Annotated in this window: 50 protein-coding genes and 1 riboswitch (1 of these 51 only partly in view); of the genes, 27 read left to right on the top strand and 23 right to left on the bottom strand. The window is 65.3% G+C overall.

The genetic code is table 11. The features are described from left to right. The first annotated feature begins 478 nt into the window (after window positions 1-478). From M9H71_RS11395 to M9H71_RS11375, 5 genes are read left to right on the top strand one after another with little or no spacing between them, the layout of a single operon-like run. Complete coding sequence (locus tag M9H71_RS11395) at window positions 479-1,885, top strand: cytochrome ubiquinol oxidase subunit I (protein WP_455405133.1); 1,407 nt, start codon at window positions 479-481, stop codon at window positions 1,883-1,885. A gap of 19 nt (window positions 1,886-1,904) precedes the next feature. Continuing rightward, complete coding sequence (gene cydB, locus M9H71_RS11390; protein ID WP_455405179.1) at window positions 1,905-2,909, top strand: cytochrome d ubiquinol oxidase subunit II; 1,005 nt, start codon at window positions 1,905-1,907, stop codon at window positions 2,907-2,909. Then, window positions 2,906-3,037, top strand: a complete 132-nt coding sequence (locus M9H71_RS11385) for a DUF2474 domain-containing protein (RefSeq protein WP_455405132.1) — start codon at window positions 2,906-2,908, stop codon at window positions 3,035-3,037. The genes cydB and M9H71_RS11385 overlap by 4 nt, the downstream gene beginning before the upstream one ends. A gap of 42 nt (window positions 3,038-3,079) precedes the next feature. Then, a complete protein-coding gene (locus M9H71_RS11380) occupies window positions 3,080-3,676 on the top strand; it encodes a L,D-transpeptidase (protein ID WP_455405131.1) in 597 nt (198 codons plus the stop codon). A gap of 40 nt (window positions 3,677-3,716) precedes the next feature. Continuing rightward, window positions 3,717-4,751 (top strand): amino acid ABC transporter substrate-binding protein, encoded by a 1,035-nt coding sequence (locus M9H71_RS11375; protein ID WP_107357307.1) that lies wholly within the window; start codon window positions 3,717-3,719, stop codon window positions 4,749-4,751. Between the two features lie 152 nt (window positions 4,752-4,903). On the opposite strand, the gene M9H71_RS11370 is transcribed toward M9H71_RS11375, so the two are convergent. Further along, the gene (locus M9H71_RS11370; RefSeq protein ID WP_415216810.1) at window positions 4,904-6,043 is read right to left on the bottom strand and encodes an acyl-CoA dehydrogenase family protein; all 1,140 of its coding nucleotides are present in this window, start codon (window positions 6,041-6,043) and stop codon (window positions 4,904-4,906) included. Window positions 6,044-6,198: 155 nt separating this feature from the next. Beyond that, complete coding sequence (locus M9H71_RS11365) at window positions 6,199-7,383, bottom strand: acyl-CoA dehydrogenase family protein (RefSeq protein ID WP_455405130.1); 1,185 nt, start codon at window positions 7,381-7,383, stop codon at window positions 6,199-6,201. A 164-nt stretch (window positions 7,384-7,547) separates the two neighbouring features. On the opposite strand from M9H71_RS11365, the gene M9H71_RS11360 reads away from it, so the two are divergent. Next, window positions 7,548-8,093, top strand: a complete 546-nt coding sequence (locus M9H71_RS11360) for a carboxymuconolactone decarboxylase family protein (RefSeq protein WP_164605667.1) — start codon at window positions 7,548-7,550, stop codon at window positions 8,091-8,093. A 51-nt stretch (window positions 8,094-8,144) separates the two neighbouring features. On the opposite strand, the gene M9H71_RS11355 is transcribed toward M9H71_RS11360, so the two are convergent. From M9H71_RS11355 to M9H71_RS11345, 3 genes are all read right to left on the bottom strand, one after another. Next, window positions 8,145-9,362 carry an MFS transporter gene (locus M9H71_RS11355; protein ID WP_164605666.1) on the bottom strand — a complete coding sequence of 406 codons (1,218 nt, stop codon included), beginning with the start codon at window positions 9,360-9,362 and terminating at the stop codon, window positions 8,145-8,147. An 86-nt stretch (window positions 9,363-9,448) separates the two neighbouring features. After that, a complete protein-coding gene (locus M9H71_RS11350; RefSeq protein WP_455405129.1) occupies window positions 9,449-10,696 on the bottom strand; it encodes an MFS transporter in 1,248 nt (415 codons plus the stop codon). A 110-nt stretch (window positions 10,697-10,806) separates the two neighbouring features. Beyond that, window positions 10,807-11,490 carry a DUF938 domain-containing protein gene (locus M9H71_RS11345; RefSeq protein ID WP_455405128.1) on the bottom strand — a complete coding sequence of 228 codons (684 nt, stop codon included), beginning with the start codon at window positions 11,488-11,490 and terminating at the stop codon, window positions 10,807-10,809. Between the two features lie 132 nt (window positions 11,491-11,622). After that, window positions 11,623-11,825, top strand: a riboswitch (cobalamin riboswitch). A 109-nt stretch (window positions 11,826-11,934) separates the two neighbouring features. Between M9H71_RS11345 and M9H71_RS11340 the strand changes: the two genes are divergently transcribed. From M9H71_RS11340 to M9H71_RS11330, 3 genes are all read left to right on the top strand, one after another. Next, complete coding sequence (locus M9H71_RS11340; RefSeq protein ID WP_455405127.1) at window positions 11,935-14,046, top strand: TonB-dependent receptor; 2,112 nt, start codon at window positions 11,935-11,937, stop codon at window positions 14,044-14,046. A 136-nt stretch (window positions 14,047-14,182) separates the two neighbouring features. Further along, window positions 14,183-14,470, top strand: coding sequence for a hypothetical protein (locus tag M9H71_RS11335; protein ID WP_455405126.1), 288 nt, complete (start codon window positions 14,183-14,185; stop codon window positions 14,468-14,470). A gap of 173 nt (window positions 14,471-14,643) precedes the next feature. Then, the gene (locus tag M9H71_RS11330) at window positions 14,644-14,838 is read left to right on the top strand and encodes a hypothetical protein (RefSeq protein WP_455405125.1); all 195 of its coding nucleotides are present in this window, start codon (window positions 14,644-14,646) and stop codon (window positions 14,836-14,838) included. A 27-nt stretch (window positions 14,839-14,865) separates the two neighbouring features. On the opposite strand, the gene M9H71_RS11325 is transcribed toward M9H71_RS11330, so the two are convergent. Then, the gene (locus M9H71_RS11325; RefSeq protein ID WP_455405124.1) at window positions 14,866-16,122 is read right to left on the bottom strand and encodes a hypothetical protein; all 1,257 of its coding nucleotides are present in this window, start codon (window positions 16,120-16,122) and stop codon (window positions 14,866-14,868) included. A 234-nt stretch (window positions 16,123-16,356) separates the two neighbouring features. On the opposite strand from M9H71_RS11325, the gene M9H71_RS11320 reads away from it, so the two are divergent. Then, window positions 16,357-17,577: an ABC transporter substrate-binding protein gene (locus M9H71_RS11320; RefSeq protein WP_455405123.1), complete on the top strand. Its 1,221-nt coding sequence runs from the start codon at window positions 16,357-16,359 to the stop codon at window positions 17,575-17,577. Window positions 17,578-17,693: 116 nt separating this feature from the next. Here M9H71_RS11320 and M9H71_RS11315 read toward each other — a convergent pair whose 3' ends face one another. Continuing rightward, window positions 17,694-18,980 (bottom strand): MFS transporter, encoded by a 1,287-nt coding sequence (locus tag M9H71_RS11315; protein WP_455405122.1) that lies wholly within the window; start codon window positions 18,978-18,980, stop codon window positions 17,694-17,696. A 280-nt stretch (window positions 18,981-19,260) separates the two neighbouring features. On the opposite strand from M9H71_RS11315, the gene M9H71_RS11310 reads away from it, so the two are divergent. From M9H71_RS11310 to M9H71_RS11295, 4 genes are all read left to right on the top strand, one after another. Next, complete coding sequence (locus M9H71_RS11310; protein WP_455405121.1) at window positions 19,261-19,914, top strand: ABC transporter ATP-binding protein; 654 nt, start codon at window positions 19,261-19,263, stop codon at window positions 19,912-19,914. Further along, window positions 19,911-22,376, top strand: coding sequence for an FtsX-like permease family protein (locus tag M9H71_RS11305; protein WP_455405120.1), 2,466 nt, complete (start codon window positions 19,911-19,913; stop codon window positions 22,374-22,376). Before M9H71_RS11310 ends, M9H71_RS11305 begins: the two co-directional genes overlap by 4 nt. Continuing rightward, window positions 22,366-23,451: a lipocalin-like domain-containing protein gene (locus M9H71_RS11300; protein ID WP_455405119.1), complete on the top strand. Its 1,086-nt coding sequence runs from the start codon at window positions 22,366-22,368 to the stop codon at window positions 23,449-23,451. Before M9H71_RS11305 ends, M9H71_RS11300 begins: the two co-directional genes overlap by 11 nt. Before the next feature lie 66 nt (window positions 23,452-23,517). Next, entirely contained in the window at window positions 23,518-23,910 is a 393-nt protein-coding gene (locus M9H71_RS11295; protein WP_455405118.1) for an MAPEG family protein, read from the top strand. Window positions 23,911-24,138: 228 nt separating this feature from the next. Here the strand turns inward: M9H71_RS11295 and M9H71_RS11290 are convergent, their stop codons facing one another. The 9 genes from M9H71_RS11290 to M9H71_RS11250 form a co-directional block, all read right to left on the bottom strand. After that, window positions 24,139-25,332 carry an ABC transporter substrate-binding protein gene (locus tag M9H71_RS11290; RefSeq protein WP_455405117.1) on the bottom strand — a complete coding sequence of 398 codons (1,194 nt, stop codon included), beginning with the start codon at window positions 25,330-25,332 and terminating at the stop codon, window positions 24,139-24,141. A 98-nt stretch (window positions 25,333-25,430) separates the two neighbouring features. After that, window positions 25,431-27,116, bottom strand: coding sequence for an outer membrane beta-barrel protein (locus tag M9H71_RS11285; protein ID WP_455405116.1), 1,686 nt, complete (start codon window positions 27,114-27,116; stop codon window positions 25,431-25,433). An 87-nt stretch (window positions 27,117-27,203) separates the two neighbouring features. Beyond that, window positions 27,204-29,084 carry a molecular chaperone HtpG gene (gene htpG / locus M9H71_RS11280; protein WP_455405115.1) on the bottom strand — a complete coding sequence of 627 codons (1,881 nt, stop codon included), beginning with the start codon at window positions 29,082-29,084 and terminating at the stop codon, window positions 27,204-27,206. 88 nt (window positions 29,085-29,172) lie between these two features. Next, complete coding sequence (locus M9H71_RS11275) at window positions 29,173-30,552, bottom strand: sensor histidine kinase (RefSeq protein ID WP_455405114.1); 1,380 nt, start codon at window positions 30,550-30,552, stop codon at window positions 29,173-29,175. Continuing rightward, window positions 30,549-31,214 (bottom strand): response regulator transcription factor, encoded by a 666-nt coding sequence (locus tag M9H71_RS11270; RefSeq protein ID WP_455405113.1) that lies wholly within the window; start codon window positions 31,212-31,214, stop codon window positions 30,549-30,551. Before M9H71_RS11270 ends, M9H71_RS11275 begins: the two co-directional genes overlap by 4 nt. Then, a complete protein-coding gene (locus tag M9H71_RS11265; RefSeq protein WP_455405112.1) occupies window positions 31,214-31,552 on the bottom strand; it encodes a PepSY domain-containing protein in 339 nt (112 codons plus the stop codon). The genes M9H71_RS11270 and M9H71_RS11265 overlap by 1 nt, the downstream gene beginning before the upstream one ends. A 92-nt stretch (window positions 31,553-31,644) precedes the next feature. Further along, window positions 31,645-31,950, bottom strand: a complete 306-nt coding sequence (locus M9H71_RS11260) for a hypothetical protein (protein ID WP_455405111.1) — start codon at window positions 31,948-31,950, stop codon at window positions 31,645-31,647. Window positions 31,951-32,135: 185 nt separating this feature from the next. Further along, window positions 32,136-33,260: an S-methyl-5-thioribose-1-phosphate isomerase gene (gene mtnA / locus M9H71_RS11255; RefSeq protein ID WP_455405110.1), complete on the bottom strand. Its 1,125-nt coding sequence runs from the start codon at window positions 33,258-33,260 to the stop codon at window positions 32,136-32,138. A gap of 111 nt (window positions 33,261-33,371) precedes the next feature. Then, entirely contained in the window at window positions 33,372-34,247 is an 876-nt protein-coding gene (locus tag M9H71_RS11250) for an S-methyl-5'-thioadenosine phosphorylase (RefSeq protein WP_455405109.1), read from the bottom strand. 289 nt (window positions 34,248-34,536) lie between these two features. Between M9H71_RS11250 and M9H71_RS11245 the strand changes: the two genes are divergently transcribed. From M9H71_RS11245 to M9H71_RS11230, 4 genes are all read left to right on the top strand, one after another. Next, window positions 34,537-35,679, top strand: coding sequence for an iron-containing alcohol dehydrogenase (locus tag M9H71_RS11245; protein ID WP_455405108.1), 1,143 nt, complete (start codon window positions 34,537-34,539; stop codon window positions 35,677-35,679). A 165-nt stretch (window positions 35,680-35,844) separates the two neighbouring features. Next, on the top strand, window positions 35,845-37,395 hold the full coding sequence (locus tag M9H71_RS11240; protein ID WP_455405107.1) for an AMP-binding protein: 1,551 nt from the start codon (window positions 35,845-35,847) through the stop codon (window positions 37,393-37,395). Between the two features lie 253 nt (window positions 37,396-37,648). After that, the gene (gene recQ / locus M9H71_RS11235; protein WP_455405106.1) at window positions 37,649-39,499 is read left to right on the top strand and encodes a DNA helicase RecQ; all 1,851 of its coding nucleotides are present in this window, start codon (window positions 37,649-37,651) and stop codon (window positions 39,497-39,499) included. 87 nt (window positions 39,500-39,586) lie between these two features. Next, on the top strand, window positions 39,587-39,814 hold the full coding sequence (locus M9H71_RS11230) for an FmdB family zinc ribbon protein (protein WP_455405105.1): 228 nt from the start codon (window positions 39,587-39,589) through the stop codon (window positions 39,812-39,814). A gap of 97 nt (window positions 39,815-39,911) precedes the next feature. On the opposite strand, the gene M9H71_RS11225 is transcribed toward M9H71_RS11230, so the two are convergent. Beyond that, window positions 39,912-40,181, bottom strand: coding sequence for a DUF3551 domain-containing protein (locus tag M9H71_RS11225; RefSeq protein ID WP_455405104.1), 270 nt, complete (start codon window positions 40,179-40,181; stop codon window positions 39,912-39,914). A 260-nt stretch (window positions 40,182-40,441) separates the two neighbouring features. Between M9H71_RS11225 and M9H71_RS11220 the strand changes: the two genes are divergently transcribed. Further along, entirely contained in the window at window positions 40,442-42,028 is a 1,587-nt protein-coding gene (locus M9H71_RS11220; RefSeq protein ID WP_455405103.1) for an AMP-binding protein, read from the top strand. A 113-nt stretch (window positions 42,029-42,141) separates the two neighbouring features. On the opposite strand, the gene M9H71_RS11215 is transcribed toward M9H71_RS11220, so the two are convergent. Further along, on the bottom strand, window positions 42,142-43,245 hold the full coding sequence (locus M9H71_RS11215) for an HD domain-containing phosphohydrolase (RefSeq protein ID WP_455405102.1): 1,104 nt from the start codon (window positions 43,243-43,245) through the stop codon (window positions 42,142-42,144). Window positions 43,246-43,461: 216 nt separating this feature from the next. Between M9H71_RS11215 and M9H71_RS11210 the strand changes: the two genes are divergently transcribed. Continuing rightward, window positions 43,462-43,830: a hypothetical protein gene (locus M9H71_RS11210; protein ID WP_455405101.1), complete on the top strand. Its 369-nt coding sequence runs from the start codon at window positions 43,462-43,464 to the stop codon at window positions 43,828-43,830. Window positions 43,831-43,888: 58 nt separating this feature from the next. After that, the gene (locus M9H71_RS11205) at window positions 43,889-44,560 is read left to right on the top strand and encodes a dienelactone hydrolase family protein (protein WP_455405100.1); all 672 of its coding nucleotides are present in this window, start codon (window positions 43,889-43,891) and stop codon (window positions 44,558-44,560) included. A gap of 30 nt (window positions 44,561-44,590) precedes the next feature. Here the strand turns inward: M9H71_RS11205 and M9H71_RS11200 are convergent, their stop codons facing one another. From M9H71_RS11200 to M9H71_RS11190, 3 genes are all read right to left on the bottom strand, one after another. Next, complete coding sequence (locus M9H71_RS11200; RefSeq protein WP_455405099.1) at window positions 44,591-45,232, bottom strand: polysaccharide biosynthesis/export family protein; 642 nt, start codon at window positions 45,230-45,232, stop codon at window positions 44,591-44,593. Window positions 45,233-45,384: 152 nt separating this feature from the next. Beyond that, a complete protein-coding gene (gene msrA, locus M9H71_RS11195; protein WP_455405098.1) occupies window positions 45,385-46,041 on the bottom strand; it encodes a peptide-methionine (S)-S-oxide reductase MsrA in 657 nt (218 codons plus the stop codon). Window positions 46,042-46,214: 173 nt separating this feature from the next. Then, window positions 46,215-46,532 carry a hypothetical protein gene (locus tag M9H71_RS11190; protein ID WP_455405097.1) on the bottom strand — a complete coding sequence of 106 codons (318 nt, stop codon included), beginning with the start codon at window positions 46,530-46,532 and terminating at the stop codon, window positions 46,215-46,217. Between the two features lie 358 nt (window positions 46,533-46,890). Between M9H71_RS11190 and rpsT the strand changes: the two genes are divergently transcribed. From rpsT to gyrB, 5 genes are all read left to right on the top strand, one after another. Next, complete coding sequence (gene rpsT, locus M9H71_RS11185) at window positions 46,891-47,157, top strand: 30S ribosomal protein S20 (RefSeq protein WP_164602720.1); 267 nt, start codon at window positions 46,891-46,893, stop codon at window positions 47,155-47,157. A 1,240-nt stretch (window positions 47,158-48,397) separates the two neighbouring features. Beyond that, window positions 48,398-49,816 (top strand): chromosomal replication initiator protein DnaA, encoded by a 1,419-nt coding sequence (gene dnaA / locus M9H71_RS11180; RefSeq protein ID WP_455405096.1) that lies wholly within the window; start codon window positions 48,398-48,400, stop codon window positions 49,814-49,816. Window positions 49,817-50,057: 241 nt separating this feature from the next. Next, entirely contained in the window at window positions 50,058-51,176 is a 1,119-nt protein-coding gene (gene dnaN, locus M9H71_RS11175) for a DNA polymerase III subunit beta (protein ID WP_455405095.1), read from the top strand. A 199-nt stretch (window positions 51,177-51,375) separates the two neighbouring features. Further along, the gene (gene recF / locus M9H71_RS11170) at window positions 51,376-52,515 is read left to right on the top strand and encodes a DNA replication/repair protein RecF (protein WP_455405094.1); all 1,140 of its coding nucleotides are present in this window, start codon (window positions 51,376-51,378) and stop codon (window positions 52,513-52,515) included. 216 nt (window positions 52,516-52,731) lie between these two features. After that, a complete protein-coding gene (gene gyrB, locus M9H71_RS11165) occupies window positions 52,732-55,173 on the top strand; it encodes a DNA topoisomerase (ATP-hydrolyzing) subunit B (RefSeq protein WP_455405093.1) in 2,442 nt (813 codons plus the stop codon). An 8-nt stretch (window positions 55,174-55,181) separates the two neighbouring features. Here the strand turns inward: gyrB and hppD are convergent, their stop codons facing one another. After that, entirely contained in the window at window positions 55,182-56,300 is a 1,119-nt protein-coding gene (gene hppD, locus M9H71_RS11160) for a 4-hydroxyphenylpyruvate dioxygenase (RefSeq protein WP_455405092.1), read from the bottom strand. Between the two features lie 125 nt (window positions 56,301-56,425). Here hppD and M9H71_RS11155 point away from each other — a divergent pair, with 125 nt between their 5' ends. Further along, window positions 56,426-56,905: an Lrp/AsnC family transcriptional regulator gene (locus M9H71_RS11155; protein ID WP_455405091.1), complete on the top strand. Its 480-nt coding sequence runs from the start codon at window positions 56,426-56,428 to the stop codon at window positions 56,903-56,905. 58 nt (window positions 56,906-56,963) lie between these two features. On the opposite strand, the gene M9H71_RS11150 is transcribed toward M9H71_RS11155, so the two are convergent. Next, window positions 56,964-57,671, bottom strand: the end of a protein-coding gene (locus M9H71_RS11150) for an HWE histidine kinase domain-containing protein (protein ID WP_455405090.1). 744 nt of this gene lie beyond the right edge of the window; 708 of the gene's 1,452 nt are visible here — the last part of the coding sequence; its start codon lies beyond the right edge, outside the window; the stop codon is at window positions 56,964-56,966.

Here is a 57,671-nt window from a genome sequence, read left to right as displayed (position 1 = left end):
GTCGCACGCCGGCAGTTTGGAGCGGTTCTCGTCCGCCGCTCTCGCGCCACGATGTGGTGGTCCCTATACTCGGCAAGGCGCGGCACGATCGTGGAACGAAACAATTGAAACGATCGATGACATCGAACGGAAAGATCGGCCTGCTAGGGTGATCTCCATCGACGCAGCGGCCACCAATCGCAGGTCGCGCGACAGCGAATTTCCAAAGCCTCCGACACCCCATCGTAGGCCTCCAAGGGACCCGGACGAGATGCCCCTCGTCCGGGTTTTCGCTTGTTCGAGGCCCGCTGATGCGTTGTGTTGACGCAGCGTGATGCTGCGCGCCTCCAAATCCAAGACAAACCGCACGATCATCGATCGACCGCAACGCCGTCGCGGAATTGTTAACGGCTGCCGGCTAGGCATTTGTGCACTGCGACGATACATAGTCGCGCGATGATGTGCGCATCATCTTCCGTCACGTCTACGGGTCGGTGGGATGTTCGAAAGTCTTGATCCGGTGGTGCTCGCGCGCCTCCAGTTCGCCTTCACGGTGTCGTTTCACATCATCTTTCCAGCGTTTTCGATCGGCTTGGCGAGCTTTCTCGCTGTGCTGGAAGCGTTGTGGCTGTGGACCAAGCGCGAAGTTTTCATCAACCTGTTCAATTACTGGATGAAGATCTTCGCGATCGCGTTCGGCATGGGCGTAGTGTCGGGCATCGTGATGTCCTACCAGTTCGGCACCAACTGGGCGGTATTCTCCGACAAGACCGGGCCGGTGCTCGGGCCGCTGATGGCCTACGAGGTGCTGACTGCATTCTTCCTCGAGGCGGGATTTCTCGGCGTGATGCTGTTCGGCCTCAAGCTGGTGGGGCCGCGCCTTCATTTCCTCGCCACGCTGATGGTGGCGATCGGCACCTTGATGTCGGCGTTCTGGATCCTGTCGGCGAATTCCTGGATGCAGACTCCCGCAGGCTACGCCATCAACGACGTCGGACAGTTCGTCGCGGTCGATTGGTTCAAGCTGATCTTCAATCCGTCGTTCCCATATCGGCTCGTGCACATGGTGCTCGCCGCCTACCTGACCACTGCGCTGGTGGTCGGTGCTGTCGGTGCCTATCACCTGCTTACGAATTCGCGTCAGCCCGGGGCGCGGATGATGTTCTCGATGGCGATGTGGATGATCGCGGTGGTGGCGCCGATCCAGATTTTCGCCGGCGACGCCCACGGCCTCAATACGCTGGAGCACCAGCCCGCCAAAGTGATGGCGATGGAAGGCCACTACCAAAGCCATCCGAACGGCGCGCCGCTGATCCTGTTCGGCCTGCCGGACCAGGACGCCGCGGTGGTGCGCTACGCGTTGGAAATTCCCAAGCTGTCGTCGCTGATCCTGAAGCACTCGCTCGATGCCCCGCTCGCCGGCCTCGACACCGTGCCGCGCGAAAACTGGCCGCCGGTGCCGATCACCTTCTGGTCGTTCCGGGTGATGGTTTCGCTCGGCTTCCTGATGCTCGGCCTCGGCGTGTTCAGCCTGTGGCTGCGCTGGCGCGGCCGGCTGTTCGAATCCCGCCCCTTGCACCGCTTCGCGCTGGCGATGGGACCGGCCGGCTTCATCGCCGTGCTGGCGGGCTGGGTCACCACCGAAACCGGTCGTCAGCCGTTCACGGTGTTCGGCCTGCTTCGCACCACAGACTCGGTATCGCCGCTCGCTGCGCCCGCTGTGGCGACGTCGCTGATTGCCTTCATCGTGGTGTATTTCGCCATCTTCATCGCAGGCGTGGTCTACATCCTGCGACTGATGGCGCATCCGCCGCACCATGGCGAGGAAGGTCCGCGCGGCGACACGCCCGAACGCGCCGCCGGCATCACGCCGGCGCCGGCGATCGCCACCCGCAGATTCAGTTGAGCAGGATTCGGTTGTGGCTATGACTTACGACGTCGCGACGATCTGGGCCTTCATCATCGCCTTTGCGGTGTTCGTCTATGTGGTGATGGACGGCTTCGATCTCGGTCTTGGCATCCTGTTTCCGCTGTTTCGCACCAAGCGCGACCGCGACGTCATCATGAACAGCGTCGCGCCGGTCTGGGACGGCAACGAGACGTGGCTGGTGCTCGGCGGCGGCGGACTGTTCGCAGCGTTTCCGCTGGCCTATGCGGTACTGATGCCGGCGCTGTACACGCCGATCATCGCCATGCTGCTGGGGCTGGCGTTTCGCGGTGTCGCGTTCGAATTCCGCTGGCGCACCCAGCGCGAGCGCAACCGCTGGGATCTCGCCTTCTTCCTCGGCTCGCTGATCGCGGCGCTGGCGCAAGGCATCGCGCTCGGCGCACTGCTGCAGGGCGTGCATGTCGAAGGCCGCGCTTATGCGGGCGGCTGGTGGGACTGGCTGACGCCGTTCAGCATTCTCACCGGCATCGCGCTGGTGATCGGTTACGCGCTGCTCGGCGCGACCTGGCTGGTGATGAAGACCACCGGCGATCTGCGCGACACGGCGTATCGGCTGAGCCGCTGGCTGCTGTTCGCGCTGCTCGCCGCGATCGTCGCGGTCAGTGCGGCGACGCCGTTCCTGTCCTACGACTACTCGCAGCGCTGGTTCGCCTGGCCGAACGTGCTCGCCACCGCGCAGGTGCCGCTCGCGGTCGCCATCGTCACCGCTCTGTTGTTGCGGGCGCTGGTGCAGCGCCGGGACTACCAGCCGTTTCTGCTGGCGCTGTGCCTGTTCGCGCTGTCCTACGCCGGCCTCGGCATCAGCATCTGGCCGTATGTGGTGCCGCGCAGCATCACGATCTGGCAGGCCGCCGCACCGGAGAACAGTCAGATCTTCATGCTGGTCGGCGTCGCCATCCTGGTGCCGATCATCCTCGCCTATACCGCCTGGGCCTATTGGGTGTTCCGCGGCAAGGTCGATCCGGAGAACGGGTATCATTGACCGCGCCGCTTGAACCGAAAAGCCCGCTGCCCCGACGATTGCTGTGGTTCGTCGTGCTGTGGCTCGCCGGCGTCGGTGCAGTGGCGATCGTTTCGCTGCTGCTGCGGCTGTGGATCGGCAAGGGATGACGTGATACACAGCAACTGCCTGTGACTCACGATGGGGGTGTCATGAGATTTCCGCGCTTGTTGGGCCGGGTGGCGATGGCGACCGCCCTGGTCACGCTCTTCGCATCGGCACCGAGCTACGCGCAACAGTCCGATGTCGGAGACGAGCCCGGACTGATCGCCGACGACGGCTTTGTGCTGCCGCCGGAATGGCAGAAGCAGATGGTGTATTTCCGCACCACCGAGCCTCCCGGCACCATTATCGTCCAGACCTCCGAACGCTATTTGTACCTGGTGCAAGGCAACAACCGCGCGCTGCGCTACGGCATCGGCGTCGGCCGCGAAGGCTTCACCTGGCAGGGCCTCTTGAAGATCTCGCGGAAGGCCGAATGGCCGGATTGGGTGCCGCCGCCGGAGATGATCCAGCGCCAGCCCTATCTGCCACGCTTCATGGCAGGCGGGCCGGGCAATCCTCTCGGCGCTCGGGCAATGTATCTCGGCTCGACGGTGTATCGCATCCACGGCACGAACCGCCCCGACACCATCGGCACCGCGATTTCATCCGGCTGCTTCCGGCTGGTGAATGCCGACGTGATGGATCTGTACGAGCGCGTGCCGGTCGGCACCAAGGTGGTAGTCCGGCAGAAGCCCGAGCTGTAACGGCGCGGCGGCCTTCCCTTCTCATTGCGAAAGATCCAGCATGTTCAAACGGACGTTTCAGACCGGGCTCGCGATCGGCCTGGTGGTCGCGGCGGGCATCGCGGCGGCGGCGATCACTTACGAGCGTTACGACACCAAGACGCTGAAGCGCACCATCCGCCGCGATGCCGTGCTGTGCGGCGTCAACAAGGGCCTGCCCGGCTTCGCGACTCCGGACGACAAGGGCAACTGGACCGGCTTCGACGTCGACTTCTGCCGCGCGGTGGCGGCGGCGATCTTCGACGATCCGACCAAGGTCAAGTTCCTGCCGCTCGATGCCAACGAGCGCTTCAAGGAGCTGCAGAGCCGCAAGGTCGACATCCTGTCGCGCAACTCGACCTGGAGCATGTCGCGCGAGACCAACTACGACCTGTATTTCCCGGCGGTCGCCTATTACGACGGTCAGGGCTTCATGGTGCCGGCCTCGCGCAAGATCGACAGTGCGGTCGAGCTCGACGGCAGCAAGGTCTGCGTCCAGAACGGCACCACCACCCAGCTCAACCTCGCCGATTACTTCCGTACCAACAACATGAAGTATCAGGAGGTCAAGTCGGACAAGTTCGACGACGTGGTGAAGGCCTACAAGGACGGCCAGTGCGACACCTTCACGGCCGACGTGTCGCAGCTCTACGCACTGCGCAAAACCTTCGCCAACGCCGCCGACCACGTCATCATGCCCGACGTCATCTCCAAGGAGCCGCTCGCCCCGGTGGTGCGCCAGCGCGACGACGACTGGATGATGATCGTGAAGTGGACGCTGTACGCGATGATCAACGCCGAGGAACTCGGCATCACCTCGCAGAACATCGACGAAGCATTGAAGTCGAAGAAGCCGGACGTGATGCGCCTGGTCGGCACCGAGGGCGCATTCGGCGAGGATCTCGGCCTGTCGAAGGACTGGGCCGCCCGCATCATCCGCCACGTCGGCAATTACGGCGAAGTCTACGACCGCAACGTCGGCAAGCTCGGAATCCCGCGCGGCCTCAACCAACTCTGGAGCAACGGCGGCATTCAGTACGCGCCGCCGATCAGATGACAGGCCTCAGCTCCGTCATTCCGGGGCGCGCGTAGCGCGAACCCGGAATCTCGCGGTTTAGGGCGAGGTCTCAAAACAATCTCGGGATTCCGGGCTCGCGAGCTAGCGCTCGCGCCCCGGAATGACCACGGAAGCGCCCTGACAAACGGACCTCAGTACTTCTTCCACTCCGCCAGCGCTTCGGCGTGGTAGGCGCTGTCGCCGAGCAGTTCCTGCAGCACGCGGGCGCGCTTCATGAACAGGCCGACGTCGAACTGGTCGGTCATGCCCATGCCGCCGTGCATCTGCACGCCTTCCTGCACCGCGAGCGTCGTCACCGTGCCGGCCTTGGCCTTGGCGACCGCAACAGCCACCCGCGCCTGAGCCGCATCGGCGTCGACCGCCTGCAGCGCCTTGAGCACCGCGGCGCGCAGGATCTCGATCTCGGTGTAGAGGTGTGCGGCGCGGTGCTGCAGCGCCTGGAACTCGCCGATCAGCTTGCCGAACTGCTTGCGCTCTTTCAGATAGCTCACGGTCCGCCCGAACGCCTCGTCGGCGACCCCGAGCATTTCGGCCGCAGCAGCGGCACGGCCGACATTGAGCACCGCCTCGAGCAGCGCACCGCCGCGGTCGACTTCGCCGAGCACCTGATCGGCATTCACCTCGACGTCGTCGAAGCTGATCCGCGCCGCGTTGTGCGCGTCGACCATCACGGTGCGCTCGATCGCAACGCCCTTGGCCTTGGGGTCGACCAGGAACAGCGTCAAGCCGTCGGCATTGCCCGGTGCGCCGGAACTCCGCGCGGCGACGATCAGCAGATCGGCAACATGCCCGTCGACCACCAGCGCCTTGTCGCCCTTGAGCTTGAAGCCGTTGCCGGCGCGGGTTGCCTGCAGCGCGATCTTTGCGGGCCTATGCTTGGCACCCTCGTCGATCGCCAGCGCAGCGATCAGCGAGCCATCGGCGATCTTGGGTAGAAACGTTTTCTTCTGCGCTGCCGAACCGCCGCGGGCCAGCGCCGAAGCGGCCAGCACTGCAGTCGACAGGAACGGCGACGGCGTCAGATTGCGGCCGATCTCTTCCATCACCACACCGGCCTCGACACAGCCGAGCCCCGAGCCGCCGAACTCTTCCGGCACCAGCAGGCCGGCCAGCCCCATCTCGGCGAAGCTCTTCCACAGTTCGCGTGAGAAGCCGGTGGCGTCGCGTTCGTCGCGCAGCTTGCGCAAATGCGCGACCGGCGCCTTGTCGCCGATCAGCCCGCGCGCGGAATCGCGCAGCATGGTTTGTTCTTCAGTGAGGACGAGAGCCATGGGTGAGGTTTCCGATCAGATCAATGATGTTGCAACGATACGAGGACCTCATGGTGAGGAGGCGCGCGCAGCGCGCCGTCTCGAACCATGAGCGCCGGGGCCCCTCATCCTTCGAGACGCGGCCTGACGGCCGCTCCTCAGGATGAGGCCCCCTACTACGCCCCCGGCAGATCCAGGATGCGCTTGGCGACGATGCCGAGCATCACTTCGCTGGTGCCGCCTTCGATCGAGTTGGCCTTGGTGCGCAGCCAGGCGCGGGCGCGGCTGCCTTCTTGGCTGCGCTCGCTCTCCCACTCCAGCGCATCGATGCCGCCGGCCGACATCAGGATCTCGTGGCGGCGCTTGTTCAGCTCGGTGCCGTAGTATTTCATCGCCGACGAGAACGCCGGATGCAGTTGCCCGGCCTTGGCGAGATCGACCGCCCGCTCCGCCGCGCAGGCGAGTGCCGCCTCGTCGACATCGAACGTCGCGATCTGGCCGCGCAGGATCGGATCGTCGAGCCGGCCCTGATCGTCGGTGCCGAGCGAATCCGCCGCGACCTGACCGAGCGGCCGGCCGCCGTCGCGGCCGCCCATCCCGGAAATCATCGCGCGCTCGTGCTGCAACAGATACTTCGCGACGTCCCAGCCGCGATTGATGGTGCCGACGACGTGCGACTGCGGCACCCGGACGTTGTCGAAGAAGGTCTCGCAGAACGGCGATTTGCCCGAGATCAGCAGGATCGGCTTCGTCGTCACGCCCTTCGAGGTCATGTCGAACAGGATGAAGCTGATGCCGTCGTGCTTCTTGGCGGCGGGGTCGGTGCGCACTAGGCAGAAGATCCAGTCCGCGTAGTTGGCGTAGGATGTCCAGATCTTCGAGCCGTTGATGATGAAGTCGTCGCCGTCCGGCACCGCGCGGGTCTGCAGCGAGGCCAGATCCGATCCGGCGTTCGGCTCGGAATAGCCCTGGCACCAACGGATTTCGCCGCGGGCGATCTTCGGCAGGTGCTCGGCCTTCTGCTGCTCGTTGCCGTATTTCAGGAGTGCGGGCCCAAGCATCCAGATGCCGAACGAGGACAGCGGCGGGCGCGCACCGATTGCCGCCATCTCTTCGCGCAACACTTTGTGCTGAGCGCCGTCGAGCCCGCCGCCGCCGTATTGGGTCGGCCAATCCGGCACCGTCCAGCCCTTGTCGCGCATCCGCTCGAACCACACCTTCTGCGCCTCGGAGGCGAATTTGGCGTTGCGGCCGCCCCAGAAATTGTCCTCGTCGCCCTGCATCGGCGTGCGCATCTCGGCGGGGCAATTGGCCTCGAGCCAGGCACGGGTCTCGGCGCGGAATGTATCGAGATCGGTCATGCGGTTTCCATCCACATTTGCGCCGGCGCTTTGCGCGCCGGCGATGCATTGTTGGCGGCGACCTTGGCGCGTCGCGCGGTGGAATTCAATATCTGTCTCGGGATGCGGTCTTGCGGCGATGTGCTAGGGAACGGATGCCGGACAGCCAAAGAGGATCCAACAGGATGCGCCTGAAATTACTTTCGCCTGGCGAAATGAGCGCCGAGCAACGCGCCATCTACGACGAGTCGATCGCCAGCAAGCGCGGCAGCCCGCCGCCGCCGATGATGGCGTGGCTGGCGAGCCCGGAGATGGCGCGGCACGCCACACGGCTCGGCGCCTTCCTACGCTACGACACGTCACTCACCGCGGCGGAATCCGAACTCGCCATCCTGGTGACGGCTCGGCACTGGACCGCGCAGTTCGAATGGTACGCGCACAAGAAGATGGCGCTCGACGGCGGGCTCGATCCAAAAATCATCGACGCGATCCGCGACCGCCGCACGCCGTCCTTCGACAGCGCGAAGGCCCAGGTGATCTACGACGTGGCGCGGTCGCTGCACGAAGCCAAGGGGCTGCCGCAGCCGCTGTACGACGAGGCGATGCGGCTGCTCGGCGAGCGCGGGCTGGCGGAGGTGATCGGACTGTGCGGCTACTACACGATGGTGTCGATGACGCTCAACACCTATCAGTTTCCGCTGCCGGAGGGCGAGACGCCGGAGCTGACGTAAAGCCGCATTCGCCGGGCGCGTTCCGGCCGCCCCGCATGACGACAGAAAAGGTCATCTGCGCTCCCGCCGCACCATGATTAGCGCTGCGGCGGCGAGTTGCAGGGCGATACAGCCGGCGAACGGCGCCGTGTAGCTGCCAGAGGCATCGCGCAGCAGACCGACGACACCAGGACCGAACGCGTAGGCGACCTGGTTGATCGCGGTGTTGAGCGCGACCAGAACGCCGAACGACGAGGTGGGAAATTCGCGCTGAATGATCAGCGCCGGCAAGGTGATCAGATTGCCCACCGAAAAGCCGAACAGCGCGCAGGCGGCCAGCAGCAGCGTCGCATCGCGGGTGGAGATCAGCACACCCAGCGCCGCCGCCTGACTGGCGAACGACAGCGCCGAGACCAGACGCTGATCGAGCCGGTCGATCACCACCGACAGCGATACCCGGCCGACCACGGCCATCGCGGTGAGCAGCGACATCGCCAGCGCGGCACGCTCGCGGCCGATAAGCGGGTCGAGATAGGCGATCAGGTGGACGATGAAACCGACTTGCGCGAACAGCACCAGCGAGAACGCGACCGTCGCGGTCAGGAATCCGAGGTTGCGCAGCGCGCTGCCGCGGATCGCACCGGACGACAGCGCCCTGGGCGAGGTCGCCGTCCCCGAAGCGATGGCAAGATGCGGCGGCGGTGTAATGACGATGGCGACCAGCGGCATCAGCAACACCACCGCGGCGATGGCCGCCGCCGAGGTCGCCCCGGTGAAGCCGAGCGCCCCGATCAGCGCCACCAGCAGCGGCACGCCGGCGATGCCGCCGAAACTGGCGCCGTTCAGCGCCAGACTGATCGCCATGCCGCGACGCCGGTCGAACCACAAGCCGAGCGTGTTGGTGATCGCCCCGAGGCTGGTGCCAGCCCACCCGACCGCGAGGATCGCGTCGACGGCATAAAGCTGCCACGGCGCATCGATGCGGCCGAGCAGCACGGTGCCGATCGCCATCGCGGCGATGCCGCCGAGCAGGCAGGCTCGCGCACCGATCAGGCGGATCACGTCGCCGACGAAGGCGACCAGCAGCGCACCGGTGAGATAGAAGAAGGTGGTAGCAATCGCGATCTGCGACGACGGCCAGCCGTGCGTCCGGGCCAGCTCGGCGAGGTACACGCTCTGGCCGTAGAAGCCGAGCCCCCAGCCGAAGGTGGCGACGATGAAGCACACCGTGACGATCCGCCAACCGTGATAGCGGAACGAGGTCTCGTCGGGAGCCGAAGGATTCACCATCGTAGGCGAGCGTGATTGGTCGCGCGCGACGGCATCGTGTTCACTCCCTCGATCCGGCGCTTGCGGCCGGCCGTATTGTTGCGCGGTCAGACGCCGCGATCGGACAGTTCAGGCGCGGCGACCGCCACCCGCTTCCGGACTTTCGACCAGCCGGTGACCGCCAGCACGATCAGGCCGAGCAGCACCGGCGGGAACACCGCGAGGTTCACGGTGGTCCAGCCGTAATTCGCCAGCAACTGCCCGGACGCAAACGAACCCAGCGCCATCAGCCCGAAGATGATGAAATCGTTGAACGCCTGAACCTTGTTCTTCTCGCTCGGCTGATGCGTCTCCAGCACCAGCGCCGAGGCGCCGACGAACGCCAGATTCCATCCGACGCCGATCACGAACAGCGTCGCCCAGAAGTGCGGCGCGGTGACGCCGAGCAGACCAATCGACGCACCGAGCGCTTCCAGGATCAGGCCGGCGGCGACCACACGCGGCGCGCCGAACTTGGCAATCAGCGAACCGGTGACGAAGCTCGGGGCGTACATCGCCACGATGTGCCATTGCAGGCCGAAATTGGAATCGCCGACGCTGAGCCCGCACATCTGCATCGCCAGCGGCGCCGAGGTCATCACCAGATTCATCATCGGATAGGCGATGGCGCCGCACAGCGCCGCGGCGATGAAGCGCGGCTGCCGCACGATCTCCAGCAGCGGCCGGCCGCCGGTACGCTCCGCCGGCTTCGGCCTCGGCGCATCGACGCCCCACAGCACCGCCATCGCGATCAGCGCAATCGCCGCCTGCACCACGTAGGAGAACGCGAACAAATAGGGCTGCCAGACGTCCATGGTCCACTGCACGAGCTGCGGACCGAGCACGCCGGCGAACACGCCACCGGCCATCACCCACGACATCGCCTTCGGGCGATAGGCTGCACTGGCACCGTCGGCGGCGGCGAACCGATAGGATTGCGACACCGCAGCGTACAGCCCGCCGATGAAGGTCGCGGCACAGAACAGCAGGAACGAGCCGTACAGGATGGCGACTGCGCCGAGCACGCCGGTGAGCGTGCCGCAGCCGGTGCCGATCATGAACGCGACGCGGCGACCGTAAACCCGCGCGATCCAACCCGTGGGCAGTGTGCCGGCAGCAAGGCCGAGCACATACATCGACAGCGGCACGGTCGCGAGCGACATTTCCGGCGCGAGCTGGGCGCCGATGATCGAACCGGTCGCGAAGATCACCGCGGCGTTGGCGCCGGTCAGCGCCTGCGCCGCGACCAGCCGCACCACGTTGGAGCGGGCACGGGCATCGTCTTCGACGATGTCGTTGGCCGTCGCATCGACCATCGGCAGGGAATCTCCTCGCACCGGCCGACGCCGGCCGGCGATTGCGCGCGCATCATAGGGCCGGGCGGAGCGCGATCAACCCGCCGCACCATCGGCGGTCGTGCATGGGCCTACGCGGGTTTTGCTCGGACAAACACCAGGATCAGATTGTTGGCCGGCATCTCGACGATCTCGCTCAGCGCCAGGCCGGCGCTGGCACCGAGCCGTTCCACATCCGCAACGTCGCGCACGCCCCACTCGGGATTGGCGTCGCGCAGGCTGGTGTCGAACACCGCATTGCTGAGCGCGGTGTGATCGCCGCCCCGCTTGTACGGTCCGTACAGCACCAGCATGCCGTCCTGGCGCAGCAGCCTGCCAGCCCCCGCCAGCAGTCCTTCGGCGACGCGCCATGGCGCGATGTGCAGAACATTGGCGCAGAACAGCGCCAGCAGCGGCCCGGGCGCAGCCGCTTCGCCTGGCACGACCGACCAGGCGGGATCGGCAAGGTCGATTCGCTGGGGCGGGCGCAAGTTCGGCAACGCCGCATGGGCGCGCCAGGCGGCGATGCTCTTGAGGTGCTGGTCGTTGACGTCGCTCGGCCACCACACGATCGAGGGATGTTCGCGCGCCAGCGCTGCGATGTGTTGGCCGGTGCCGCTGCCAGCTTCGAGCACGTCACCCTGCCGGCCGGCGAGCAACCGCGCCAGCGCGGCGCGGATTGGCGCATCGTTGCGATGAAATGCAGCGGCATCGAGCCGGCCGTCGGGCTCGACGCGCCGTCCATCCTTGCCGAACTCCACCACGAATTCCGCCATCGCCCGCCTGCCGCTCCAACTATCGTGCGAGGTGTACAGGCGCGGCTGTTACACGCAAGTCACAGCCGGTCACAATCCGACCACGATTGCACCCGTCGTCGCCTTCGACGAATTGACTCGCGAATCCCGCAACTTCTAGATGGCGTCGACGGTTCCCGAGAGGGATGAAAAGGGAATACGGTGCGAGCGCTGCCATTTCTGCGTTCCAGGCCGTAGCTGTTCCCGCAACTGTAAGCGGATCGTCTTTCGTCGGATGCCACTGGGAACCTCGGTCCTGGGAAGGCGACGGAAGATCAACCGCGAGCCAGGAGACCTGCCGTCACTCGTGGTCACACGCGAAGTTGCCGGCCGGGAATTGCAGGCATTGTCTTCACCGCTTCCGTTAAGCTCGGTGAGACCTCGTTCGCTGTGACGTGCCACAGACGTCAGCCGAGGTTTGACCTTATGCACTCCCGCTCCGCCGCGCCGCGGCCTTGCTCCGCCCTTTCGCGCGCCCTTCTCGCTTCGACCATTCTGGTGCCCGCGCTCTCGCTGGCAACGCCCGCCGCCGCGCAGGACGTCCTGCCGGAGATCGTCGTCAGCGCCACCTCGACCCGCACCTCCAACGCCATCGTCGGAACGTCGAGCACGGTGATCACAGCCGAGGACATCGCGCGTTCACCGGCCCAAACCGTGCAGGACATCATCGCGCAGACGCCCGGTGTGCAGAGCACGTCGCTGTACGGTGGCGTCAACGGCACCGGCTCCTCGGTCGATCTGCGAGGCTTTGGCGCCACCGCGACCTCAAATACGTTGTTCCTGATCAACGGCCGCCGTCTCAACGACCTCGATCTGCAGGGCATCGACTTGTCGAGCCTCCCGCTGCAATCGATCGAGCGCATCGAGATCACTCGCGGCGGCAGCGGCGCGGTGCTGTACGGCGACAATGCTGTCGGCGGCGTCATCAACATCGTCACCAAGACCGGTGCCGGCGGCCCACCCGCAACGTTCCGCGCCGAAGGCGGCGTCGGCTCGTTCAATCAGCGCCTCGCTGCGGTGTCGGCAGCTTTCAATTCTGGCCCATGGTCGACATCGGCCTTCGCAAATCACGTCCGTACCGACGGTTACCGCACCAACAACGCGCTCGAACAGAACAATGCGCTGGGTGAACTGCGTTACACGACGAGCGACTTCAGCGCGTTCGTCAACATCTCGGGCGACAATCAACGCCTCGGCCTGCCGGGCTCGCGGACTGTCGATCCGTCGATCGGCCTCAACGAGCTCCAGACCGACCGCCGCGGCACCAACACGCCGTTCGACTACGCCGACAAGCAGGGCACCAACATCACCGCCGGCTTCACCAAATCGCTGTGGGACGGCGCCGAACTGATCGTCGACGGCGGCCTGCGCGACAAGCGTCAGCAGGCCGGCTATTTCGGCAGCTTGCCGCTGTTGAGTTCCCGCGCCAGCTCGTTCGACGCACATCTGCAGACCTGGTCGATCACGCCGCGGCTGAGCATCAAGAACGCGTTCTTCGGCCTGCCGTCGAAGATCCTCACCGGCCTCGACTATTACGACGCGACCTATGATTCCGACCGCGGCCAATATCGCGGCACGCCGCCGGTTCACGTCTACAACCTGTCGCAGAAGACCCTCGCCGGCTATTGGCAGCAGACCATCGCCGTCCTGCCGAGCACCGACTTCTCCTATGGCGGCCGGGTGCAGAGCGTGAAGGTCGAAGCCACCGACCGGCTCAATCCGCTGGCGCCCGGCTATTTCGGCGGAGCGCAGGCGCTGCCGCTGGACAGCACCGAGACCCAGCATGCGCTGCATGTCGGCCTCGAGCATCGCTTCAACGACGTGTTCAGCGTGTTTGCCCGCGCCGCCCGCGCGTTCCGCACCCCGAATGTCGACGAACGTGTCGCCTCCGGGCCGTCATACGATGCATTCTTCAATCCGATCCCGGGCACGTTCGCGCTCAAGACCCAGACCTCGGTGGATGTCGAAGGCGGCTTCCGCATCAAGTCAGGTCCGTTCGAGATGCAGACGAGCGTCTACAACATGGATCTGACCAACGAGATCCGCTACGATCCCGTCAACTTCTACAACACCAATCTCGATCCGACCCGCCGTTATGGCGGCGAAACCAGCTCTTCGATCCGCATCAGCGACTCGCTGTTGCTGCGCAGCGGCGCGGCCTACACCCGCGCAACGTTCCGCGAAGGGCCGTTCTCGGGCAACGACGTGCCGCTGGTGTCGCGCTATACGGCGAATGCCGGCGTGACTTGGAACGTCTGGCAGAAATACGTCGTGTTCGATGCCACCGCGCGGGTCTGGAGCAGTCGCTTCATGGACAGCGACAATGCCAACAGCCAAGTCAAGATCCCGGCGAACGGCACCGTCGATGTCAAACTGAGCGGCGAGATCGACCACTTCTTCTGGTCGCTGAGCGTGATCAACCTGTTCAACGCACAATACTACGACTATGCGGTGGCCAGCAGCTTCACGCCCGGCCGCTACGGCGCCTATCCGCTGCCCGGCCGGACCTATCTGGCCAAAGCCGGCGTGACTTTCTGATAAAAGCGGCTGCGTTCCGCAGCCGCTTCGCACGCGAAACCAACGTCGAACAGCCTCCGAGCGCCGAAAGGCTGTTCGGAGGCTTTTTTCGTGCTATCACGCCGCCTCCCAACTGGAACGCGATCGAACTGGAAGAATGACGAACGACGACGATCACCACGCTGGCAACGCTGCTGAAGGTCGCGAAGGCAAGGCCGAACGCGACGCCGCAGCCAAAGCAGTCCTCGACAATATGGCGCGCCTGCGCGCCATGCGGCTCGCCCGTGAAGCCGCGATGCCGCAAGCCACGACATCGAGCAAGGCCAGGCGCGCCAAGACGACGGCCTCGACCGCCAAGCGAGGCACCAAGAAGTCTGAAGACGACAAGCCGCGCCCGCTGTCGGAATGGCTGGCGGACCAGCAAAGCTCGGGTCGCCGGACCTGAAGCCGTGCTGCAAGGCTCGCGACGCAACGGCGAGCCTTGCGAGAATTGCGTGCGAGCCCTGACGAATCCGGTCTGGTCTCGGCTCTCCAATCGCAGTTGAAATGAACTGCCAACAACGCCGGCTGCGTGTGTGCCTCGTGCCACCCGCACCGGCCATCACGGGACCGAGAGCCATGATCGGCTTTCTGCACAAGCGCCCCAAGGTTGCCGCACCGAAGCGCGGCGATAAGGCCGGCGACAGCCGCGGGGCCAGCGAAGCCAAGCCCGCGCCGACGCAGCCGCCGCCCGCCCTCGACGAAGACCTGTACGAGGCCGGCGACATTTGCGCGCCAGACCGCGATCGCGACGACTATACCAAGGATCTGTAACAGGCCGGTGCCTGAGACGTGCGCGTATCAGGCTGGCTGTTCGAATCCTCGATCGATCTGCGCCATGGCGACCGCATCGAGCAGGTGATCGCCCCAGCCTTTGGCCGCCAACGTTGACGCACGACCGGGAGCCGCGAGCAGGATCAATGCCGTTGCGGCGAGCGGCACGGCGCCGAGCCAATCCTGCCGGACAGGAGTCAGCTCCTCGGCGCTTCCGTCATAGGGCGATTGCCGCAGCATCAGCCGCGCGCATTCCCGCATCACCTTGCGCCGAGAGCCGCCGCGCAGCGCGCAGCCGAGCAGCGCCTGCATGCCGAGATGAGTGCGGGCTCCCTCCTGGGACGGCGCGGGCTCCACAGGGTGCCGGCCGAGCGACAGCCGCAACAGCAGATCGACGAGGTCGAGCCCTGCGAGCTGAGCGCTCATCGGCTCGACCAACCGCGGATTGCAATCGATGAAGAGCGGCGACGCGCCACCCGCCGGACGGATGACATCGAACGACAGCGCACCATGCCATCCGAGCGCGGCGCCGATCGCAGCGACATCGGCACGAACGGCGTCGCCGCGAATGCTGAGCTTGCGCGACGGGCCACCGCCGGCACCGGCCGCGATCTGTCGATAGGCGTGCAGCGCGAGCAGCTCGCCGCGATCGAACACCGCCTGAGCGTGCTCGATCGGACCGGCGACGCAATCCTGCACCAGCACCTCCCCGGCAAAGCCGTCCGCTGCGCACAACTCGTCCACCACTTGGTCGAGCACCGCTTGGTTCGTGACCCGCCAGACTCCGCGGCTGGCGGTGCCGACCGACGTCTTGATCACGCAGGGAGCGTGCACGGCTTCCCGCAGCTCGTGCTCGGACCTCACAATTCGTGTTGGCGGCTGCGGCAGGCCGAGTGACTCCAACAGCCGGCTGAACCCGGCTTTGCACACCGCAGTGCGGTAGCTGTCATAGGATGGCAACGCGACGCCGGTCAGCGCCGCGATGCGATCGGGCGCGCGGGCGAACACCAGGCCCTGCTCGTGGATCGGTAACAGAACGTCGAAGCCGCGCTGCGCCAACAGCTCCGTCACGAAACCGAGATAACCGGCAGGATCGCAGCGCAGCGGCGGGCAGCGGTGCACCGCACGCACAAAACGTGAGAACCGGCCGAGACACAGCCGCGACGGATCGCAGATCTCGACATGATGCCCGGCGAGTCCGAGCACGGTGATCGCCTCGCGCGCCGAGGTACTGCTGCCTTCGGACAGCAGCACGCGAAGCCCGGACTCAGCGGAACTAATCATCGCATCGCACTCGTGCCTGTCATCGCCCCTCGGGGCAGCTTAGCAGCACTTAGTCCGCTCCACGAAATTTGCACGTCTGCAAGTGACCTGCGCCGCTACGTCGCCGCGCAATTCAATTGAACGACGACAGTTCTCGTGACAGCGTAAGCAGGGTCGCACCGAAAACAAAAAAACACGGGCGATCGATCTTTAGCCCGCACCGCAGAGTGCGGCTTTCAACGAGAGGAAACGCATTTGTCCATTCGCACCTCGTTCCTGCTGGCCAGCGCCTTGGCGCTCGCTGCGGCTCAGCCCGCTGTCGCCCAGAAAAAATACGGCCCCGGCGTCACCGACACAGAGATCAAAATCGGCCAGACCATGCCGTATAGCGGCCCGGCCTCTGCCTATGGCGTGCAGGGCCATGTCGAAGACGCCTACTATGCGATGGTCAACGCCAAAGGCGGCGTCAACGGTCGCACGATCAAGATGATCAGCCTCGACGACGCCTATTCGCCACCGAAGACGGTGGAGCAGACGCGGCGTCTGGTGGAGCAGGACGAAGTGCTGGCAATCATCGGCACGATCGGCACCCCGACCAATTCGGCGATTCAGAAATATCTCAACGCCAAGAAGGTACCGCAGATCTTCATCTCGACCGGCGCTGCGAAGTGGAACGACCCGAAGAACTTCCCCTGGACCACGCAGCTCTACCCGCCGTACCAGATGGAAGGCATGATCTTCGCCAAGTACCTGTTGAAGAACAAACCGGACGCCAAGCTCGGGGTATTTTCGCAGAACGACGACGCCGGCAAGGATTACGTCAAGGGCCTGAAGGACGGGCTCGGCGACAAAGCCAAGACCATGATCGTCAAGGAGGTCACCTACGAGGTCACCGATCCGACGGTCGACTCCCAGATCGTGGCACTGAAGGCCTCGGGCGCCGACACGCTGTTCACGATGGCGACGCCGAAGTTCGGTGCCCAGGCGATCCGCAAGGTGCACGAACTGAACTGGAAGCCGCTGAACTTCGTGGTCAGCGTGTCGAGCTCGATCAAGGGCGTGCTCGAGCCCGCCGGCAAGGAAGCCTCGACCGGCCTCCTGACCGCGCTGGCGGCGAAAACGCCGACCGATCCGCGGTTCGCGAACGATCCCGACGTCAAGGAGTTCAAGGAATTCTTGGCCAAGTGGTATCCGAAAGGCGACATCGCCGATGGCTCCACCGTCACCGGCTACATCTCGGCCTATATGACGGTGAAGGTGCTGGAAGCCTGCGGCGACAATCTTACCCGCGACAACCTGCTCAAGCAGGCCACCAACATCAAGCCGACCGCCGCGCCGATGCTGCTGCCGGGCATCAAGATCTCGACCCGGCCGGATCGCTATGCCCCCTACACCCAGATGCAGATCGCCAAGTTCAACGGGACGAGCTGGGTGCCGGAAGGCGAAGTGTTCAACACCGATGCGGCGAGCCAGTAAATCTCTGTAAGGCCACTACGCTAAACCACCTCATGGCCGGGCTCGTCCCGGCCATTTGCGTTTTCGTAGAGTTGAACGCCGGTGACTTGAGACGCCAGGCGCGGCGATGGAAGACCTCAGGCCGGCTTGCGGAGTCCAAGAGGGACCGGCTCCGCACCCTTCAGCAGCCGCGCCCGCTCGGTGTTCGGCCACAGCAGCAACAGCCCGGCGACACCCGCGGCGATCATCACCGCGCCGTTGATGGCGTAGCCGACGAGGTAACCGTCGAGCGGCGAGGACGCGTGCTGCAGGACATTCCCCATCACCCAGGGCGCGACGATCCCGGCCAGCGTATACAGCGCCCCGTAAATCGCGATCGCTGCGCCGCGCTGCGACACCGGGGCGAACTCGGCGATCATCGGCGGACACACCACGTAGATCGAGCCGCACAGGCCGGATCCGACCACCAGGGCGACGATCCGCGCGGTGGGATTGTCGATATAGGGCAGCACCACGATCATCGCGCCGCCGACCAGTAGCGGCGCGGCGCCGAGCACGCCCCGCGCCACCCGGCTGGAGACACCGCGTTGGATCAGCCGCTGCGACAGCCAGCCGGTGAGCAGCACCACGCTGGCGCCGAACACCCACGGCGTGATCGAGATCAGTCCGGCCTGATGCTGGCTGAAGCCCAGCCCCTGGATGATGAAGGTAGTGAACCAGGTCAGCCCGAGCGACAGTGCCCAATAGGCGCCGAACGTCGCCAGGATGCAGCCGATGAAGGTGCGCGAGGTCAGCAGCCGCGCGTAGGGGATCCGCACCTCGGCGGCGGCGACGGCGGCGCTCGGCACCAGCGGTCCCTCTTTGCCAAGGGCGATCCACGCCGCCGCCCACATCAGACCAACGATGCCAAGCGCCGCGAATGCGTAGTGCCAGGAGTGATTGACGATGATCCAATTCAGCGCCGGCACCGCGAGGATCACGCCGAACGCCGAGCCTTGCGACAGGATCGCGGTCGGCAGCGTGCGCTGATGGTCGGGAAACCATTTGTAGATCGCATGTGCCGCGACGGAGAACGCCGGGCCTTCACCGGCGCCGAGGATGATCCGGCAGATCACGAAGGTGGCGAAGGAAACCTCGCCGACGATCGGAAACTGCGCCACCGCCCAGATCAGGGCCAGCGCCAACAACACCCAGCGCGTTTCGATGCGATTGACGATGAACCCGACCACGATCGCCGAGATCGAAAACAGGAAGAAGAACGACGAGCCGAGTAGACCGAATTGTTCGGGTGAGAGCTTCAGCTCCTGCATGATCGGAACGCCGGCGAGCCCGACCACGATCTTGTCGGCGAAATTCACCACCATGAACAGAAACAGGAGGAATGTAATTCTCCAGGCGCCTTCCGGCGTGGATTGCGCGGCCATGACGATCTCCCCGGACCAGTCGTTTGACGACCCTTGTTGCGAGTCTGTCGCGAGGTTGCCGCCACCATCGATCGAATGCAATCCGGGATTTGACAAATCGTCGCAGGGTGCATCGCAACGATCCGTTTGCCGTGCATCGGACGCGCCGACTTGAGCGATCGATTCAGCACCCCATATCGTTCAGGACGAGCATGACGACGAGCGATCGGAAGGCGAGAATGACCGGGTCACGCCGGCGCGGTATGCGCGCTGTCTTTATCGCGCCGCGTGAGCTGTGCCGATGCTGATCGTTTCCAACCTCACCAAGTCTTATTTCTCCGGCCAGGACCGCGTCGCGGTGCTGCGCGGCGTCGATCTTGCGGTACAGCCAGGTGAGAGCGTCGCGCTGACCGGCGAATCCGGCAGCGGCAAGTCGACCTTGCTGCACCTGATCGCTGGCCTCGATCAACCCGATGGCGGCGCCATCACCTTCGGCGAAGAGACGATCTCGGCCATGGCGGATGCGGCGCGGGCCGCATTTCGGCGCGAACGGCTCGGCCTGGTGTTTCAGCAGTTCAACCTGATCCCGAGCCTGACGGTCGCCGACAATCTCGCCTTCCAATCCAGGCTCGCCGGTCGCCACGATTCCGCATGGCAAGACGAGCTGATCGAACGGCTCGGCCTCCGACTGTTGCTGAAGCGCTATCCGGAGCAGTTGTCCGGCGGCCAACAGCAGCGCGTCGCGATCGGCCGCGCGCTGGCGATCAAGCCGTTGCTGCTGCTCGCCGACGAGCCGACCGGCAATCTCGACGAAGCCACCGCCGACGACGTGCTGGCGCTCGCCACCGATCTGGTCCGCCGCACCGGCTGCGGCTTCCTGATGGTGACGCACAGCGAGCGCCTCGCCGGCATGCTCGACCGGCGGGTGCATCTGCACGCGGGGCTGATCCATTGAGGCGGGCGCTGTGGATCCTCGCCGTGCTGCTGAGCCACTGGCGACGGCATCCGATGCAGCTCGCAACGCTTGCGATCGGCCTGATCTCCGCGACCGCGTTGTGGAGCGGCGTGCAGGCGCTGAACGCGCAAGCCCGCACCAGTTACGACCGCGCCGCCGCAGCGCTCGGCGGCAATCGCACCGCAACGCTGGTAGCGCGCGACGGCGGCAGCTTCGCCCAACAGCTCTATGTCGATCTGCGCCGCGCCGGCTGGCAGGTGTCGCCGGCGGTCGAAGGCGCGATCCGGATCAGCGGCCGGTCGCTGCGACTACTTGGTGTCGAGCCGCTGTCGCTGCCGGTCGAAGCCCGCACCGCACCAGCGCTCGGCACCGGCGATCTGCAGGGCTTCATTCTGCCGCCGGGCCAGACGCTGATCGCGCCGGAGACGCTGCGCGACTTCAGCCTCGCCGAAGGCGCGACGCCGGAGCTGCCGAACGGCCAACATCTGCCACCCTTGAAGCCGCAGGCCGAAATCGCACCCGGCGTGCTGGTGGTCGACATCGGCATCGCGCAGAAACTGCTCGAGATGCCGGACCGGCTGTCGCGCCTGCTGCTCGGCAGCAAGGACCCCGGCTCGCGACCGCCGCTCCGCGACATTGTCGGCGAAGCGCTGCAGCTCGATCGCCCAGATGCCGCCACCGAACTCGAGCGTCTCACCGACAGCTTCCACCTCAACCTCACCGCGTTCGGCCTGCTGTCGTTTCTGGTCGGACTGTTCATCGTCAATTCGGCGATCGGGCTCGCGTTCGAGCAGCGCCGCCCGATGCTGCGCACCTTGCGGGCCTGCGGCGCCTCGGCGCGCCAGCTCAACGCCGTGATGGTGATCGAGCTGTGCCTGATCGCCCTGCTCGCCGGCCTGATCGGTCTCGTCTGCGGCTATCTGATCGCCGCAACGCTGCTGCCCGACGTCGCCGCAACTTTGCGCGGGCTGTACGGCGCACAGATTCCTGGCGAGCTGTCGCTGCGACCGCAATGGTGGCTCGCCGGCATCGCCATCAGCATTCTCGGCACGCTCGCCGCAGCCTCCACCGCCCTGATCAAGGCGGCAAGGCTGCCGGTGCTGGTCGCCGCGCAGCCTTATGCGTGGCAACAGGCGCAGTATCGCTGGCTGATCGTGCAGGGCGCAGCCGCGCTCGCGGTGTTCGCGGCAGGCTTCGGCTTTCTGTGGTTCGGCGACTCGCTGCTGTCGGGCTTTGCGGTGCTGGCCGCAATCCTGCTCGGCGCTGCGCTCGGCCTTCCGGCCATCCTGGGACTGGTGCTCGCGCTCGGCGAGAAGCTGGCGCGCGGACCGCTGACGACCTGGTTCTGGGCCGACAGCCGGCTGCAGCTCTCCGGCCTGTCGCTGGCGCTGATGGCGCTACTGCTGGCGCTCGGCGTCAATGTCGGCGTCGGCACCATGGTCGAGAGCTTCAGCCGCACCTTCCAGCGCTGGCTCGACGGTCGACTCGCTGCCGAGGTCTATCTCAATGCCGCCAACGACCAGCAGGCGACCGAGATCAAAGCGTGGCTGAAGGGCCGCCCGGAGGTCAGATCCCTACTTCCCGGCGCACGGGCTGAGGTGAAGCTGCAGGGCCAGCCGGTCGAGCTGATCGGGTTCGCCGACGACGCCACTTATCGCGATCACTGGCCGTTGCTCGAACACACCAAGGACGTCTGGGACCGCGTCGCGCGCGGCGATGCGGCGCTGGTCAGCGAACAGCTCTGGCGCCGGCTCGGCGTGAAGCTCGGCGACAGCATCGTAGTGCCAACCGACCGCGGCCCGTGGCCGGTCGAGGTGGTGGCGATCTACGCCGACTATGGCAATCCGCGCGGCCAGCTCGGCGTCGCCTATCAGGCGCTGGTCGGGCACTTCCCCGACGTCGCCAAGACCCGGCTCGGACTCCGGGTCGATCTTGCTCGCGTGCCGGCGCTGATCACCGACCTGCGCAACAGCTTCGCGCTCGGCGAGCGCAGCCTCGCCGATCAGTCGACCCTGAAGGCGATCTCGAAGCAGATCTTCAGCCGCACCTTCGCGGTGACCACAGCGCTGAACGCGTTCACGCTCGGCATCGCCGGAGTGGCGCTGCTCACCAGCCTGTTGACGCTGGGCGCCTCGCGGCTGCCGCAGGTTGCGCCGCTCTGGGCGATCGGCATCACCCGCCGCAGACTGGCGCTGGTCGAACTGACGAAGACACTGGCGATGGCGGCGATCACCGCGCTGGTGGCCCTGCCGCTCGGACTGTTGGTGGCATGGTGCCTGATCGCGGTGGTGAACGTGAAGGCGTTCGGCTGGCGTCTGCCGTTCGAGGTGTTTCCGTTCGAACTGGCGAAGCTTGTCGGCATTGCGCTGCTGGCGACGTTGCTGGCCGCGGCACTGCCGATCCTGAAGCTGATGCGGATGCAGCCGGCGCGGCTGGTGAAGGTGTTCGCCGATGAACGCTAGAGGTCGGATCAGCCGCCGGGCATTCGCTGGCGGCCTGCTCACGGCAGCCGCCGCGCCGCCAGTATGGGCGCAAGGCTTTGCCGGACTCGGCAGCGAAGCCGGCGGATTCGCGCCCGTGCTGCCCGGCCGCAAGCTGGTGTTTCCCAACGACCACGGCCCTCACCCGGATTTCCGGATCGAGTGGTGGTACCTCACCGCGAATCTGAGGGACGCTGCAGGCAACGCCTATGGGGCGCAGTGGACCCTGTTTCGCCAGGCGATGACGCCGGGCCCGCAACGGGACGGCTGGGCCAACCAGCAGATCTGGATGGCGCATGCCGCCGTCACCAGCGCCGACACCCATCGCTTCGCCGAAAAGTTCTCGCGCGGAGGTGTCGGTGTCGCCGGGGTCGAGGCCTCGCCATTCAAGGCCGTCATCGACGATTGGGCGATGCACGGAAGTCCGGCAACCGAGCCGGCAACGCTGTCGCCGCTCGAGGTGACGGCGCGCGGGACCAATTTCAGCTACGCGCTGCGGCTGAGCGCCGACCGGCCGCTGGTGCTGCAGGGCGACAACGGATACTCGCGCAAGTCCGAACGCGGCCAGGCGTCCTACTACTACAGCCAGCCGTATTTCACCGCGTCCGGCACCCTCACCCTCGACGGCAGCGCCATCGCGGTCGAAGGGTCGGCCTGGATGGACCGGGAATGGTCGAGCCAGCCGCTCGCCTCCGACCAGACCGGCTGGGACTGGTTCTCGTTGCATCTGTCGACGGGCGACAAGGTGATGCTGTTCCGGCTGAGGCAGCGCGACGGCAGCAACTACTTCGCCGGCAACTGGATCGGCACCGACGGCCGCTCAGCGCCGCTGTCACCCGATCAGATCAGACTCGAACCGCTCGGCTTCACCACGATCGGTCCGCGCCGGCTTCCGACGCGCTGGCAGGTGGAGGTGACGGGGCACGATCTGGCGATCGAGACCACGCCGCTCAACCCGGCAAGCTGGATGGGGACCAGCTTCCCCTATTGGGAAGGGCCTATCGCCTTCAAAGGTAATCGGATCGGCGTCGGGTATCTTGAGATGACCGGATATTGAGTTCAAGCTGTACGCAACCGGCCGCCATCAGCCGGACAAGAACGAACCTAGTCTGGGAGCCCTTGGATGTTTCATTACACCACGATCGTCACCCTTCTGGCGTTGATGTTCTACTTCTACACGTCGCTGCAGGTCGCGCGGGCGCGGATGCTATACGGCGTCAAGGCTCCGGCGATCTCCGGCCACCCGGATTTCGAGCGGGTGTTTCGCATCCAGGCCAATACTTTGGAATGGCTCCCGATCTTCCTGCCGTCGCTGTGGCTGTTCGCCTATTATCTCAGTGACGTCTTCGCGGCAGCGGCCGGTGCGGTGTGGATCATCGGACGTATCCTCTACATGCTGGGCTACGCCGAAGCCCCCGAAAAGCGCGGCCTCGGCTTTGCGGTGCAGATGGTGGCGACGGCCTTCCTGTGGGGCGGCTCGGTTTACGGCGTCGTGCACCAGATGCTGGGGACGTGACCCGAGCACAGCCGGCTCCCTCTCCCGCTTGCGGGAGAGGGCTGGGGTGTGGGCGCCCCAGACAGTGAGTCAGCGATCCGCCGAGAGGAGTTCCCTCACCCGGATCGCTACGCGATCCGACCTCTCCCGCAAGTGGGAGACGTTGCGCAGCGCGCGGCGCGACATGCTCGAGACAAAGCCGGCACCCTTTGCGGAGCGCCGGCCTTCATTCAGACGATCGATCGTCGCTTACTTCGTCAGCGGGCAACCGCTCTCCGCGGCGCTGGGGAACGCCTTGTCGCCCGGCACCGTAGCGAGCAGCTTGTAGTAGTCCCACGGCTTCTTGGATTCTTCCGGCTTCTTGACCTCGAACAGATACATGTCGTGGACGAAGCGGCCGTTGGCCTGCACCTTGCCGGACGCGAAGGCGTCGTCGACCGGCAGCTCCTTCAGCTTCTTGGCCACCGCCTCGGTGTCCTTAGTGCCGGCGGCCTTGACAGCCTTCAGATAGGACAGCGTCGCCGAATAGGTGCCGGCCTGGATCATGCTCGGCATCCGGTTGGTGCGCTTGAAGAAACGCTCGGCGAACTGCCGGGATTTGTCGTCGCGATCCCAGTAATAGGCTTCGGTCAGCACCAGCCCCTGCGCCGCCTTGAGGCCGAGGCCATTCACTTCGGCGAGCGTCATTAGCAGGCCTGCCAGCTTCTGGCCGCCGGCGACGATGCCGAACTCCGAGGCCTGTTTGATCGAGTTGGCGGTGTCGAGGCCGGCATTGGCGAGGCCGACGACCTTGGCCTTGGACGCCTGGGCCTGCAGCAGGAACGAGGAGAAGTCCGACGAGTTCAGCGGATGACGCACCGAACCGAGCACCTTGCCGCCATTGGCGAGCACGATCTCGCTGGTGTCTTTCTCCAGCGCGTAGCCGAACGCGTAGTCGGCCGTGAGGAAGAACCAAGTATCGCCGCCGGCCTTGACCAGGGCGCCGCCGGTTCCGACCGCAAGCGCATGAGTGTCGAACGCCCAGTGGAAGCCGTAGGGCTGGCAGGCATCGCCGGTGATGCGCGAGGTCGCGGCTCCGACCACGATGTCGATCTTCTTCTTTTCCTTCGACAGATCCTGGATCGCCAGCGCCACAGACGAGGTGGTCAGTTCGGTGATCATGTCGACGCCGTCGACGTCGTACCATTTGCGCGCGATCGTGACGGCGTTGTCGGGCTTGTTCTGGTGATCGGCGGAGACGATCTCGATTTTCTGACCCAGGACCTCGCCGCCGAAATCCTCGACCGCCATCTTGGCGGCTTCGAGCGACCACTTGCCGCCGTAATCGGCGTAGACGCCGGACTGATCGTTGAGGATGCCGATCTTGACGCCTTGCGCCGAGGCCGGCGTGACAGCGACAAGAGCCGTTGCCGCGAGCGCGGCGGAAAGAAATTTGAGTTTCATTGCGTGCCTCCCAGTGTTTTGGTTGACGCGCAGACTAAGCAAGAAGCCTTCGACCGACCAGCGGTTTTTCCTCGTCGCAGAACAATGGTGACACTCGTTTAAAGCGGGTCGAACTTGTAGGCGGCCTGGAGAAAGGTTCCATACCTTTCGGTGCGGACCGGCAGGGTCTGACACGGACACTCTGTGCCGAAGATGTTGGTGTAGGCGTTGGTGGTCGCCCACATCGCCCAGTATCGGGCGCCGGCGCCGATGCTGAAGGCGCTGTTCAATTGATACGACAGGATCGCCTCGAGCTGGACACCCTGACCCGTGCCCTGTGACGGCGACACTTTGTCGGCGACGTCGGTCCGCAGCAGATGCGTATCGGTTCCGAAGGTCTTCACATACGGCAGATAGGCCGCATCCGCCGAGAGCTTGAACCCACGGCCGAGCCCGATCTCACCGTTGAGGCCGACCCGCAACGAATGCCAGGTGTCGTTCTGGGTGATGGCGAGAACTGCATCCGAAATCGGTTGCGCGCAGACCAGCGACGTGGCGCCTGCCGTCTGCACGCAGCCATAGGCCGATTTGTTCTCGCGATAATAATTGTAGCCGACGAAGCCGCCGAATTTGTAGTCCGGCCCGTGCACCAGATTGTAGCCGACATCCACAGTCGCATAGGCGATGCTGCCCCTGACCGGATCCGACAGCGTATTCGAATAGGGAATGCCGTCGGAGGCGATCCAGTCCTCGTCGTTCATATGACCGGTCAGCAGCGTACCGCCGCCGGCAAAGCCCTTCAGGAAGGTGTCGTAGGGACCTTCGACACGACCGAAAGCCTCCCCGGACACAGCGGTACTTTGATAGGTCAACCGCGAGATCAGGAAATTCTGATTGCCCTGATCGAATGTGCCGCCGAGATCTTTTTGGAAGCGCCCCGAACTATACCAGACGCGACCGCCGACCTCGACCGCGCCGCGCTCGACGACGTCGACTCCGGCCTGGGATCCGCGCAGATGATAGTCGTCGAAGCGTGCATCGACATCGCCGCCGAATTTGAGATTGAGGCCGACCTTCATCGCATGGATGTCCTGCGCGACCCTGCTCGTGCCCTGCGGCGTGGCGAAAGAGCCGACACCCGGCACCAGCCGTTCGCTGTCCGGCGTCGCCATGTCGCGGCTGCCGAAATCGGCGTAGTTGTATTCGAGCTTCACCGACCAGGCGGGCGCCAGCGCCCGTTCGATGCCGGCACCGACGGTCCAGCCCCAGCGACCGTCATTGACGTTGGTCGAGTTGCCGAGCGGATAGCCGACCGTCATGTCGAGCCGTTCGCTGAGGAAGGCTGCGCCGCCTTTGGCGTAGAGCAGCGTGCGACCGCCGCGGCCGGTCACGAATCCGGCACGGCCGGTGAACGTCGCCAGCGCATCCTGGCGGACCCGGCAGTTCGATGAAATGAACAACCCGGACGACACCATGCAGCTATTGGTGCCCTTGGCGTTCATGGCGCTGAGATCGGCCTCGACACCGATCAGCCAATTTGCATTCGGCTGATAATTGTAGCCGACCTGGATGCCGGCGAGCGCTGCCGGGCTGCGGACGTCGCCGCCGTAGAGGCCGGGGCCGGCGGGGTCGCTGAAGCTCGACGAGCCAATGCTGCCGCCGAGATGAGCACCCCAATACAGGCCGGTCCAATTCCACGACACCGGTGCAACGGGCATGAGCGGAGGAAAATACGGCATGTCGGCCGCTGCGGCCGGTGAAATCACCGCGGCCAGCGCGGCGACGGTCACAAGAATTCGACTCATGGTACCACATTCCGCTCGGCACAACGATGCCGAGCAGAATGCAACCCAAGACTTAAAAAAGCGGTAACCGTATTTGTTAGCTAGCTGCTAACCATGCGCAACGACCCCGCGCAGCACCAACCGGTTGAGACGGCTGGCGAAGGCGGCCGGATCTTCAGGCAGTTCGCCGTCGAGGATCTGCGCCTGCTCCAGCAGCAGGAAGGCGAGATCGCCAGCTTCCGTCTTGTCGGTTTTGGTATCACCGAGCGCAGCGACCAGCGGATGCTTCAGATTGATCTCGAGGATCGGCTTGGATCCGGCGCCCTTGTTGGCGCGTGCCAGCATCTTCTCCAGTTCGCGATCCGGACCCATGCCGCCCGCCACCAGACACGATGCGCTCGATGTCAGTCGTTGCGAGGCTTTGACGTCGGAGACGCGATCGCCGAGGGCGTCCTTGATCACCGCGATCACCGTGGCCTCGTCGGCCTTGGTCTCTTCCTTCTTGTCCTCGTCCTGATCGAGCTTCGGGATCAGATCGAAATTGACGTCGCCCTGGCTCAGCGACTTCAGCGGCTTGCCGCCGAAATCGAGCTGCGCCGAGGTCCAGAACGCATCCACCGGGTCGGTCAGCAGCAGCACCTCGATGCCGCGCGCAGCCGCCGATTCCAGCTTCGGGTTGGACTTCAGCCGCTCCAGAGAATCGCCGACCAGATAGTAGATATCTGTCTGATTCTCCTTCATCGCCTCGGCATATTGCTTCAGCGACCGCTTCTCGCCCGCGGTCGTCGTGAAGCGCGCCAGCGACAGCAGCTTTTCGCGGCGCTCGAAGTCCTCGTACAGGCCTTCCTTCAGCACCGGACCGAACGCATCCCAGATCTTGGCGAAGTCCTCCTGCTTCTTCTCAGCGAGGCTTTCCAGCTCGCTGGTCACCTTGCCGGTCACCGCGGTCCGGATCTGCGCGAGCTGCGGATTCTTCTGCAGCATCTCGCGCGACAGGTTGAGCGGCAGGTCCTCGGAATCGATCACGCCGCGCAGGAAGCGCAGATAGGGCGGCAGCAGCTCGGCTTCGGAGGTGATGAAGACACGGCGGACGTAGAGCTTGATCTTGCCCTTGCGCTCCGGCTCGAACAGGTCGAACGGCTTGGTGGACGGCGCGAACAGCATCACCGCGTAGGACTGCCGGCCCTCGGCGCGATAATGCAGCGTCATCGCCGGCTCGTCGAATGCGCCCGCGATCTGCTTGTAGGCCTGCTTGTAATCGTCCTCGCTCAATTCGGACTTCGAGCGCTGCCACAGCGCGCTGGCCGAATTGATCTGGCGCGGCTCGCCCTCCTCCGGCACCAGCAGAATCGGAAACTGGATGTTGTCGGAGTATTCGGTAACGATCCGCTCGATCTGCCAGTCTTCGAGATATTTCGAAGCGTCCGGCTTCAGATGCAGCACGATCTCGGTGCCGCGCTCGACCCGTGCGGCGGCCTCCTCGGACGCCGGGCCGATCTCGAACCCAGCACCGCCGGCCGACGTCCAGGTCCAGACGTCGTCCGAACCGGCGCGGCGGCTGGTGACGCTGATCTTATCGGCCACCATGAAGGCGGCGTAGAAGCCGACCCCGAACTGGCCGATCAGGCCGGCGCTGTCCTTCGACTCGGCAAGCTTGGAGATGAACGACTTGGTGCCGGACTTGGCGATGGTGCCGAGATTGTCGATCAGCTCCTGGCGATCCATGCCGATGCCGTTGTCGACGATCGTCAGGGTATCGGGCGCCTTCTTCGGAATGATCCGGATGTTCGGCTCGCCGCCCTTCTCCATCAGCTCGGGCTTTGCGATCGACTCGTAGCGCAGCTTGTCGAGCGCATCCGAGGCGTTCGAAATCAGCTCGCGCAGGAAGATGTCGGTCTCGGAATAGACCGAGTGCACCATCAGGTTCAAAAGCTCGGCAACTTCGGCCTGGAACGGCTTCGTCTCGCTCGGGGTATCAGTCATGGTCATGGCGAATGTCGCTGGTCCTGCAGAAGGAATGTGAGGGAAAACCGGGATATAGCGCGCGAGCGCGCGATGGCAAGGTGGCCGCGCCGGCTCACACGCCGCCCGGGCCGGCCGAGGCGACCGCCGAGCAGCAGCAGGCCTTGAGTCCGCCGAGTTCGGAGCCCGACAGCCGCAAACTCCATCCATAGGCGTCGAGCACGTCCTGGACGATCGCCAGCCCCAGTCCGGCGCCCTCGCCGCGCTGATCGAGCCGGATGCCGCGCGACAGCACTTCGGTCCGCGCAGCCTCGCCGAGCCCTTCGCCGTCATCTTCGATCAAGATGCAGAATTCGTTGGCATCGCAGGCGGTGCCGATCCGCACCCTGGATTTTGCGTGGCGGGTGGCGTTGTCGAGCAGATTGCCGAGCACTTCGGCGAGATCGGTGCGTTCGATCGGCACCGCCACATAGTCGGCGATCTCGATACCGTAGGCGATCGATCGGCCCGCCGGGGTGCGCGACTGGATCGTCACCAATGATCGCACCAGCGGCAACAGCTCCACCGTCACGCTCTCGCCGCGCCGTGCGGCGCCGCGCAGCCGGGCCCGCGCCAGCTCGCGATCGACGTGCCGGCTCATCGCGGCGCCGACCGCCTCGATGTCGCGAGCGAGCTTGTCCTCGCCGCGCTCCCGCAGCCGTGCCGCATCGCCCGCCAGCGCCGCCAGCGGCGTCTTCAGGCCGTGGGCGAGATCGGCGGCGCGGTCGCGAGAGCGTTCGATCTCGTGGGCCTGCGCTTCCAACAGCGCATTGACCTCCTCGACCAGCGGCCGCACCTCGTCCGGCACGGCCTCGGGCAGACGGCGACTGCGGCCGGAGCGGATCGCTGCGACGTCGCGGCGAAGCGCAGCGAGCGGCCGCAGGCCGAGCATCACCTGGACCGAGGTGGCGAGCGCCAGCACCGCGCCGAGCAGCCCGAGCGCGACCACGAGGTCGCGCGCAAACGCCTTGCCGGCCGCATCGACCCGCGCCAGATCGACCGCCACGGCGGCCCGGATCGGCACGCTCTTGCCGCCCATGGTGAGCAGCACCCGGCGCTCGACGATCGACAACCGCGAGCCGAACGGGCCGGCGATGTCGTGGTGATGAACTTCGCCGGGACCGGGCTGATCGATCGGCACCGTCAGCCGGTCGTCCCACAGCGAGCGCGAGCGCACCAACTGATCGCCGTCGTCACCGACCTGCCAGTACAGCCCCGACAGCGGCTCCGAGAACCGCGGATCGGTCGGCGGTCGCACCACAACGAGCTTTCCGTCCGGCCCGGCCTCGATGCCGGCGAGCAGTTGCTTAAGCGAGACTTCCAGATCGTCCGCGATGGTACGGGTGACGTGGCGCTCGAACAGGATGGTGAGCGCGAAACCAGCGACGCTGAGCGCGATCAGAATCGCCGCAGCCCCGCCGGCGATCAACCGCAGCCGCAGCGAGCTGTGTTTCATGAACGCTCGTCCGGCACGATGTAGCCGAAGCCGCGCCGGGTCTCGATCAGCTCGGTGCCGATCTTGCGGCGGACGCGGCCGACCAGCACCTCGATGGCGTTGGAATCATGGGCGTCGTCCTGACCGTAGATGTTCTCGGCAAGCTCGTATTGTGACACCACCCGGCCGCGATGCAGCACCAGGTAGGACGCGAGCCGGTACTCCAGCGGCGACAGCGACACAGGCTTACCGCGAACGCTGACCTGCATCTGCCGCTCGTCGAGCGTGACGTCGCCGATAGTGACCACCGACGACGCATGGCCAGCCGACCGCCGCACGATCGAGCGCAGCCTCGCCAGCAGCTCCTCCATCTGAAACGGTTTCGGCAGATAGTCGTCGGCGCCGGCATCGATGCCGTCGACCCGCTCGGCCCAGCTCCCGCGGGCGGTGAGGATCAGCACCGGGGTGAGGCGACCGTTGTCGCGCCAGCGCTTCAGGATGGTGAGGCCGTCGAGCCCCGGCAGACCGAGGTCGAGAATGATCGCGGCATAGTCTTCGGTGTCGCCGCGAAACCATGCCTCTTCGCCGTCGCCGACAATCTCGGCCAGATAGCCGGCTTCGCGGAGGCCCCGGGCCAGCTCCGACGCGATCCGGCTGTCGTCCTCGACCACCAGCACTCGCATCATTTCTCCCTGGTGCGACGGATCTCGCCACTCAGCGCATCGACATAGACTTCGTACAACCGTCCGGCCTTGTCGACCACGATGAACTCGTACAGCCACTGATCGTGATGCCGCTCGATCTCGACGCCGGTGATCTCGCCGGGCAGCTTGTCGCGAATCCGGCCGAGCAGTTCGGCGAGCGGACGGATTTCGCCGCGCTCGACCGCGCGCCGCGCTTCGTCGTGATCGTGGCGGCGGTCGTGGGCGCCGTGGTCGTGCTCGTGCGCGACGAGGCGCGCCGACGGCATCGGCGCCGCGGCGATCAGAGCTGTGAATGCGACAATGAAGAGGCGCCTCATCGGGCTTCCGGCCGGCTCCTTCGGAAACCGCCAGTCTGGCGCCGAGCCGCTGACCGCTCGCTGACAATGATCAAAACGAAACGGCGTCGCTCTCAGCCGTGTCGTGAAAACAACGGTCGCAGCACGCCGGCGACCAGACCGGCGGCGATCAGCAGGCCGACCACCGGAATCCACAGCAGGAACGCCCCGAGCAGCAGCACCAACACCACGGCGATCACCGCACCGATCGCCAGCGCCATCAGAAACAGGCCGAACGGACCGACCTTGCCGACGAAGACGTGCTCGGTGGTGTTCTGGTCGATGAAAATCCGCGTCCCCATCGGATCATGGGTCTGTCCGGGCGGAATGATCTCCGGCTCATAGCGCGGCCGCTCCGGCGGCCTTGATTGATTGGTCATGATGCGAGTCCTTGGGGCGCGCGCGGCTCGGCTTCGGCGCGAATCCAGCATAGCCACAAAGGTGGCGGGCGCGAGAGCCTTTCCACAGAGGTTACGCGGCGATCGGCCGCGCGACACACTGTTTCGACGCGGCAATACCGCTGCGCTGCCTCGTGCTGCGGCTGAGCAGCCGTATTCTACCGAACTCAGGACGCTCGCAGGAGTTCCATGGCCTGCGCCACCCGCTCCGGGAAGGCGGCAGCCAGCGCCGCACGGTCGGCTTTCAGCACGCCGCGCTCGGTGATCAGCCCGGTGACGAGCCGCGCCGGGGTGACGTCGAAGCCGTAATTGGCCACTTTGGAGCGAGCCGGCACGATCCGCACCGTCTCGATCCGGCCATCGCTGGTGCGGCCGGTCATGTCGGTGACCTCGGCGGCTTCGCGCTGCTCGATCGGAATTTCCTTCACGCCGTCGTGGATGGTGAAGTCGATCGTCGGCGACGGCAGCGCGACGTAGAACGGCACCTTGTTGTCGGCCGCCGCCAGCGCTTTCAGATAGGTGCCGATCTTGTTGCAGACGTCGCCGTCGGCGGTGACGCGGTCGGTGCCGACGATGACGAGGTCGACTAGTCCGTGCTGCATCAGATGGCCGCCGGTATTGTCCGGAATCACGGTGTGATCGACGCCGTGATGGCCGAGCTCCCAGGCTGTGAGCGACGCGCCCTGATTCCGCGGGCGGGTCTCGTCGGCATAGACATGAATCGGAATGCCAGCATCGAACGCCTGGTAGATCGGCGCGGTCGCGGTGCCCCAATCGACGGTGGCGAGCCAGCCGGCATTGCAATGAGTCAGCACGTTGACGCGCTCGCCGGGTTTCTTGGTCTTTGCGATCGCCTCGATCAGCTTCAGGCCGCTGGCGCCGATCGCCTGATTGATCGCGACGTCTTCGTCGGCGATTTCACCGGCGCGCCGATATGCCGCCGCGACACGATCCGCCGGCTGAATTGGGGCCAGCGCACGGCGCATCTCGTCGAGCGCCCATTTCAGGTTGATGGCAGTCGGCCGGGTCGCGACCAGCTTGGCGTAGGCAGCATCGAGCCCGGCGTCGGAGGCATTCTCTCGCATCGCCAGCGCCATGCCGTAGGCCGCGGTGGCACCGATCAGCGGGGCGCCACGCACCAGCATGGTGCGGATCGCATCGGCCGCCGCATCGGAGCTGATGAGCTTCACCACCACATAGTCGTGCGGCAGCCGGCGCTGATCGATGGTGCCGACGGTCCAGCCGTCAGCCTCGAGCCAGATCGTGCGGGTATGCTTGCCGTCGACTTTCATGGTGCCTCGCTAACATCGAATCCGTCATTGCGAGCGAAGCGAAGCAGTCCAGAAGTTCACACGCCAAGCACTGGATTGCTTCGTCGCTTTCGCTCCTCGCAATGACGAGGTTTACGCCTTCAGAACCCGCCCGGCCACCGCGTCGAGCTTCTTCAGCAGTTCCGGATCGCGCGCTTCGGGCGCGGTGATGAAGGCGGCATCGAGGGCGCGGTCGGAGCCGATCGGGCATTCCTCGTGCTCGCGCGGGAAGTCCTGTGCCAGCCGCGCCACCAGGCTCTTGGCCTTCTCGGCGTTGGAGGTCAGAACCCGAATGATATCCTGTACCGTCACCGCGTCGTGGTCCGGGTGCCAGCAGTCGAAATCGGTGACCATCGCCACCGTCGCGTAGCAGATTTCCGCCTCGCGGGCGAGCTTGGCCTCGGGCATGTTGGTCATGCCGATCACCGAATAGCCGAGCTGCTTGTAGGTCATGCTCTCCGCGTAGCTGGAGAACTGCGGCCCTTCCATGCAGAGGTAGGTGCCGCCGCGCGCCACCGGAATGCCCTCGGCCTCCGCAGCCGCCGCAAGGTGGATGCGCAGCCTCGGGCTCACCGGATGCGCCATCGAAACGTGGGCGACGCAGCCTTTACCGAAGAACGAGCTTTCGCGCTTGTAGGTGCGGTCGACGAACTGATCGACCAGCACGAAGGTGCCGGGCGGCAGTTCTTCCTTGAACGAGCCGCAGGCCGACAGCGAGATCAGGTCGGTGACCCCTGCGCGTTTCAACACGTCGATATTGGCGCGGTAGTTGATGTCGGAAGGCGACAGCCGGTGGCCCTTGTCGTGGCGCGGCATGAACACGATCGGCAGGCCGGCGATATTGCCGCGCCGCACCGCGGAGGACGGCTCGCCCCATGGGCTTGCGATCGCTTCCTCTCGGACGTCTTCCAGCCCGGGCAAATCATAGATCCCGGAGCCGCCGATAATGCCGAGCACGGCCTTGGTCATTACTGTCTCCCCGACGACAGCGTTTCCGAGCGAAATGGTCACCGGTTCGCGTGAGGAAAACGCGTCACACAACAAAATCTGCCGCCGCATTCAACATGCGGGCGGCGCAGCGACAACCCCCTTCGGTGGTGGATCAGCCAAACGTCTTATCTTACCGCGACCGTCGCCAGGACATCGGACGTCAACGCCGTGCGCCGCCGCGACGAATTTTCCTGTTCCCGTACCCGCAACGATCGGATTAGGATCATCGCTAAGGCCACGCAAAAGCGGCCAACGGGAGTGAAACAACGTGATCACGGGACGCGTCGTATTCGGCGCCATGGAGGAGGTCGTCTATGGTCAGCCGGCGGCAGCCGCGCTCGCCGCCCAGATCGACCGGATAGGCGCGCAGCGCGCGCTGCTGATGGTGTCTGGCACGCTGAACCGCACCACCGACGAAATTGCCAAGATCAAGGACGCGCTCGGCACTCGCTGCGCCGGGGTGTTCGACGCGATGCCGGCGCATACGCCGCGTGCCGCGGTGATCGCAGCCACCGAGCAGGCGCGCGCCGTTCATGCCGACATCATCGTGACCGTGGGCGGCGGCTCGATCACCGACGGCGCCAAGGCGGTGCAGATCTGCCTCGCCAACGACATCGCCAGCGCCGCCGAGATCGACCGCGTCCGCAACATCACCGCGCCGGTCGGCCCGACCGTGCGGCAGATCAGCGTGCCGACCACGATTTCGGGCGGCGAGTTCAGCGCGATCGCGGGCGTCACCAACGAGGCCACCCGGGTCAAGGAGAAGCTGGCGCATCCGCTGACGATGCCGCGCGCCGCAATCCTCGATCCGGCCATCACCCTGCACACGCCGGAGTGGCTGTTTCTGTCGACCGGCATCCGGGCGGTCGATCACTGCGTCGAAGCGATCTGTTCGCGCGAGGCGCACCCCTACGGCGACGCCCAGGCGCTGCGCGGCCTCGCGATGCTGGCGGCCGGACTGCCGCGGGTGAAAGCCCACCCGACCGATCTCGACGCCCGGCTCGAGTGTCAGATCGGCACCTGGCTGTCGATGGGCGCGCTGTCGTCCGGCGTGCCGATGGGCGCCAGCCACGGCATCGGCTACGTGCTCGGCGCGGTGTTCGACGTGCCGCACGGCCACACCTCCTGCATCATGCTGCCGGCGGTGATGCGCTGGAACAAGTCCGCCAACCGCGACCGTCAGGCGCTGGTCGCCGCCGCGATGGGCCATCCCGGCGAAGACGCCGGGGACGTGCTCGACGCGCTGATCCGGGTGCTCGGCATGCCGCGCAGCTTGCGCGACGTGAACGTCGGGCCCGAGCATTTCGAGCGGATCGCCACCCAGGCAATGGGCACGCCATGGGTACCGCGCAATCCGCGCCCGATCGAAGGACCGGCGCAGGTCCGCGAGATCCTGGAGCTCGCGGCGTGAGGACGCACTTGCTCTAGCGGGACCAACGACGATGAAAGCGTCATTGCGAGCGTAGCGAAGCAATCCAGGAGCCCAGTGCACGTCGGTGGATTGCTTCGTCGCTTCGCTCCTCGCAATGACGACGGAAAACCAGAAACTCAGGCACGCATCAGCACGAGGAGCACAATGTATCCCGGCCAGTTCGCGAAGACCCGCCCCGATCACCCCGCCTTCATCATGGCTTCGACCGGAGAGACGGTGAGCTATGCCGAGCTCGAGGCTCGCAGCAACCGTCTGGCGCATCTGTTGCGCGATCACGGTCTGCAGCGGCTCGACCATTTTTCGATCTTCATGGAGAACAACAACCGCTACATCGAGGCGTGCGCCGCCGGCGAACGCAGCGGCTATTACTACACCTGCGTCAACTCCTACCTGACGCCCGCCGAGCTCGCCTACATCCTGACCAACAGCGAATCGCGCGCGCTGATCACCTCGAAAGCCAAGCTCGACGTCGCCCGCGAGGCGCTGCAGGAATGTCCCAACGTCACGCTGTGCGTGGTGGTCGACGGTGACGGCGAGAGCGAGCGGATCGTCGGGCTCGCCGAAGCGACCAAAAACCTGCCGGACACACCGATCGCCGACGAAAGCCTCGGCACCGCGATGCTGTATTCGTCCGGCACCACCGGGCGGCCGAAGGGCATTATCCGGCCGCTGCCGGAGCAGCCGCCGTCCGAACCGCTGCCGCTGTTCCACTTCCTCAACATGCTGTGGAAGTATCGCGACGGCATGATCTATCTGTCGCCCGCGCCGCTGTATCACTCGGCGCCGCAGGCCGCGGTTGGCCTCACCATCCGCATCGGCGGCACCGTGATCATCATGGAGCACTTCGACCCGGAGCACTACCTGGCACTGGTCGAGAAACACAAGATGACCCACAGCCAGCTCGTGCCGACGATGTTCTCGCGGATGCTGAAGCTGCCCGAGGAGGTCCGCAAGAAATACGATCTGTCGACCCTGGAGGTCGCGATCCACGCCGCTGCGCCTTGCCCGCCGCAGGTCAAGGAACAGATGATCGAATGGTGGGGACCGATCATCCACGAATATTACGGCGCCACCGAAGGCCTCGGCTTCACCGCCTGCAACAGCCCGGAATGGCTGGCGCATCGCGGCACCGTCGGCAAGGTGATGTTCGGCGACCTGCACATTCTCGACGACGGCATGAAGCCGTGCCCGAAAGGAACGCCCGGCCAGATCTGGTTCAAGACCGCGACGCCATTCGAGTACTTCAACGACCCGAAGAAGACCCAGGAAGCCCGCTCGGAAGACGGCAGCATGAGCACCGTCGGCGACGTCGGCTATGTCGACGACGACGGCTATCTGCATCTCACCGACCGCGCCACTTTCATGATCATCTCGGGCGGCGTGAACATCTATCCGCAGGAATGCGAGAACCTCTTGATCACCCACCCCAAGGTCGCGGACGCTGCGGTGTTCGGCGTACCGAACGAGGATCTCGGCGAAGAAGTGAAAGCGGTGGTGCAGCCGATCGAGGGTGTCGCCGCCGGCGCCGAGCTGGAGCAAGAACTGCTGGCGTTCTGCGCCCAATCGCTGTCGCGCCAGAAGGTGCCGCGCTCGATCGATTTCACCGACGAAATGCCGCGGCTCCCCACCGGCAAACTCTACAAGCGTCTGCTGCGCGACAAATATTGGGGCAGCAAGAATAGCCGGATCGTGTGAGGCGGGGCGTCACGACGCTCTTCGTTTGAAGAACGGCGTCGCCCCGAGCGCGGCCCCCTCCAGGCAGGTCATTCCGGGGCGCAGGCGCAGCCTGCGAACCCGGAATCCCGAGATCGTGGGGCACCTCTTGTCCTTGCACGTCTAGATTCCGGGTTCGCCGCTGCGCGGCGCCCCGGAATGACGGCGACTCATGAGCCGAATCGGCCGCGGTGGGGTATACGCATCGCATGTCCCCGCTCCCCCGCCCGCTCCGATGACCCGCACCGCGCCCCGCGAAACCGACGACGAACTCGACGCGCGGATGCTGTCGACGCTGAATCATGTGTTCGGGCTGTCGTCGTTCCGTGGCCAGCAGGAAGCGATCGTGCGGCATGTCGCAGACGGTGGCGATGCGCTGGTGCTGATGCCGACCGGGGGCGGCAAGTCGCTGTGCTACCAACTGCCGGCGCTGCTGCGCGAGGGCTGCGGCGTGGTGGTGTCGCCGCTGATCGCGCTGATGCGCGACCAGGTGGCCGGGCTGCTGGAGAGCGGCGTGCGCGCCGCAGCGCTGAATTCGACCTTGTCTTACGACGAGGCGAATGCGATCGAGCAGCAACTGCTGAAGGGCGAGCTCGACCTGCTCTATGTCGCGCCGGAGCGGCTGCTGACGCCGCGCTGCCTCGGCCTGTTGGCGCGGGCGAAGATCGCGCTGTTCGCGATCGACGAGGCGCATTGCGTCTCGCAATGGGGCCACGACTTCCGTCCCGAATATGTCGGCCTCTCCGCGATCGCGGAGAAATTTCCGAATGTGCCGCGGATCGCGCTGACCGCGACCGCCGATGCGCTGACCCGCCGCGAGATCGCAGAGCGGCTGTCCCTAACGGATGCGCCGTGCTTCGTGTCGAGCTTCGACCGGCCCAACATCCGCTACAGCATCGTCGACAAGCAGAACGCGCCGGCCCAGCTCAAAGCCTTCATCGACGACCGCCACCGCGGCCATTCCGGCGTGGTGTATTGCCTGTCGCGCGCCAAGGTCGAGGACATCGCCGAGACGCTGAGCAAGTCCGGCCTCACCGCGCTGCCGTATCACGCCGGCCTACCGCCGGAGGTGCGCGCGCGCAATCAGGATCGCTTCCTCAACGAAGACGGCATCGTGATCGTCGCCACCATCGCGTTCGGCATGGGCATCGACAAGCCGGACGTGCGCTTCGTCGCGCATCTGGATCTGCCCAAAAGCATCGAGGCTTATTACCAGGAAACCGGCCGCGCCGGCCGCGACGGCAAGCCGTCCGAGGCGTGGATGGCTTACGGGCTCAGCGACATCGTCCAGCAGCGCCGGATGATCGACGAGAGCAGCGGCTCCGATGCCTTCAAGCGTGTTTCGATGGGCAAGCTGGATGCGCTGGTGGGCCTCTGCGAATCCACCGGCTGCCGACGCACCCGGCTGCTCGGCTATTTCGGCGAGACGGCGCAGCACGAGAGCTGCGGCAATTGCGACAACTGCCTCACCCCGCCGAAGGTGATCGACGGCACGGTGGCGGCGCAGAAACTGTTGTCCTGTGCCTATCGCACCGGACAGCGGTTCGGCGCCCAGCACCTGATCGATGTGCTGCTCGGGCGGCTGACCGATCGCGTCACTCAATTCGGCCACGACAAACTGTCGGTGTTCGGCATCGGCGGCGAGTTCAACGAAAAGCAGTGGCGCGCGGTAATCCGCCAACTGGTGTCGCTCGGTCACCTCGCGCCCGACAGCGAGGCGTTCGGCGCCTTGAAGCTGACCGAGACCTCACGAGCGGTGCTCAAGGCGGAAACCCAGGTGATGCTGCGCGAACAGACCGGCCGTCCGCCGCGAGCGAAATCCCGCCGCGGCGATCTGGCCGGCGGCGCGCCGCGCGAGACCAGCGGCGATCCGGAGTTGTTTGCGGCTCTCAAGGCGTGGCGCGCCGGGGTGGCGCGCGAACGCGGGGTCCCGGCCTATGTGGTGCTGCACGACGCCACCCTCGACGGCCTTGCGGCCGCCAAGCCGCGGACACTGGATGAACTGCGCGGGATTGCTGGGATCGGCGATAAGAAGCTTGAGCACTACGGCGCCGACCTGCTGGCATTGATCGGCGAACGGCGCTAGCTGCGTCCTTGCGACACTGACCGCCCGCGCAACGGGTTGGTCCGGATCCTGCAAAGCAATGCCTGACGGAATTCAGGAGGTGTCGCGATGCCGCTTTATGGCTTCCATTGTAAGCAATGCGACAAGGACAGCGAGTTGTTGGTCGGCTTCGACGACAAGCCGCGCTGTCCGTCCTGCGGCAGCCGGCGCATGGAACGGTTGGTCTGCCGTCCCGCCGCGCCCGGTAAGAGCCAAGGAATCATCAAATCGGCTCGTGCCCAAGCTGCGCGCGAGGGGCATTTCTCGAACTACAGCCGCAAGGAGCGTCGCGGCTGAGCGAGCGCTGACGATCGCGTCATCATCAGAAGACCGTTTCGGTCAGATGCGCTGAGCCCGGTCGCATACAGCGACCAGGGCCCGCACCCGCGTTAGATTAGTCGCCGTAATAGCCATAGGCGTTATCGTAAGCGCGGTACCCGCTCCAGGCGCTGTAGCGAGGATTCGCCACGCAGTTGCCGCCGGTGCCCTGCGCCGAATAGCGGCAGGCTTCGAAGCTGACGAAGCTGCAATTGCCGGGAAATCCCTGCTGCGCACCCTGCTTGCAGTACGGATATTCCACCTGCGCCATCGCGGGCTTGGCAGTCATCAGTTGCGCGGCACCCACTGCGCCGAGCGCCATCGCGGTCAAGGCCAGAGCTTTCATCGTGATGTCTCCTGTGTTGCGGGGCACGTCACCGTGCCGTCATGAGCAGCCAACGACACGCAGCAACGAACGTTCCGGCCCCCGGCAGGTGCCGCGTTGTCGCATGCCGGCATTCGGATCGGTCGAATTGCGCCACGGGCCGGGCGATGGCACAAGCTCGGGGCCGAAGCAGACGATAGATGCGGGCGATACGGCGGCAATTGCCACCGTGCGAAAAATCAACGAGTGCGGGGGAATCCGCACCTTTCGGGAGAGAAGCGATGCCGCAAGCGATCGAGGCGCCGGGAGTGGTAACTCCGTTCGACGGAATGGATGTGCCGTGGCTTTTGAAGCTGCACGCCGAAGCGCGGCGCGAGCATCCGTTCGTGATCTGGGCGCCGTTCGACGGCTCGTCGCGGCGCTGGAGCTACGGCGAATTCCACGACCGCGTCGGCGCACTCGCCGCCGGCCTCGCCAAGCGAGGTATCAAGCCGGGCGACTACCTCCTGATCCATCTCGACAATTGCGTCGAATTCCTGCTCGCCTGGTTCGCCTGCACCGAACTCGGCGCGATCGCGGTCACCACCAATACCCGCTCGGCCGCCGCAGAAATCGAGTACTTCGCCGAGCATTGCGGCGCAGTCGCCGCGATTACTCAGCCGGCATATGCCGATCTCGTCGCCGCCAATTGCAAGAAGCTGAAATGGATCGCGGTGATCGGACACGATCCCGGCGCGGCAGTCGCCGCGCAGCCGGTCGCGAAGGGGGATTCGTTCGACAGCCTGTTCGGCGACAGCGCCGACCGGCCGCGCCGTTCCACCGACCCGCTGGCGCCGTGCAGCGTGCAGTACACCTCGGGCACCACGTCGCGGCCGAAGGCAGTGCTGTGGACCCACGCCAACGCGTTATGGGGCGCCAAGATCAACGCTGCGCACCAGACGCTGCGCGCCGACGACGTGCACCTGCTGTATCTGCCGCTGTTCCACACCAATGCGCTGGCCTATTCGATGCTGTCGACGCTGTGGGTCGGCGGCACCGTGGTGGTGCAGCCGCGGTTCTCGGCGAGCCGCTACTGGAAGGTCGCCACCGAACACGGCTGCACCTGGAACTCGACCATCGCGTTCTGCCTGAAAGCGCTGCTCGATCAGGAGCGGCCGGCCTCGCATCAGTTCCGGATGTGGGGCACCGCGGTCGCCGAGCCGCCGGTGTTCGCCTCGTTCGGGGTCAAGACGATCGGCTGGTGGGGCATGACCGAAACCATCACCCACGGCATCATCGCCGAAGCCGATCAGCCCAACGCGCCGATGACGATCGGCCGCGCCGCGCCCGAATACGCGCTTCGCATTGTCGGTGACGACGGCACGCCCACCAAGGTCGGCGACACCGGCAATCTGCTGATCAAGGGCGTGCCGGGGCTGTCGCTGTTCAAGGAGTATCTTCACAACGAGAGCGCGACCCGCGACAGCTTCGATGAATTCGGTTACTTCATCACCGGCGACCGCGTCACGCTGCTCGAACACGGCGCCATCAGATTCGGTGACCGCGCCAAGGACATGTTGAAGGTCGGCGGCGAGAACGTTGCCGCTTCCGAGATCGAACAGGTGGTGATCACCGTGCCGGGCGTGCGCGAGGCCGCGGTGGTGGCCAAGAAGCACCCGATGCTCGACGAAGTGCCGGTGGTATTCGTGATCCCGCAGGGCGGCGTCGCCGCGGCGCCGCCGGATTTCGCCGACCGCATTGCGGCCGCCTGCGCCGCAGCGCTCGCCGACTTCAAGCGCCCGCGCGAAATCCGCCTGGTCGACGACATGCCGCGATCGACGCTGGAGAAGGTGGCGAAAGCCGAACTCCGCAAGATGCTGACGGACTAATCGATCCCTCACGTCACTCCGGGGCGTGCCGCGAGGCGCGACCCCGGAATCCGGAGATTGATGAAAAGAGTTCCGGGCTTGTGCTTGGCACGCCCCGGAACCACCAGTTGGTATCAGCCGCCCATCGCCACCGGGCGGAACGCCTGTAGCAGGCGTTGATCGAGCTTGCCGCCCATGTTCTCCATCGCGATGAAGGCCTGCAGCGGCGACATCGGCGCGTGATTCTTGCGTGGCGCGACCAGCGACGCGAAGATGTCGACGATGGTGGTGATGCGAACGATGTCGGCGACCTGGTCGCCTCGCAGTCCGTCCGGATAGCCGGAACCATCCAGCAGTTCGTGATGGTGCAGCACGACATCGAGGGTCTCGCGCGGGAAGCTGCCTTCCGCGACCAGCGCCTCGTAGCCGAGCCGCGGATGCTCGCGAAATTCGCGCAGCGCATCGCCCTTCAGATTGTCGAGATTGTCCAGCGCCGACACGTCCACATAGGCTTTGCCAACGTCGTACAGCAGCGCTGCACGGGTCAGCCGACGCTGATCTTCCTCGCGCATGCCGAGATATTGCGCGAATGCGACCGCAAAGCCGGTCGCGAACAGGCAGAGTCGATAGCTTTCGTCGTGATGGCGGCCGACGGTGGCGAGCCACTCGCGCAGCGACGATCGCTTGATCGCTCTCAGGATCGGGCCTTCCGCCTGCATCACGTCATGAAACGTCAGCGGCTTGCCGTGCAGCCGCTCGAACATCTTCACCAGCACCTTGTGGGCGGCGGTGACGCCATCGCTGAGTGCTTCGGCGCGCGCGGTCGCGGTGTCTTCGGAGGGGTCCGGAAACGCCGAGCGGATCCGCTGCAACAGGTCGCGCGGATCGAACGGACGGGCAATGGTGTCGGTGGCGCCGAGCGCCCACGCCTGCATCGAACCGTGATGCAACTCGTCGGCGAGCACGAACAACCGCGGCATCGGCTGATAGGCTCCGCCGAGCAGCTTGCGCCGAACCAGTTGCACGCTGTCCGCCGAGCGCAGATTGATGTCGACAACGATACCGGACAGATCGCGCGCCGGCGCGTCGGGCAACTGCGCCGTCGGCACGGTCTCGACCTCCGCCACACTCGCCAGAATACCCGCGATGTCGACACTGCGATCGCGACGATCGGACGCCAGCAGCAAACGTCGGCGCGGCGCGGGGTTGGTCGCGGGTTGTCGGGCTAACGCATTCATACAGACCACCGGATCGATGCTTTGGGCAGGCAATGTTCATACACTAAGGAGAAACTGGTTCCTTGAGATTAACGGGCGTTGTTAACGAGCGGTGACCATCGCGGCGCGCATTTGATACAATGTCAAAACCGTGATTATGCGAGGGCTCGCGCTCGTAGGGCGCATCGGTATGATGCGCGCCAGATCGCCATCTTGAATTGGACAGAACGAGGACAGATGACTGCGACACTGCTTGCGATCGCACCTTCGCTACGCGCCGCAACGATCGCCGCTGGCGCGCTGCTGCTATCGGTCGCACCGACCTGCGCTCAGCAGCCCGCGGCGAACCTCGCGCCGCCGTTCGTCGCGACCTTGTCCAATACGACGCCGCTGGTATTCGGCATGGATGCCACCGAGGCGGCGGCCGCGCTCGGCATGCCGCTCAACTATGTCGGCGGCCGGCCCGGCAACGAGACCTATTTGGTGATCCGCACCCAGGGCGGCACCGGGTTCTTCGACCGCAAAGACCGGCTGTATCTGCAGTTCCGCCACGGCCGGCTGGCCGGCTGGAAGGGGGACTGGGGCCGCAACTGGATGTGGCGATAGCGCCCGTCCGCCCCCGTCTCGATCGAATTCATCGTCATCACAACGCAGGGGATCGCCCGTGGGACACGACATCACGCTGAAGGCCGCAGACGATTTCGAGTTCGGAGGCTATCGAGCCGATCCGACCGGCGCGCCGAAAGCCGCAATCGTGGTGATTCAGGAGATCTTCGGGGTCAATCATCACATCCGCAACGTCTGCGATCGACTCGCCGCGCAAGGTTACGTGGCCATTGCGCCGTCGATCTTCGACCGGACGGAGCGCAACTTCCAAAGCGGCTATTCACCCGAAGAGATCGCGGTGGCGCGCAAGTTCGTCGCCAATCCGGATTGGCCCGCGATGCTGCGCGACACCCAGGCGGCGATCGACGCGGTTCGGGCGGTCGGCCCGGTCGGCATCATCGGCTTTTGTCTCGGCGGCAGCGTCGCCTATGCGGCAGCCACCAAGCTTCACGGCCTGAAAGCTGCGGTGGGCTATTATGGTGGCGCGATCGTCCGCTTCGCCGACGACGAGCCATTGGTGCCGACACAATTGCATTTCGGCGAGAACGATTCCGGGATTCCGCTCAGCGACGTCGAGGCGATCCGGGCCAAGCGGCCGGAGGTCGAGATCCTGGTGTATCCGGGCGCGCAGCACGGCTTCGGCTGCGACGAACGGGCGAGCTACGACAAGCCGAGCTCGGACCTCGCCTGGCAGCGCAGCCTAGCGTTCTTCGCGTCACACCTGAAGTAAGCCTCGTCGACGGCTGCCCGGAAGCGCCGATCAGAACCAGCGTTCGCCGACATAGACGGTGTCACCGGGGCTGAGCGGGGTGCCGAGCGGCACCACTTCGCGTACCGTGCCGCCGGCTTCAGGATGCGTCACCGTCACGCGATCGCGCTGAGCCCGCGGGGTGAATCCGCCGGCAATCGCGACGGCGCTTTCGACGCTCATATGCGGCACATACGGATACTGGCCGGGTGCGGTCACTTCGCCGAGGATGAAGAACGGCCGATAGGACTCGACTTCGACCGCCACCGACGGCTCGCGGATGAAGCCGCGGCGCAACCGCGCGGTGATCTCGGCGGCGAGACCTGCCGGCGTGCGACCACGCGCCGGCACTGCGCCGATCAACGGCATGGTAATCGAGCCGGCCGCGTCGATCGAATAGGTGTTGGTGAGCCCTTCCTGACCGTAGACCACGACGCGCAACCGATCGCCGGCATCGAGCCGGTACGCCGGCTCCGGACCGTTGGGTGCATAGGCCGTGGCCATCGGCGGAACGCGGCCGCCATAGGCAATGGTGTCGAGCGTGTTCTGCGGCTGCACCATGACGACCGGCCCCGACCGGCGCATGCAGCCGCCGAGCGCAAGCGCAGTCGCCACGATGATCATCGATACTTGAAACGCGCCTACGACACGCACTGGAGCCATCCCTACTCACGAGACGGCTTTGTTTATGCCCCGTTAGGGTTAACAAACGGTTTGGGTTGGAGGCTCGCCTCACGGTTGTCCCAAGGAGGCGGCATCCCCGCCCCATCTGCCGCCGCAGGCAGAGCGGCAGACGGGCGCAGGAATCAGACGGCGACGCCAACCCCGACCGGGCACGACACGCCGGTGCCGCCGAGTCCGCAATAGCCGCCAGGATTCTTGGCGAGATATTGCTGGTGGTAGTCCTCGGCGTAATAGAACGGACCTGACGGCGCGATCTCGGTGGTGATCGGACCGTAGCCCTTCGACTTCAGCGCCGTTGCATAAGCGGCACGCGAGGCTTCGGCCGCCCGGCTCTGATCGTCCCCAAAAGTGTAGATCGCCGAGCGATACTGCGATCCGACGTCGTTGCCCTGCCGCATCCCCTGGGTCGGGTCGTGGCTTTCCCAAAAGGTCTTCAGCAACGTGTCGTAAGAAATCTTGGCCGGGTCGAAAGCCACCAGCACTGCTTCGGTGTGGCCGGTCCGACCCGAGCAGACCTCCTCATAGGTCGGATTGGGCGTGAAGCCGCCGGCGTAGCCGACCGCGGTGGTGTAGACGCCTTCGCCGAGCTGCCAGAACTTGCGCTCGGCACCCCAGAAGCAGCCGAGTCCAAACACCGCCTGCTGCAGGCCTTCGGGGAAAGGCGGCTGCAGCCGGTGGCCACTCACGAAATGCGTGCGCGCCGTCGGGATCGGCATCGGCCGACCCGGCAACGCGTCGGCGGCACTCGGCATCGCGGTCGATTTGCGCATGAAGAACATCGAAGACCCTCCCGGCGCGGTCGCAAACGGCGGGGCGCCGCGCGGACCGCGCATCCATGATGGCGACAGCCGACCCCAGCGTGGCGCTGATGCGATCGGCTCTCAACTCAATTTCAGGATAGATATAGGCGTCTTCGCAGCGGCGGCGAGATTGTTACGTCGTGGCCGGCCCGTCAGTCGCGGGCATAGCCGATCAACGGCTTGCGCGGGCGGAACAGCAGCATCAGCGCCAATCCGATCACGCCGAGCACCGCGAAGGTCGGCTGCGCCAGCACGAACTTGGCAACATGGTCCCACAGCCAGGGAGCGGTCTGCTCGAGCCAGTCGCGAAACGACTGCTGGCTGGCCTGGTGGATGTCGTTCCAGAAATCCCCGAGCTTGGTCCACTGCACCGAATTGTCGGCGACCGAGCGCGCGCCATCGTAGACCAGGAAAATGAACCCTCCGGTCAGAAACAGCAGGCCGATCAGCCGAAATAAGCCGCGGATCATCTCAACCACCCCGATTGCCTCAGCCCCGAGCCGGGCTTACCGGGCGGAACGCCGGAATTCAACCTCGCCAGTGGGTTGGAGCAGTTCCAGGGCGTCGGACGGGCTCCCTACCGGCACGGGCCGGCACCTTGGCCGCGCGTCCCCGTTGACGCTGGAAAGCACTGCCAGTATAAGGCGGCCGATGGCGGTGGGGGCGATCCTGCCGCCGCTGTTCTTTGGGCGGCGCCGCGGATTGTGGCCGTGTCGGCTCCGGGAGCATCTTCAGCAACATCCGGAACACACGGCGTGACGCATTCGAGCGGCTTCGCCAATCAGCCCCGGCCGCTCGAGCAGAGGCCGCTGCAGGATTTGAGAGATCATGGCTAATACGTCTTCCGCCAAGAAAGCGACCCGCAAGATCGCCCGGCGCACCGCGGTGAACAAGTCGCGTCGGACTCAGATGCGCGGGTCGGTCCGGACCGTCGAACAGGCGATCGCCAGCGGCGACCGCGAGGCCGCGCTCAAGGCGATGGCCCGCGCCGAGCCGGAACTGATGCGCGCAGCGCAGCGCAACATCATTCACAAGAACGCCGCGAGCCGGAAGGTATCGCGCCTGACGCACAGCATCGCCAAGTTGGCGAAGTAATTCTCACCATCATCTTCGATGGTTTCGATGCCCGGCTTTCGCCGGGCATTTTCTTTTTCGGCGACGGCTCGCGCCGCGCGGATACGCGCGCTCTCCCTCCTCTGGTGTAGTTGCCGAGTAATTGCGACGCGCTCGCTCAAAACTTGAACCGAATCCCGCGCGCGACCACTGCGACCTGCCTCGTTCCGAAACACTCCGCCGACAACCGTCAACCCGACTTGACGTGCAGCTCAAAAAGCCGCTGCGGCACAGCAGGAACTCGGACGCCTGCGCGACTCGCTTGACTTTCGGCGCGCGCCTCCCCGTGCAACTACGCAGTCATTTGTGACAAGGGTTACCCTGTCCGAGCGCACACGAAAATCTGCGGCGAGCGAACCACTTATCGGCAAAGCACAGACGACCGTTTGGAAAACGCACTCCCCCGGCGGCCAAAGGTAAAGGATTCATGAAATTCTTTTAGGTACGCGGCCGAAATGTCACGCACCGAGCACACATCGAATCTGTGCACAGATTCAAAATCTTGCCGAAGCGGAATTGATTAGTTGCCTGTTTCATCCGCGCTCGAGGCGAAATCTTCACCCTCCCCTCGGAATCATATCCATTGCAGCGGAGGAGCCGTCGTGGTTTTCATAGTCCACCCGCGACGCCCACGGCTCTTCAGATCAGAGCGGTTTGAGAACCAAGGGCGGACATGCAAATCGGCGGCGGTATGCATGTTGGTGGCTTTTCCAAATGACGGTCGAACTGCAACTCATAGCAATATGAGGCTGGCGAAGCCGTGTCTGAATTCATGTGGATGCCTTCGCGATGCGAGTGGCTTCCGGGCGAACGACGACATCGGCGATCCTGCGGCTGACGAACGCGGTCTTGGATAGCATCGAGACGGGTCTTGTTTTGGCGACGTCTGGCCGCGCGCGAGCGCGGCGAGAGGGGGAGGTTTCATGAGCACCGAATTCGACGTATCATTCGAACCTGCCGATCTTCCGGTCGAATTCTCCGCGATCGCGGGACATTCGTTTTTCAATGGTCGTTGCTGCGCTCATGCTCCGGTCTATCCGTCGAGTCCTCCACTGAGCTGATCCTTATTTCCATCTCTCGTCGGCCCTGATCTGACGTCGGCTACTTCAGCCGAAACGGAAGAGCATTGGCCGAAATCGTCTCGCTGGTCGCAGCGACGGCGTGAGCCGTCATGGCTCGCCGCTGCGATGGCCCGTCACTCTGGAACTGAAAAGCTGCTGAAATGTCGAACATGGAACAGGAACGCTGGTCACGCGTGAAGGGCCGCTTGCGCTCGAGCGTCGGGGAGGACGTCTATTCGAGCTGGTTCGCGCGGTTGGATCTCGAAAGCGTTCAAGACGAGAGCGTGCACCTGTCGGTGCCGACCCGGTTCCTGAAGAGTTGGATTCAGACGCACTACTCCGACAAGGTACTGTCGTGCTGGCAGGCTGAAATGCCGGAGGTCAATCGCATCGATCTCACCGTACGATCTCCGGTGCGTTGTGCGACGCCCGCCAAGGACGTCCCGGCGCCGGTCGAGAACCGTCGCGACGAACAGCGGCCGGCTGGCGAGCGTGGCAATGGCGCCGCACCGGTGTCGGCCAATCACGACGCGCTCGGCGGCTCGCCGCTCGATCCGCGCCTGACGTTTGCGAGCTTCGTCGTCGGCCGTTCCAATACGCTGGCGCATGCCGCCGCCAAGCAGGTGGCCGAAGGCCGCCGCGGCGATCCGGTGATGTTCAACCCGCTGTACATTCACTCCGGCGTCGGTCTCGGCAAAACCCACCTGCTGCAGGCGGTGACTTGGGCCGGCAATGCCGGCAACGAACGCAAGGTGCTGTATCTTACTGCCGAGAAGTTCATGTACGGCTTCGTCGCCGCGCTGAAGACGCAGACCTCGCTGGCATTCAAGGAAGCGCTGCGCGGCATCGACGTGCTGGTGATCGACGACTTGCAGTTCCTGCAGGGCAAGACCACCCAGGCCGAATTCTGTCACACCTTGAACGCGCTGATCGACGCGGGCCGGCAGGTCGTGGTCGCCGCCGACCGACCGCCGTCTGATCTGGAAAGCCTCGACGAGCGGGTGCGCTCGCGTCTTGCCGGCGGCCTCGTGGTCGAAATGGCACCGCTCGGCGAAGACCTGCGGCTCGGCATCCTGCGCTCGCGCGTGGTCGCGGCTCGCGCCCATCACGCCAGCTTCGACGTGCCGCAGCCGGTGCTCGAATATCTTGCGCGCGCCATCACCCATAACGGCCGCGACCTCGAAGGCGCGATCAACCGCCTGCTCGCGCATTCCAAGCTGAACAATCAGCCGGTGACGCTGGAAATGGCCGAGCACGAGGTGCGCGACCTGATCCGCCCCTCGGAGCCGAAGCGGATCAAGATCGAAGACATCCAGCGCATCGTCGCGCGGCAATACAACGTCAGCCGCTCCGACCTGCTGTCGTCGCGCCGGACCGCCAATGTGGTGCGGCCGCGCCAGGTCGCAATGTATCTGGCCAAGACGCTGACGCTCCGGTCGCTGCCGGAGATCGGCCGCCGCTTCGGCGGACGCGACCACACCACGGTGCTGCACGCGGTCCGCAAGATCGAAGGCTTGGTGTCCAAGGACACCAGCCTGTCGGACGAGGTCGAATCGCTGAAGCGCCAGCTTCAGGAATAAGCGAGACGGCAAGCAGCTACGGCTGGCACGATTTTCCGGCCCGAATGTCGGGGAAATTGAGGTGACGGCGGTCGCCCACTCTTGCGTCCGCCGCACAACCACGCCAACCTGCGACCCCCCGCGGGTCCGGGCGACCTTGCGGGTGCCAACTTGCCGCGGCGCCGCACGAGGCCGCCGGGCCTTTCCAATATAGCCGGCAGCTTCATCATACGATGCGGGCGCGGATCAGGCGGGTTTTGTAATGAAGGTCACGGTTGAACGCGCGCAACTGCTCAAGTCGCTGGGCCACGTCCATCGCGTGGTCGAGCGCCGCAACACTATTCCAATCCTCGGCAACGTGCTGGTTCGCGCCGAGAACGCGCAGCTCGCGCTGAAGGCCACCGACCTCGACCTCGAAGTCACCGAGACGCTGCCGGCCGAGACCGCGACCGCAGGATCGACCACGGTGCCGGCGCACATGTTCTACGACATCGTCCGCAAGCTGCCGGACGGTTCGCAGATCGTGCTGGAAAGCGACGGCGACCGTTCGGTGCTGGCGATCCGGGCCGGGCGCTCGCGCTTCACCCTGCAGACTCTGCCGGAAAGCGATTTCCCCGATCTCGCCGCCGGCGAGATGAGCCACGCCTTCAAGCTGCCGGCCTCGGACGTCAAGCGGCTGATCGATCGCACCCAGTTCGCGATCTCGACCGAAGAGACCCGCTATTATTTGAACGGCATCTATCTGCACACCGCGGCGAGCGCCACCACTCCGTCCCTGCGTGCGGTCGCCACCGACGGCCACCGGCTGGCGCAGCTCGACCTGACGCTGCCGAGCGGTGCCGACGGCATGCCGGGCGTGATCGTGCCGCGCAAAACCGTAAGCGAAGTACAACGGTTGATCGAAGACACCGAGGCCGAGATCGGCCTCGAATTATCGACCGGCAAGATCCGCTTCACGCTCGGCAATGTCGTGCTGACCTCCAAGCTGATCGACGGCACGTTCCCCGATTACGGCCGGGTGATCCCGCAGAACAACGACAAGGAACTTCTGGTCGACAAGAAGGACTTCGAGGCCGCGGTCGATCGCGTCTCGACGATCTCCTCCGAGCGCGGCCGTGCCGTGAAGCTGGCGCTGAGTGCCGGCAAGCTGGTGCTTTCGGTGACCAATCCGGATTCCGGCAGCGCCACCGAAGAGCTCGAGGTCGAATACGCCTCCGACCCGCTCGATATCGGCTTCAACTCCCGTTATCTGCTCGACATCGCTGCGCAGATCGAAGGCGAAGTCGCGGTGCTCAAGCTCGCCGACCCCGGCTCGCCGACACTGATCCAAGACCGCGATTCCAAAAACGCCCTGTACGTGCTGATGCCGATGCGGGTGTAATACGGGCCGCTTCAATAGCACCATCGTCGTCGCCCGGTTGGAGCCGAATTCGTCATTGCCGGGCTTGACCCGGCAATCCATCTTCTTCGTGTGACTCAAGCGTTGCGGCCAGCGAGACGTCGCAGGATCTCGACGATAATCTTGTCCGCTGGCGCGGACGCTGGATTGCCGGGTCAAGCCCGGCAATGACACCCTCATCATGACCCCCGCCCGCATCACCCGCCTGACGCTGACGCATTTCCGGAACTATCGGACCGCGTCGCTGTCGACGCAGCGCGATCAGGTCGTGCTGGTCGGCCCAAACGGCGCCGGCAAGACCAACTGCCTGGAGGCGATCTCGCTTCTGTCGCCGGGCCGCGGCCTGCGGCGAGCAAGGCTGGAAGAGGTCGCCGACCACGAAGGCGACGGCTCCTGGGCGGTGTCGGCGGAGGTCGAAGGCGCGTTCGGCCTGGCCACCCTCGGCACCGGCATCGAGCCGCCGCGGGGCGATGCGGCGACGACACGGCGCTGCCGCATCGACCGTGAACCGGTCGGCTCCGCGGCGGCTTTCGGCGACCATCTGCGCATGGTGTGGCTGACACCGGCGATGGACGGGCTATTCATGGGCGCAGCCTCGGAGCGGCGGCGGTTTTTCGACCGCCTGGTGCTGGCGATCGACAGCGGGCATTCGGCCCGCGTCTCTGCCCTCGACCGCAGCCTGCGCTCGCGCAATCGCCTCCTGGAAGACGTCCGCAACGCCGACTCGCATTGGCTCGATGCGATCGAACGGGAAACTGCGGAACTCGCAATTGCCGTCGCGGCGCAGCGTGGCCAGACCGCCACCAAGCTCGCCGCGATGCTCGATGCCCGCGGCGCCATTTCGGCGTTTCCGTCGGCGAAGATCATGCTGCACGGCTGGATGGAAAACGCGCTCGCGACCGAGCCGGCCACTGCGGTGGAAGACCGCTACCGCGCCATCCTGCGCGACAACCGCAGCCGCGACGCAGCCGCCGGCCGCACTCTCGACGGCCCGCATCTCACCGATCTCGAGGTGATCTACGCGCCCAAAGCGATGCCGGCGCGTGATGCCTCGACCGGCGAACAGAAGGCGCTCCTGATCGGCCTTGTGCTGGCGCACGCCCAGCTCGTCGCCGAAACCACCTCGATCACGCCCCTATTGCTGCTCGACGAAGTGGTGGCGCATCTCGATCCCGGGCGCCGCGCGGCCTTGTTCGCCGAGCTCGAAAGGCTCGGCGCACAGGTCTGGATGACCGGAGCCGACCCTCTGGCATTCGCCGAGATCGGCGCGGCGTCGGCGATTTTCGCGGTCGAGAACGGACGAATCACGCCTCGCCAGTGAGCTCCTGAAAGGTTCAACGAGGACGCTTGTGCCGGCCTTCGCAGCCGGCCTCGAATCGGCCTTCAGGGGCCTTGCAACGGCGCCAAAAATCCCCATTTCTTCAAGTGCTTGGATGCCGAGACTTTGCGCTGGTGACCAGCCTCCTTTCATGGCACAAAAGAACGCTTCGCTGCCAATGGCGCATGCCGATTCGATCGCAATCCTGAAGGTCCTTGCATGACTGAACCTGCCCGGCAGGCCTCTGCCGAATCCGTGCATCCCGTGCCGGCCGAATACGGCGCGGAATCGATCCGGGTGCTGAAGGGCCTCGATGCCGTCCGCAAGCGGCCGGGCATGTATATCGGCGATACCGACGACGGTTCCGGCCTGCACCACATGGTGTACGAAGTCGTCGACAACGCCATCGACGAAGCGCTGGCGGGCCACGCCACCGCGGTCGAAGTCGTCCTCAACGCCGACGGCTCGGTGACGGTGCGAGACGACGGCCGCGGCATCCCCGTCGGCATCCACAAGGGCGAAGGCATCTCGGCGGCCGAGGTCATCATGACCCAGCTTCACGCCGGCGGAAAATTCGACCAGAACTCCTACAAGGTCTCCGGCGGTCTGCACGGTGTCGGCGTCTCGGTGGTCAACGCGCTGTCGAGCAAGCTGATCCTGCGCGTCTGGCGCGACGGCAAGGAGCACTACATCGAATTCGCCCATGGCGACGCGGTAGCGCCGCTCAGCGTGGTCGGCGAAGCCAATGGGCGCCGCGGCACCGAAGTGACGTTCTACGCGTCGGCAGAGACCTTCACCAATGTCGAATACGACTTCGCGACGCTGGAGCACCGGCTGCGCGAGCTCGCCTTCCTCAATTCAGGCGTCAATATCCTGCTGTCCGACCTGCGCCACGCGGTCGAGAAGCGCGAAGAGATGCGCTACGACGGCGGCGTCACCGAGTTCGTGAAGTATCTCGACCGCAACAAGAAGCCGATCGTGCCGGTGCCGATCGTGGTCGGCGCCGACCTCAACGGCATCACCGTCGAAGCCGCGCTGTGGTGGAACGATACGTACCACGAGAACGTGCTTTGCTTCACCAACAACATCCCGCAGCGCGACGGCGGCACGCATCTGGCCGGCTTCCGTGCCGCGCTGACGCGCCAGCTCACCGGCTACGCCGACAACAACGCCAAGAAGGAAAAGGTGGCGCTGACCGGCGACGATTGTCGCGAAGGCCTCACCGCGGTGCTGTCGGTGAAAGTGCCGGACCCGAAATTCTCGTCGCAGACCAAAGACAAGCTGGTGTCCTCGGAAGTGCGGCCGGTGGTCGAGAACGTGCTCAACGAAGCGCTCGCCGCCTGGTTCGAGGAACATCCGGCCGAGGCCAAGACCATCGTCGGCAAGGTGATCGAGGCCGCCGCCGCGCGTGAAGCCGCGCGCAAGGCGCGCGAGCTGACTCGGCGCAAGGGCGCGCTCGACATCGCCTCGCTGCCCGGCAAGCTCGCCGACTGTCAGGAACGCGACCCGTCGAAATCCGAACTGTTCATCGTCGAGGGTGACTCGGCCGGCGGCTCCGCCAAGCAGGGCCGCAACCGCGAATTCCAGGCGGTGCTGCCGCTGCGCGGCAAGATCCTGAACGTCGAGCGCGCCCGCTTCGACAAGATGCTCTCGTCCGAACAGATCGGCACGCTGATCACCGCGCTCGGCACCGGCATCGGCCGCGACGATTTCGACCTGTCCAAGCTGCGCTACCACAAGATCATCCTGATGACCGACGCCGACGTCGACGGCGCGCACATCCGAACGCTGCTGCTGACGTTCTTCTTCCGGCAGATGCCGGCGCTGATCGAGGGCGGCTATCTCTACATCGCGCAGCCGCCGCTCTACAAAGTGACGCGCGGCAAGTCCGAGCAATATCTGAAGGACGAGCGCGCGCTCGAAGATTATCTGATCGCGACCGGGCTCGACGATTGCGCCTTCAAGCTCGCCAACGGCGAAGTGCGCGGCGGACGCGACCTGCTGGCGCTGGTCGAGGATGCGCGCGCGATCCGCTCGACGCTGCACAATCTGCACAGCCGCTACAATCGTTCCGTGGTCGAACAAGCGGCGATCGCCGGCGTGCTCAGTCCGCGCATCACCACCGACATCGCGACCGCGAACGAGGCCGCCGCGTATATCGCGCGTCGGCTCGACGCGCTGGCCGATGAAGTCGAACGTGGCTGGGTCGGGCACTTCACGGAAGGCGAGGGCTTCCGGTTCGAGCGCACCGTGCGCGGCGTCAAGGAGGTCGCGGCGATCGACGACGCGCTGCTCGGCTCTGCGGACGCCCGCAAGCTCGACGAGTACGCGGCCGTCCTCCAGGAAGTGTATCCGCGTCCCGGCGTGCTGCGACGGAAGGAGGCCGAAACCGCGATCCACGGCCCGATCAGCCTGTTCGAGGCGGTGACCGACGCCGGCCGCAAGGGTGTGGCGCTGCAGCGCTACAAAGGCCTCGGCGAGATGAACCCGAACCAGCTCTGGGAGACCACGCTCGACACCAACGCCCGCTCGCTGCTGCAGGTGAAGGTGCGCGAGGTCGACGAGGCCGACGACATCTTCACCAAGCTGATGGGCGATGTCGTCGAACCGCGCCGCGAGTTCATCCAGGAGAATTCGCTGAACGCCACAGTGGACGTGTAGCAGCCTCGCTACGCGGCCTGCCCTGCCTTCAGGACGCCGCGACGGATCTGGTCTTCTTCGATCGATTCGAACAGCGCCTTGAAGTTGCCTTCGCCGAATCCGTCGTCGCCCTTGCGCTGGATGAATTCGAAGAAGATCGGGCCGATCGCATTGGCGGAGAAGATCTGCAGCAGCACCTTGGTCTGGCCGCCATCGACGACGCCTTCGCCGTCGATCAGGATACCGTTCCTCGTCAGCCGGGCGACGTCTTCGCCGTGCTTCGGCAACCGCGCGTCGACACGCTCGAAGTACGTCTCCGGCGGCGACGGCATGAACGGCAGGCCGCTCGCCCGCAAGCCTTCGACGGTGCGATAGATGTCGCGGCAGCCGCAGGCGATGTGCTGAATGCCCTCGCCGCGATACAGGTTGAGATACTCTTCGATCTGGCCGGAATCGCCGGCGTCCTCGTTGATCGGAATCCGGATCTTACCGTCTGGGCTGGTCAGCGCCCGAGAGAACAGCCCCGACGCCCGCCCCTCGATGTCGAAGAAGCGGATCTGCCGGAAGTTGAACAGCTTGGCATAGAAACCGGTCCAAACGTCCATCCGGCCGCGATGGACGTTGTGGGTCAGGTGATCGATGTAGTAGAGGCCGGTGCCGGCGGGACGGGCGTCACGGTCGCCGACCCACTCGAATTCGGCGTCGTAAGCAGAGCCCTTCGCGCCGTAGCGATCGACGAAATACAGCAGGCTTCCGCCGATACCCTTGATCGCCGGAACGTCGAGCGTCGCCTGCTCCGCCGTGACGCCGGCCGGTTCGGCGCCGAGTGCGATCGCACGCTCATAGGCCTGTTTGGCATCGACCACGCGAAACGCCATCGACGGCGCGCACGGACCGTGCGCAGCGACGAAGTTGGTGCCGTGAGTGCCGGGCTGCTCGTTGACCAGATAGTTGACGTCGCCCTGGCGATAGACCGAGATCGCCTTGCGGCGATGCTTCGCCACCAGGGCGAAGCCCATCAGCTTGAACAGAGCGTGGAGCTGCGCCGGATCGGGATGAGCGAATTCGACGAACTCGAAGCCGTCGGTGCCCATCGGATTGTCAGCGGTGATCGTCGCCGGCTGCGCATCGTGCGGAAATGGTCCCATTGACGGCTCCTCCTCGAGATTGGCTTTGGCGGCATCATCGGCCCGCCGACGCGCAATGAGCGTGCAAATGCGAGCCGTTCGCGCTAGCATGTGCACGATCCGTGCATGAATGAGAGCTTTTGCGCATGATGTCCGTCGACGCCTTCGACCTGAAGATCCTGACAGCGCTGCAGGACGACGGCCGCCTGACCAATCAGGAGCTGGCGGACCGGGTGCAGTTGTCGCCGTCGCAGTGCTCACGGCGGCGGATGCGGCTGGAGCAGGACAACATCATCACCGGCTATCGGGCCGAGCTGGCCGGCGACGCGCTCGGGTTCGGCGTCGTCGCCTTCATCCAGATCACGCTAGCGACGCACTCGCCGGGCAACGCCGAGAAATTCCGCTCGCTGATCCGCCGGATCGATGAAGTGCAGGAAGCCTATTCGCTGACCGGCGACGCGGACTACGTCCTCAAGGCCGTCCTGCGCGATCTCAAAGGCCTGTCCGATCTGGTCAACAACGTGCTGATGCCGCACCAGAGCGTCGCACATGTGCGCTCCTCGATCGTGCTCGATCGTCTCAAGGAAAGCGCAAGGCTGCCGCTGAAGCAGCTTGTGACCGGCTGAACGGCCGAACCTTCACGGCAGCTCGCAAACGTTCTCCGGCGCAGCGGGCGCGCGTCGATCAGCTCCGCGGAATCGAAATCCGGCAGACAACGCCGGCGGCGTCGAACTCCAGTTTTGCGCCCCCGCTCCCGAGGCTGCGCGAGATCAGCGTCTGACCGAACCCGGAGCTTTGCGGCGGGGTCACCGGCGGGCCGTCGTGCTCGCGCCATTCGATCGTGAGCGCCTCGTCGTCGGCGGCGACCTGGCGCACCGCGATCCTGCCGGACGGGACCGACAGCGCGCCGTATTTCACAGCATTGGTGGTGAGCTCGTGAAATACCAGACCGAGCGACACCGCGGTCCTGGCTTCCACTGCGATATCGAGCCCCTCCGTCAGGATGCGGCCGCTGGACAGCGACGCGAACGGCGCCAGTTCGGCGGCGAGCACGTCGCGGATCTGCAGGTTCTGCCACGAGGCGTTCGACAGCAGCGTATGGGTCGCCGCCAGCGCCTGAATCCGGCCGGTGAACGACTTCTGAAACTCCTCGATGGTGCGCTCGTGCGCGGCCGTGCGAGCGCAGATCGCCATCACCATGGTCAGCGTATTCTTCACCCGATGGTCGAGTTCGCCCATCAGCAGCGCTTGGTGCCGCTCGGCAGTTTTGCGCTGCGACAGATCGACCAGCGTCACCACGCAGCCCTGGGTCCGCTCGCCCGAAACCAACAGCGGGCCCGCGCTGATCATCACGTCGGTGATCGCGGCCGACGGCGTGCGCACCGCGGCCTC

Source organism: Rhodopseudomonas parapalustris (assembly GCF_053772255.1).
Note: the sequence above shows the minus strand (reverse complement) of the source record. Positions and strands in the feature narration are given on the sequence as shown.

Coding starts and splice junctions, on each gene's coding strand:
- M9H71_RS11395 (WP_455405133.1), top strand. CDS start 479: ATGTTCGAAAGTCTTGATCCGGTGGTGCTCGCGCGCCTCCAGTTCGCC.
- cydB (WP_455405179.1), top strand. CDS start 1,905: ATGACTTACGACGTCGCGACGATCTGGGCCTTCATCATCGCCTTTGCG.
- M9H71_RS11380 (WP_455405131.1), top strand. CDS start 3,080: ATGAGATTTCCGCGCTTGTTGGGCCGGGTGGCGATGGCGACCGCCCTG.
- M9H71_RS11375 (WP_107357307.1), top strand. CDS start 3,717: ATGTTCAAACGGACGTTTCAGACCGGGCTCGCGATCGGCCTGGTGGTC.
- M9H71_RS11370 (WP_415216810.1), bottom strand. CDS start 6,043: ATGGCTCTCGTCCTCACTGAAGAACAAACCATGCTGCGCGATTCCGCG.
- M9H71_RS11365 (WP_455405130.1), bottom strand. CDS start 7,383: ATGACCGATCTCGATACATTCCGCGCCGAGACCCGTGCCTGGCTCGAG.
- M9H71_RS11360 (WP_164605667.1), top strand. CDS start 7,548: ATGCGCCTGAAATTACTTTCGCCTGGCGAAATGAGCGCCGAGCAACGC.
- M9H71_RS11355 (WP_164605666.1), bottom strand. CDS start 9,362: ATGGTGAATCCTTCGGCTCCCGACGAGACCTCGTTCCGCTATCACGGT.
- M9H71_RS11350 (WP_455405129.1), bottom strand. CDS start 10,696: ATGGTCGATGCGACGGCCAACGACATCGTCGAAGACGATGCCCGTGCC.
- M9H71_RS11345 (WP_455405128.1), bottom strand. CDS start 11,490: ATGGCGGAATTCGTGGTGGAGTTCGGCAAGGATGGACGGCGCGTCGAG.
- M9H71_RS11340 (WP_455405127.1), top strand. CDS start 11,935: ATGCACTCCCGCTCCGCCGCGCCGCGGCCTTGCTCCGCCCTTTCGCGC.
- M9H71_RS11335 (WP_455405126.1), top strand. CDS start 14,183: ATGACGAACGACGACGATCACCACGCTGGCAACGCTGCTGAAGGTCGC.
- M9H71_RS11330 (WP_455405125.1), top strand. CDS start 14,644: ATGATCGGCTTTCTGCACAAGCGCCCCAAGGTTGCCGCACCGAAGCGC.
- M9H71_RS11325 (WP_455405124.1), bottom strand. CDS start 16,122: ATGATTAGTTCCGCTGAGTCCGGGCTTCGCGTGCTGCTGTCCGAAGGC.
- M9H71_RS11315 (WP_455405122.1), bottom strand. CDS start 18,980: ATGGCCGCGCAATCCACGCCGGAAGGCGCCTGGAGAATTACATTCCTC.
- M9H71_RS11310 (WP_455405121.1), top strand. CDS start 19,261: ATGCTGATCGTTTCCAACCTCACCAAGTCTTATTTCTCCGGCCAGGAC.
- M9H71_RS11300 (WP_455405119.1), top strand. CDS start 22,366: ATGAACGCTAGAGGTCGGATCAGCCGCCGGGCATTCGCTGGCGGCCTG.
- M9H71_RS11295 (WP_455405118.1), top strand. CDS start 23,518: ATGTTTCATTACACCACGATCGTCACCCTTCTGGCGTTGATGTTCTAC.
- M9H71_RS11290 (WP_455405117.1), bottom strand. CDS start 25,332: ATGAAACTCAAATTTCTTTCCGCCGCGCTCGCGGCAACGGCTCTTGTC.
- M9H71_RS11285 (WP_455405116.1), bottom strand. CDS start 27,116: ATGAGTCGAATTCTTGTGACCGTCGCCGCGCTGGCCGCGGTGATTTCA.
- htpG (WP_455405115.1), bottom strand. CDS start 29,084: ATGACCATGACTGATACCCCGAGCGAGACGAAGCCGTTCCAGGCCGAA.
- M9H71_RS11275 (WP_455405114.1), bottom strand. CDS start 30,552: ATGAAACACAGCTCGCTGCGGCTGCGGTTGATCGCCGGCGGGGCTGCG.
- M9H71_RS11270 (WP_455405113.1), bottom strand. CDS start 31,214: ATGCGAGTGCTGGTGGTCGAGGACGACAGCCGGATCGCGTCGGAGCTG.
- M9H71_RS11265 (WP_455405112.1), bottom strand. CDS start 31,552: ATGAGGCGCCTCTTCATTGTCGCATTCACAGCTCTGATCGCCGCGGCG.
- M9H71_RS11260 (WP_455405111.1), bottom strand. CDS start 31,950: ATGACCAATCAATCAAGGCCGCCGGAGCGGCCGCGCTATGAGCCGGAG.
- mtnA (WP_455405110.1), bottom strand. CDS start 33,260: ATGAAAGTCGACGGCAAGCATACCCGCACGATCTGGCTCGAGGCTGAC.
- M9H71_RS11250 (WP_455405109.1), bottom strand. CDS start 34,247: ATGACCAAGGCCGTGCTCGGCATTATCGGCGGCTCCGGGATCTATGAT.
- M9H71_RS11240 (WP_455405107.1), top strand. CDS start 35,845: ATGTATCCCGGCCAGTTCGCGAAGACCCGCCCCGATCACCCCGCCTTC.
- recQ (WP_455405106.1), top strand. CDS start 37,649: ATGACCCGCACCGCGCCCCGCGAAACCGACGACGAACTCGACGCGCGG.
- M9H71_RS11230 (WP_455405105.1), top strand. CDS start 39,587: ATGCCGCTTTATGGCTTCCATTGTAAGCAATGCGACAAGGACAGCGAG.
- M9H71_RS11225 (WP_455405104.1), bottom strand. CDS start 40,181: ATGAAAGCTCTGGCCTTGACCGCGATGGCGCTCGGCGCAGTGGGTGCC.
- M9H71_RS11220 (WP_455405103.1), top strand. CDS start 40,442: ATGCCGCAAGCGATCGAGGCGCCGGGAGTGGTAACTCCGTTCGACGGA.
- M9H71_RS11215 (WP_455405102.1), bottom strand. CDS start 43,245: ATGAATGCGTTAGCCCGACAACCCGCGACCAACCCCGCGCCGCGCCGA.
- M9H71_RS11210 (WP_455405101.1), top strand. CDS start 43,462: ATGACTGCGACACTGCTTGCGATCGCACCTTCGCTACGCGCCGCAACG.
- msrA (WP_455405098.1), bottom strand. CDS start 46,041: ATGTTCTTCATGCGCAAATCGACCGCGATGCCGAGTGCCGCCGACGCG.
- M9H71_RS11190 (WP_455405097.1), bottom strand. CDS start 46,532: ATGATCCGCGGCTTATTTCGGCTGATCGGCCTGCTGTTTCTGACCGGA.
- rpsT (WP_164602720.1), top strand. CDS start 46,891: ATGGCTAATACGTCTTCCGCCAAGAAAGCGACCCGCAAGATCGCCCGG.
- dnaA (WP_455405096.1), top strand. CDS start 48,398: ATGTCGAACATGGAACAGGAACGCTGGTCACGCGTGAAGGGCCGCTTG.
- dnaN (WP_455405095.1), top strand. CDS start 50,058: ATGAAGGTCACGGTTGAACGCGCGCAACTGCTCAAGTCGCTGGGCCAC.
- recF (WP_455405094.1), top strand. CDS start 51,376: ATGACCCCCGCCCGCATCACCCGCCTGACGCTGACGCATTTCCGGAAC.
- gyrB (WP_455405093.1), top strand. CDS start 52,732: ATGACTGAACCTGCCCGGCAGGCCTCTGCCGAATCCGTGCATCCCGTG.
- hppD (WP_455405092.1), bottom strand. CDS start 56,300: ATGGGACCATTTCCGCACGATGCGCAGCCGGCGACGATCACCGCTGAC.
- M9H71_RS11155 (WP_455405091.1), top strand. CDS start 56,426: ATGATGTCCGTCGACGCCTTCGACCTGAAGATCCTGACAGCGCTGCAG.